Source organism: Halomonas cibimaris, from assembly GCF_039537045.1.
Taxonomy (GTDB): domain Bacteria; phylum Pseudomonadota; class Gammaproteobacteria; order Pseudomonadales; family Halomonadaceae; genus Vreelandella; species Vreelandella cibimaris.
In genome coordinates this window covers 1-41,600 of the sequence record NZ_BAAAZT010000067.1, presented here as the reverse complement: position 1 = coordinate 41,600, position 41,600 = coordinate 1, and the positions used below count along the sequence as shown (strand labels likewise).

The 41,600-nt window shown below is 62.9% G+C and carries 37 protein-coding genes; 31 read left to right on the top strand and 6 right to left on the bottom strand.

The annotated features are described in order from the left end of the window. Positions 1–254: 254 nt before the first annotated feature. Positions 255–623: a flagellar protein FlaG gene (locus ABD654_RS07440; RefSeq protein WP_344703816.1), complete on the bottom strand. Its 369-nt coding sequence runs from the start codon at positions 621–623 to the stop codon at positions 255–257. 187 nt (positions 624–810) lie between these two features. On the opposite strand from ABD654_RS07440, the gene ABD654_RS07435 reads away from it, so the two are divergent. The 24 genes from ABD654_RS07435 to ABD654_RS07320 all read left to right on the top strand — a co-directional run bounded on the left by ABD654_RS07435 (position 811) and on the right by ABD654_RS07320 (position 24,485). Then, entirely contained in the window at positions 811–2,499 is a 1,689-nt protein-coding gene (locus ABD654_RS07435) for an HD domain-containing phosphohydrolase (protein ID WP_344703814.1), read from the top strand. Positions 2,500–2,635: 136 nt separating this feature from the next. After that, complete coding sequence (gene fliS, locus ABD654_RS07430; RefSeq protein ID WP_344703812.1) at positions 2,636–3,052, top strand: flagellar export chaperone FliS; 417 nt, start codon at positions 2,636–2,638, stop codon at positions 3,050–3,052. Positions 3,053–3,059: 7 nt separating this feature from the next. Next, positions 3,060–3,476 (top strand): flagellar protein FliT, encoded by a 417-nt coding sequence (locus ABD654_RS07425; protein ID WP_344703810.1) that lies wholly within the window; start codon positions 3,060–3,062, stop codon positions 3,474–3,476. Continuing rightward, complete coding sequence (fliK, locus tag ABD654_RS07420; RefSeq protein ID WP_344703808.1) at positions 3,473–4,702, top strand: flagellar hook-length control protein FliK; 1,230 nt, start codon at positions 3,473–3,475, stop codon at positions 4,700–4,702. Before ABD654_RS07425 ends, fliK begins: the two co-directional genes overlap by 4 nt. Further along, the gene (locus ABD654_RS07415) at positions 4,695–4,973 is read left to right on the top strand and encodes an EscU/YscU/HrcU family type III secretion system export apparatus switch protein (protein WP_344703806.1); all 279 of its coding nucleotides are present in this window, start codon (positions 4,695–4,697) and stop codon (positions 4,971–4,973) included. The genes fliK and ABD654_RS07415 overlap by 8 nt, the downstream gene beginning before the upstream one ends. A 105-nt stretch (positions 4,974–5,078) precedes the next feature. After that, positions 5,079–5,411, top strand: a complete 333-nt coding sequence (gene flhD / locus ABD654_RS07410) for a flagellar transcriptional regulator FlhD (RefSeq protein ID WP_344703804.1) — start codon at positions 5,079–5,081, stop codon at positions 5,409–5,411. After that, complete coding sequence (gene flhC / locus ABD654_RS07405; protein WP_344703802.1) at positions 5,408–5,992, top strand: flagellar transcriptional regulator FlhC; 585 nt, start codon at positions 5,408–5,410, stop codon at positions 5,990–5,992. Before flhD ends, flhC begins: the two co-directional genes overlap by 4 nt. 79 nt (positions 5,993–6,071) lie before the next feature. Then, positions 6,072–6,941, top strand: coding sequence for a flagellar motor stator protein MotA (motA, locus tag ABD654_RS07400; RefSeq protein ID WP_344703800.1), 870 nt, complete (start codon positions 6,072–6,074; stop codon positions 6,939–6,941). Beyond that, on the top strand, positions 6,938–7,888 hold the full coding sequence (gene motB, locus ABD654_RS07395; RefSeq protein WP_344703798.1) for a flagellar motor protein MotB: 951 nt from the start codon (positions 6,938–6,940) through the stop codon (positions 7,886–7,888). Before motA ends, motB begins: the two co-directional genes overlap by 4 nt. A 72-nt stretch (positions 7,889–7,960) precedes the next feature. Continuing rightward, entirely contained in the window at positions 7,961–10,330 is a 2,370-nt protein-coding gene (locus tag ABD654_RS07390; RefSeq protein WP_344703796.1) for a chemotaxis protein CheW, read from the top strand. Next, positions 10,327–10,827, top strand: coding sequence for a chemotaxis protein CheW (gene cheW, locus ABD654_RS07385; RefSeq protein ID WP_344703794.1), 501 nt, complete (start codon positions 10,327–10,329; stop codon positions 10,825–10,827). The genes ABD654_RS07390 and cheW overlap by 4 nt, the downstream gene beginning before the upstream one ends. Before the next feature lie 61 nt (positions 10,828–10,888). Further along, on the top strand, positions 10,889–11,755 hold the full coding sequence (gene cheR, locus ABD654_RS07380; protein WP_344703792.1) for a protein-glutamate O-methyltransferase CheR: 867 nt from the start codon (positions 10,889–10,891) through the stop codon (positions 11,753–11,755). Between the two features lie 60 nt (positions 11,756–11,815). Next, on the top strand, positions 11,816–12,877 hold the full coding sequence (locus ABD654_RS07375) for a protein-glutamate methylesterase/protein-glutamine glutaminase (RefSeq protein WP_344703790.1): 1,062 nt from the start codon (positions 11,816–11,818) through the stop codon (positions 12,875–12,877). A 21-nt stretch (positions 12,878–12,898) separates the two neighbouring features. Then, positions 12,899–14,374: a methyl-accepting chemotaxis protein gene (locus ABD654_RS07370; RefSeq protein ID WP_344703788.1), complete on the top strand. Its 1,476-nt coding sequence runs from the start codon at positions 12,899–12,901 to the stop codon at positions 14,372–14,374. Between the two features lie 114 nt (positions 14,375–14,488). Further along, positions 14,489–14,878: a chemotaxis response regulator CheY gene (gene cheY / locus ABD654_RS07365; RefSeq protein ID WP_344703786.1), complete on the top strand. Its 390-nt coding sequence runs from the start codon at positions 14,489–14,491 to the stop codon at positions 14,876–14,878. 37 nt (positions 14,879–14,915) lie between these two features. Further along, complete coding sequence (gene cheZ, locus ABD654_RS07360) at positions 14,916–15,611, top strand: protein phosphatase CheZ (RefSeq protein ID WP_344703784.1); 696 nt, start codon at positions 14,916–14,918, stop codon at positions 15,609–15,611. Positions 15,612–15,650: 39 nt separating this feature from the next. Then, positions 15,651–16,808 (top strand): flagellar biosynthesis protein FlhB, encoded by a 1,158-nt coding sequence (gene flhB / locus ABD654_RS07355; protein ID WP_344703782.1) that lies wholly within the window; start codon positions 15,651–15,653, stop codon positions 16,806–16,808. Then, positions 16,805–18,889, top strand: coding sequence for a flagellar biosynthesis protein FlhA (flhA, locus tag ABD654_RS07350; protein WP_344703780.1), 2,085 nt, complete (start codon positions 16,805–16,807; stop codon positions 18,887–18,889). The genes flhB and flhA overlap by 4 nt, the downstream gene beginning before the upstream one ends. Positions 18,890–18,941: 52 nt before the next feature. Next, positions 18,942–21,188: a flagellar biosynthesis GTPase FlhF gene (gene flhF / locus ABD654_RS07345; RefSeq protein ID WP_344703778.1), complete on the top strand. Its 2,247-nt coding sequence runs from the start codon at positions 18,942–18,944 to the stop codon at positions 21,186–21,188. Next, complete coding sequence (locus ABD654_RS07340) at positions 21,185–21,730, top strand: hypothetical protein (protein WP_344703776.1); 546 nt, start codon at positions 21,185–21,187, stop codon at positions 21,728–21,730. The genes flhF and ABD654_RS07340 overlap by 4 nt, the downstream gene beginning before the upstream one ends. 60 nt (positions 21,731–21,790) lie before the next feature. Beyond that, positions 21,791–22,204: a flagellar protein FlhE gene (locus tag ABD654_RS07335; RefSeq protein ID WP_344703774.1), complete on the top strand. Its 414-nt coding sequence runs from the start codon at positions 21,791–21,793 to the stop codon at positions 22,202–22,204. A gap of 57 nt (positions 22,205–22,261) precedes the next feature. Continuing rightward, on the top strand, positions 22,262–22,978 hold the full coding sequence (locus ABD654_RS07330; protein WP_344703772.1) for an RNA polymerase sigma factor FliA: 717 nt from the start codon (positions 22,262–22,264) through the stop codon (positions 22,976–22,978). Between the two features lie 18 nt (positions 22,979–22,996). After that, positions 22,997–23,794: a motility protein A gene (locus tag ABD654_RS07325; protein WP_344703770.1), complete on the top strand. Its 798-nt coding sequence runs from the start codon at positions 22,997–22,999 to the stop codon at positions 23,792–23,794. Between the two features lie 4 nt (positions 23,795–23,798). Next, complete coding sequence (locus tag ABD654_RS07320) at positions 23,799–24,485, top strand: OmpA/MotB family protein (RefSeq protein WP_344703768.1); 687 nt, start codon at positions 23,799–23,801, stop codon at positions 24,483–24,485. Here ABD654_RS07320 and ABD654_RS07315 read toward each other — a convergent pair. After that, positions 24,453–24,995 carry a hypothetical protein gene (locus tag ABD654_RS07315; RefSeq protein ID WP_344703766.1) on the bottom strand — a complete coding sequence of 181 codons (543 nt, stop codon included), beginning with the start codon at positions 24,993–24,995 and terminating at the stop codon, positions 24,453–24,455. The genes ABD654_RS07320 and ABD654_RS07315 overlap by 33 nt on opposite strands. Before the next feature lie 300 nt (positions 24,996–25,295). On the opposite strand from ABD654_RS07315, the gene ABD654_RS07310 reads away from it, so the two are divergent. From ABD654_RS07310 to ABD654_RS07300, 3 genes are all read left to right on the top strand, one after another. Continuing rightward, positions 25,296–28,529, top strand: a complete 3,234-nt coding sequence (locus ABD654_RS07310) for an LAGLIDADG family homing endonuclease (protein ID WP_344703764.1) — start codon at positions 25,296–25,298, stop codon at positions 28,527–28,529. Between the two features lie 74 nt (positions 28,530–28,603). Next, positions 28,604–29,386: a ribonucleoside-diphosphate reductase gene (locus ABD654_RS07305; RefSeq protein ID WP_344703762.1), complete on the top strand. Its 783-nt coding sequence runs from the start codon at positions 28,604–28,606 to the stop codon at positions 29,384–29,386. Between the two features lie 16 nt (positions 29,387–29,402). Further along, complete coding sequence (locus tag ABD654_RS07300) at positions 29,403–30,314, top strand: DUF481 domain-containing protein (RefSeq protein WP_344703760.1); 912 nt, start codon at positions 29,403–29,405, stop codon at positions 30,312–30,314. Here the strand turns inward: ABD654_RS07300 and ABD654_RS07295 are convergent. After that, positions 30,284–31,282, bottom strand: a complete 999-nt coding sequence (locus ABD654_RS07295) for a LysR family transcriptional regulator (protein WP_344703758.1) — start codon at positions 31,280–31,282, stop codon at positions 30,284–30,286. The genes ABD654_RS07300 and ABD654_RS07295 overlap by 31 nt on opposite strands. 173 nt (positions 31,283–31,455) lie before the next feature. On the opposite strand from ABD654_RS07295, the gene ABD654_RS07290 reads away from it, so the two are divergent. Beyond that, on the top strand, positions 31,456–32,454 hold the full coding sequence (locus tag ABD654_RS07290) for an NADP-dependent oxidoreductase (protein ID WP_344703756.1): 999 nt from the start codon (positions 31,456–31,458) through the stop codon (positions 32,452–32,454). Between the two features lie 39 nt (positions 32,455–32,493). After that, positions 32,494–33,600 carry an alkene reductase gene (locus tag ABD654_RS07285; RefSeq protein WP_344703754.1) on the top strand — a complete coding sequence of 369 codons (1,107 nt, stop codon included), beginning with the start codon at positions 32,494–32,496 and terminating at the stop codon, positions 33,598–33,600. Between the two features lie 96 nt (positions 33,601–33,696). On the opposite strand, the gene uvrA is transcribed toward ABD654_RS07285, so the two are convergent. Further along, a complete protein-coding gene (gene uvrA, locus ABD654_RS07280; RefSeq protein ID WP_344703752.1) occupies positions 33,697–36,546 on the bottom strand; it encodes an excinuclease ABC subunit UvrA in 2,850 nt (949 codons plus the stop codon). Positions 36,547–36,736: 190 nt separating this feature from the next. Here uvrA and ABD654_RS07275 point away from each other — a divergent pair, with 190 nt between their 5' ends. Beyond that, complete coding sequence (locus ABD654_RS07275; RefSeq protein ID WP_344703750.1) at positions 36,737–38,143, top strand: MFS transporter; 1,407 nt, start codon at positions 36,737–36,739, stop codon at positions 38,141–38,143. Positions 38,144–38,173: 30 nt separating this feature from the next. Next, entirely contained in the window at positions 38,174–38,758 is a 585-nt protein-coding gene (gene ssb, locus ABD654_RS07270) for a single-stranded DNA-binding protein (RefSeq protein WP_344703748.1), read from the top strand. A gap of 442 nt (positions 38,759–39,200) precedes the next feature. Here ssb and ABD654_RS07265 read toward each other — a convergent pair whose 3' ends face one another. After that, positions 39,201–39,674, bottom strand: a complete 474-nt coding sequence (locus tag ABD654_RS07265; protein ID WP_344703746.1) for an META domain-containing protein — start codon at positions 39,672–39,674, stop codon at positions 39,201–39,203. 148 nt (positions 39,675–39,822) lie between these two features. Further along, a complete protein-coding gene (locus ABD654_RS07260) occupies positions 39,823–41,442 on the bottom strand; it encodes a methyl-accepting chemotaxis protein (protein WP_344703744.1) in 1,620 nt (539 codons plus the stop codon). Between the last annotated feature and the right edge of the window lie 158 nt (positions 41,443–41,600).

Below are 41,600 nucleotides of genomic sequence, written 5' to 3'. Positions count from 1 at the left end.
CGACGAAAGCACCAGTACCGGGCTTGGCAGTGCCACTGTCGGCAGCAGCAAGCCCGGATGGCAATGCATGAACGATCACGGCTGTAGTTACGACTGTAGTACTAGGCCCGGCGCCAAGCAGACTGTATGCCATTACCGGGTGCTGTGCTAGCCGCGCAGCGCCCTCTTTTGTGTACGGCGGTGTACGTAGCGGTGTACGGCTCTGCGCGCATGTACGCACAGCTTTGTACATGGCCTGCGTGCTGTATGACCGGCTATGCCCGGGAAGAGACGAGATTGCCCTGCCGCTCGTTCAGCCGTTCGGCGATACGCAGCACCTCTTCTGCCGGAATCTGGCGGATGAGCTCGCCTGATTCGCGATCGATCACGCGGGTGACAACGCGCTCGTCGCTCAGGTCGAACTCCAGGCCGTGCTGGCGCATAACGCTGTTGATGCGCTGCACGGGGTCGACCAGATCGGCGCTGCTGAGCGGCTGAGGTGCGGGGGGATGCGGGTGTGCGAAAGGTGCGCTATCCGCCGGTGGCAGCGCGCTCAATGCGCCTTTCAGGCGCTGTCGCGGGGCGGTGTCGTGAAGCGTTGGCGGTGAAGGCGTGCTTGACGCATCAATCCAGGGAGAATGCATGAGTCCTTCCTCTTGGCAGTGGCGCTGCAACGCTGCGTGTGTGGCCGTTTGATCGTCGCCGCGCCGTTTTTTCCTGTCTGGCAACCTGTAGCGTATCGGCAATGCCGCTAAAAAGCTTTAGTATAAAACGTTTTGTTTGACAAGATCGGGCGGTTTGCTTTAAGGCGCGCACAGGAGCAGGGCAATAATGGACGTGCAGAACACAGAGTACGAAACGGTAGGCGTGGCGAGAGAAATTGCACAGCTGCTTGAGGCGCTTATTGAAAGCGGCGGCACATCGCTGTGCCTTGCTGACGCCACCGCCGGGCCTGAGCCGATTGTGCTGCGAGAGCAGCATCCCGGGGAGGTGCTGGTCATGGACCTGTCGTCGGTTGAGCACTGGCTGCCCCGGCTGCAGGCAGGAGAGGCGTTTTACCTGCGTGGCCAGGTCCGGGGGCAGGTGGTACGCACGCCGCGGCTGGTACTAACCGAGGTCCGGTACGTGGGCGGGCGCTATCTATGCTGCAGCGACTATCCCACATCGCTTGGCGTGCTGCAGCGCCGTGAAGCGTTTCGCGCCGAGCTGCGCATGGGCATGAAAGTGACCGTGACGCTTCAGGGCGTCAATCACGCCGCCGTACAGGGCGATCTGCGCGATCTGTCCCAGAGCGGCTGCCAGCTGGAGCTGCCGCTAACGGCGAGCGGCATTCTTGCCGAGGCCCAGGACAGCCCGCTTGAGCTGACAATGACATTTCCGGACGGCACGCGTTTCGCCATTCATGGCGAAGTGCGACACCAGAAAACCGATCCCGATCAGCAGCTGCTGCGCGTCGGGCTGTGTTTTACGCAGTGCAGCGCCGAGCAAGAGCGCCAGATATGGTATTTCGTGTGTGAAATCGAGCGGGAATCCGCTCGCTATAGCAAGGAGGGCCAGGACGAGCGTCAGCCGTCGCCGCTGTTTGAAGCGCAAAAGCGCTCGGCGGAGGCGCATATCGGGCGGCGGCAGTTTGTCCACTATGCCACGCCCGTTGCCCGACGCCTGGCCAAGGTGGCCGCGTTTCTGGACGCGCAGATGCTGCTGCTGCAAAGCGGCAGCAACGTGGATTCCCGCCAGCTTTCCTACTACGCCGATCGCTTGCTGCGCCTTCACGAAGAAGACCGCGAGGCGCTGCTGTTCGCCACGCGCTGCATGACCCGTGAACCGCTGCTGGTGCGCCACAGCCTGGCGGTGGCGGTGCAGCTGTTGGATCTGGTCGGGGGCAGCATGCCGCCCGAGGTGCGCAAGGCCGTTGCGGCAAGCGCCATGGTGCACGATCTGGGCAAGGCGCTGGTGCCGCAGGTGCTGTTCCAGGCGGACCGCTTTGACGACTCGCACCGCCGCGCCTTGCAAGAGCACGTGCCGCTGATTATAGAGCGGCTGCGCGGCTGCCAGTGGCTTTCGGCAAGCGTCGCCCGGGCGATGATCGGCGGTATCAACGAGCGCATGGACGGCAGCGGCTATCCTGAAGGCGTGACCGGTGAGCAGCTCGGTGAGCTTGCGCGTGCCGCCGCCGTGGTGGATGTGGTCGAAGCCATGCGCCGTGATCGTGCTGATCGCCCGGCGCGTACCGTCCAGCAGGTCTATCGCCACCTGCTGCGCCAGCCGGCCCAGTTTGATCCGCGCTGGATCAAGCGTTACGTCGCCCACTTCAAGGTTCTGCCGGTGGGCTCGCTGGTGCGTTTTTCCAGCGAGCAGCTGGCCTGGGTGCTGCGCGTTGACGACCAGGGCAACCCGCTGGAAGTGCAGATAACTTCACACCCTGAGCCGCCCACAGCCAAAAATCTGCAAGAGCAGGTGCGCCAAAATCTGACAGAGCGGCTGGGCAAGCCGGTAAGCGAGGTGGCGGTATCAACCTGAAGGGCGAAAAGCGGCCAGGCGACTAAAGTCACGGCGCCGGCCGCCGATATTTTTTTTGCCGGCACGGCAATCTGCCGGCATCCGTATCGCCGCTGCACGCACGGGTGGCGAGTTGAACACAGAAGAGGCTACGTTTATGACTTATTCTCGCGGAGCGGCCGCCTACGGTAAGGGAGCCGATGCCTATGCGCGGGTCGGCGTGGAAAGCGGTGTGATGTCGGCAAGCCCGCACCAGCTGATTGTCATGCTGTTTGACGGTGCCCGCGCCTCGATTCGTGCGGCGCGTATTCACATGCAGTCGGGTAACGTTGTGGAAAAGGGCAAGTCCATTTCCAAGGCGCTGGACATCGTCAATAACGGGTTGATGGCAGCACTCGATCAAGAAAAGGGCGGTGAAATTGCCGAGCGGCTGGGAACGCTCTATGACTACATCGCCCGGCTGCTGCTGCAGGCCAACTTGCGCAATGACCAGGAAAGCCTGGACAGCGCGGAAAGCTTGCTGGATGAAATTGCGTCTGCGTGGCGTGACATCGGCCAGTCGCAGAGTGCATGAGGTTTCCATGAGCGCGCCGACTCATCCCCCGCGTGCCACCGCCCAGCAGGCGCTGCTGGACGCTTATGCAGCGCTTCTGGAAAGCGCCGCGCACATGCACGAGCTGGCCAGCGTCGGGCACTGGGCTGAACTGATCGATCAGCGCACCCATTACCTGATGCTTGTGGACAAGCTGCGTGATCTGGAAGCTACCGTGGCGCTGGACCCAAAGCACCAGGAGCGCAAGGCCGAGCTGCTGGAGCGTATACTGGACTACGACGCGCACACGCGCCGCCAGCTGGTCGCAAGGCGCGATGAACTTGGCCGCTTGATTGCCGTGTCGCAAAAAGAGCGGCGTCTGCATCGCGCGTACGGCCCGCAGCAGGGCAAAACCGATGCGTTTTACACACATCGTGAAGAAGACGACGCACCGAGGCCTCGGTGAGCACCATCACGCCGCTGATCGACACCCTCTTGCACCAGGTGCTGGGCAAAGGAGGCACGCCGGGACCCAAGGAGCTCAACCCGCCTGTACGGCCGGTTGATGCGGGGGAAGGGCCCGGCGCGCTGCGCAGCGACTCGCGCCTGGACGCCCGTGCCGATCCGCGCATCGGTAACGCCGGGCGGCTGCCGGCAGCGCCGGGTAGCGAGCGTGGCGCCGCACTTCCGTCGGGTACGCCCGGTTCCACGCAAACGCACTTCAGCCCCGCGGCGCGCAGCCTTGCCGATGTATTGATGCGCTTTCCCGCGCCGCCTTCTGCGCTGCGCCCCCAGGCGCCGCTTATGTCAGAAACCGAGGCTGCCTCCCCCCAGGTGCTGGCCCAGCGCCTGGAGGCCAGCGTGCGCGATAGCGGACTGTTTTACGAAGCCCATGTCAAACGCTGGTTTCAAGGTGATATGTCGCGCCAGCAGCTGCTGCGCGAGCCGCAGATGCAGCTCGGCGTGCGCGCGTTACCGGAGGCCACCGGCAGCCGGGCGCTGGCCGGCGCGGGTGCTGCCGTGATGCGTAATCCTGTGGCAGCCCAGCCGCCGCTGCTGTCGCTGCCGACCCCGGTGCCTTTTGCGCTGCCGGCCCAGGCCTCGACTACCCCCCAGGGCACGACCGGCAGCGCCGGTTTCATCACGCCGGGAAGTGTGCTGCTGCCAAGCTCGGCAACGGCCCATCAGGTTGCGGGTGCTGCGGCCGGGGCAGAAGGCGCTGACGTAGAAATAAACAGCACGCGCGATACGCAGGCCGCTGCGCATAGATCCCGAGATGTGGTACACGAAAGCCTTCAAGGGCTGGTGCGTCAGCAGTTGGAAATGCTGGTTACGCCGACCATTCGCTGGGAAGGTGACGTATGGGCCGGCATTTTCATGGCGCTGGCGATCACCGTGCCCGAGCGTCAGGCAAAGCAGGAAGAGCAAGGTGAAGAAGACAGCGGGGGCGGGGCTTCGTCACAGGAAAACTGGCAGACCGACCTTCGCCTGGAAGTGCCTGATCTGGGCGCGTTTGACGTGTCTTTGCGGCTGTATCGGCAAACGCTGAACGTGGATTTATCCACCGCTAGCCGGCATGTGCATGAGCGGCTGGAGCAGGGGCTGGGGCAGCTGGAAGCGCGGCTGTCTGCGCTGGCGCTGAAGCAGGTTAACGTGCAGGCGCGCTATTTGAGCGAGGATAGCGATGAGTGAAGAGCAGCGCCGCCGAGCCGTTGCGTTAGCGTATCAGGGCCAGGACAACGCGCCGCGCGTGGTGGCCAAGGGCTATGGCGAGCTTGCCGAGCGCATTATGTCTGAAGCCCAGCGTCAGGGCATTTATGTCCACGATGCCCCGGAGATCGTTGCCCTGTTGATGCAGCTCAATATCGACGAGGAGATACCCGCTAGCCTGTATCAGGTGATCGCAGAGCTTTTGGTCTGGGTTTTTGAGCTTTCCGGGGAGGATATTACGCCGTTACGTTGACACTCGGCGCCTCATACTTGCATTGTAGGCACTGTTTAAAAATGTAATGTGCAAAAAAGCGCAAAAAAACAACGCCAATATTTGCGCTAAACCGAAAGCGATGCCATGAGTCAAACGAGCTTTATTGATGAAATACAGGAAATGAACCTGGCCTATTTGCTGCTGGCACAGCGGCTGCTGGGAGAGGATCGTGAAGCCGGCATGTTCCGCTTGAAGGTAGACGCAGAGACGGCCGACCTGCTGCTTTCCCTCAACGCGCGCCAGCTCACGCAGCTGTCGCGCAGCAACCAGCTGCTGTGTCATTTTGCCAGCATTAGCGCCCAGCGCCTGCAACAGGTAACCCAGGATCCGCGCGATCAGGGATTATCCGGGCTGCATGCGGCGCTGCTGCTCGCCGATACCCCGTTTGAACGCCCGGATGAAAGGGCGCGTCGGTGAGCCAGAAAAGCCTGATGGATGAAATGCACCAGGTACAGCTGGCGATTGAGCTTATCGAGCTGGGCGCGCGGCTTCAGGTGCTTGAAACCGAAACCGAACTTAGCCGCACCCGACTGATCCGGCTGTACAAGGAAGTCCGCGGCACTTCGCCGCCCAAGGGGATGCTGCCTTTTTCCGCCGACTGGTTTATTACCTGGCTGCCCAATATCCACTCGTCGCTTTTTTATACGATGTATGTAAGCTTTATGGAGCAGACGTGCTGCGAGCGAATTGAAGCCTTTGTCAAAGCATATCGGCTCTACGACGAGCAAATGCAGCTGGAAAATGCCGAGCCGGTGCTGGGGCTCACCCGAGCATGGACGCTGGTGCGCTTTTTTGAAAGCGATATCCTGCAGCTGTCGACCTGCACACGCTGCGCCGGGCGCTTTGTCAGCCATGCGCATACCCCCACCCAAGACTACGTGTGCGGCATCTGCCAGCCGCCGTCTCGGGCCGGCAAGACGCGCAGGACCAAGGCAGAAAAAAACGCCGCCCGCCAGGATCAATCACTCAACAACGGTGCGGTACGGCCGACGCGATAAGATAGCCCGGCCCCACGCATAGCGCCGGCCGATGTGCGTCGCAGCGCCCGTTTACGATAAAGGCCAAAGGACTCCGCCCGTGATTCTGTTGCTAGGTTATTTCGTGGTAATGCTGTCGGTGTTTGGTGGCTATGTGCTTGCCGGCGGCAGCCTGGGGCCTATCTACCAGCCTCTGGAGCTTTTGATCATCGGCGGGGCCGGCGTAGGGGCTTTCATTGCGTCCAACAACGGCAAGGCCATCAAGGCCACGCTCAAGATTTTCCCCAAGCTGCGTCGCACCAAAAAGTACAACCGGGCCTTGTACATGGAGCTGATGGCGCTGCAGTTCAAACTGCTGTCGAAAATTCGCCGAGAAGGTATGCTGGGCATCGAGCGGGATATCGACAATCCCGAAGAAAGTGCGCTGTTCCAGGAGCACCCGGCGCTTTTGGCCGACTCGCACATTCTGAATTTTTTAACGGACTACCTGCGCCTGATGGTCAGCGGCGGCATGGAGCCCATGGAAATCGACGAGCTGATGCTCCACGAAATCGAAGGCTTCGAGCAGGAGGCGCACATTCCGATCGATGCCATTCACAAGGTGGGCGATGCCATGCCGGCGTTTGGCATCGTGGCGGCGGTGATGGGGGTGGTCAAGGCCTTGACCTATGCCGATGCCAGCGCCTCGCAAATGGGAGAAATGATTGCCCATGCCCTGGTGGGCACCTTTTTGGGTATTTTATTGGGCTACGGCTTTATCATGCCGGCCGCCAGCCACTTGGATCGTCAGGCCAAGGAAGCGGAAAAAATGCTGCAGTGCATCCGCGTGACGCTGCTGGCCAGCCTGCACGGCTACGCCCCGCAGATCGCCATTGAGTTCGGGCGTAAAGCGCTGCACATTGCAGAGCGGCCGACGTTTTCTGAGCTGGAAGACTATGTGCGCGAAGCCAAGAAAGCAGGCGGTGCATGAGCCAAGGGGAACAGCGGCGCCCGATTGTCATCCGGCGCAAGAAGGTGGTGCAGGGCCACCACGGCGGCGCCTGGAAGATCGCGCTGGCAGATTTCATGACCGCGCTGATGGCCTTGTTTCTGGTGATGTGGATACTGAGCACGGCAAGCAAAGAGCAGCGCCAGGGGGTTGCCGAATATTTCAGCACGCCGCTGGTTACCGCGATTACCGGTGGGGAGGGGTCGGGAAGCACCAGCCCGATTCCCGGCGGTGGGCCGGATCCCACCTACAGCGAAGGCGAGCGCGCGCGCATTGACAGCCTGCAGCGTTCGCGCCCAAGCGTTGAGGAAAGGCGTTTTTTTCGCAACGTGCAAGAGCGTATCGAGCGGGCAATCGCCGAGGACGAAGAGCTGCGTCAGATGCGCGACCAGATGCACTTTGATCTGACCCGTGAAGGCTTGCGTATTCAGCTTTTTGATACCGAGCAGCGGCCCATGTTCAAACTCGGCAGCGATCAGGTCGAGCCGTATATGCGCAATCTGCTGCGTACGATCGCGCCGCTGCTCAACGAGCTGCCCAATGATTTAAGCATCAGCGGCCATACTGACAGCGTCGCCTACGCCGGTAACTTCCGAGGCTACAGCAACTGGGAGCTGTCCAGCGAACGCGCCAACGCCTCACGGCGCGAACTGATTGCCGGCGGGCTGGACCCGGCTCAGCTGTTGCGCGTATCCGGCTTTGCCGATCGGGTCGTTTTACCGGATACCCAGCCCGATGATCCGGCCAATCGCCGGATCGAGCTTTTGGTCTTGCTGCCGGAGATTGCCCGGGCGATTCGTCGGCCGAACGTCATGACCGAGATGCCCTCACCGCTGCCGGGCAAAAAAACCGTAGCGCCAGCGGTAGAAAGCGAAACAGGTGTAGAGATCAACGTCCCGGCGGGCGTGATAGACGCCGTAGCAAAATAGACGCCGCAGCAAAGTAAGGCGGGTGCAGCGCACTTCAAGGTATACAACGACGAGCTGGCAAGGTGGGACGGCATGGATATAACCGATTTTTTCGATACGTTTTTTGAAGAGGCCGAAGAGCTGCTCGCCGACATGGAGCAGCACCTTTTGGCCCTGGATGTGGATAATCCGGACGGTGAGCAGCTCAACGCCATTTTTCGTGCCGCCCACTCGATCAAGGGCGGCGCGGGCACTTTTGGTTTTAGCGTGCTGCAAAAAACCACGCATATCTTCGAAAACCTGCTTGATCACGCGCGCCAAGGTGAGCTTGCGCTGCGTACCGACCTCGTTGATACGTTTTTAGAGGCCAAAGACATCATGCACGACCAGCTAAATGCCTATCGCAACGAGGAAGAGCCCGATCGCGAAACCTTTGAGCGCATCTGCCAGGCCTTGCAGCAAATTGCCCTGGAAGAAATGGGCAAAGAGCTTGAGGCCGCCGGCGCGCCCGCAGCGGCTGCGCCATCCGAGCCCGCGCCAGAGACGGCACCTGAAAAAGATACCGCTAACGCCTCGCCCGCCGACGACGAGAGCGAAGCCACGCTTAGCGTTGTGCTGCTGGGCGTAGACGAGAAAAATCGCGCGCTGCTGGTCGAAGAGCTAGCACAGCTGGGAACGGTGCTTGAACAGGCAGGCGATGATGCTCGCTACGAGGTGACGATCAGCACAACGACTGCGGCCGACGATATCGAAGCGGTCATGTGCTTTATCGTTGAGCCCGAACAGGTAGACATCACGCCCGCGGCGAGCTCTGCCTCAGCAGAGCAGGCGCTGCGCGTGCTGCTGCTGGGCGTTGACGAAAAAGACCGTGCGCTGCTGGTCGAAGAGCTGAATCAGTTGGGCACAATCGTGGAGCAGTCCGGAGACGAGGCGCGCTACGAGATCATTCTCCGCGGTTCGACCAGCGCAGACGATATCGAAGCGGTCATGTGCTTTATTGTTGAGCCGGGCCAAATCGATATAGCGCCCGCAGCGGACGATGAGCCGGAAAAAACCGCTGAGCCGGCCGTCGCCGCAGCGCCTGCCGCCCCGCAGGCGCCCGAGCAGCAGGCGGATACCCCGGCACAGCCGGAAAGCGCCGCGGCAGATACGCCCAAGGCGCCGCCGAAGCCCAAACCCAAACCCAAGCCCAAGTCCAAGCCGAAAAAGAAAAAGGCCGGCGCCGAGTCGTCCTCTATCCGCGTATCGGTGGACAAGGTCGACCAGATTATTAACCTGGTCGGCGAGCTGATTATCACCCAGTCGATGCTGGATCAGACGGTCAGCGATCTGGATGCTCAGGCCAACGATAACGGTGCACTGCAAAACGGCATGAACCTTTTGCAGCGCAATGCCCGCGATCTGCAGGAAGCGGTCATGTCGATCCGCATGATTCCCATGGAATTTGTCTTCAGCCGCTTTCCCCGAGTGGTGCGCGATACCGCCGGTAAGCTGGAAAAAGACATCGAACTGGTGACCGAAGGCAAGTCCACCGAGCTTGATAAAAGCCTGGTAGAGCGTATCACCGACCCGCTTACCCACCTGGTGCGCAACAGCCTCGATCACGGCATCGAAATGCCCGACGAACGCGAAGCGGCCGGCAAGCCGCGTACCGGCAGGCTAACGCTGGCGGCGCGGCATCAAGGGGGCAATATCCTGATTGAGGTCAAGGATGACGGTGCCGGCATGGATCGCGAGCGGCTGTTGGCCAAGGCCCGGGAAAACGGCCTCAACGTGTCCGATACCATGTCCGATGAAGACGTCTGGCAGCTGATCTTCGCCCCGGGTTTTTCCACGGCCAGCGAAGTGACCGACGTTTCCGGCCGCGGCGTGGGCATGGACGTGGTCAAGCGTAATATCCAGGGCATGGGCGGCCGTGTGGAAATTCAGTCGAAAAAGGGCGAAGGTACCAACACGCGTATCGTGCTGCCGCTGACCCTGGCGATTCTCGACGGCATGTCGATCAAGGTGGGCAGCGAAACGTTTATTCTCTCGCTTTCCGCCGTGCTGGAATCGCTGCAGCCGGCCCGGGAGGATATGTACGCCATGGCCGGCGACGACGTCGTGCTCAAGGTCCGCGACGAGTACCTGCCGGTGATCGCCATTCACGAAGTGCTTGACGTCAAGGATGCCATTACCGATCCGACCAAGAGCATTGCGGTGATCGTTCAGGGGGAAGGGCGGCGCTATGCCATGCTGGTCGACGAGCTGGTTGGCCAGCAGCAGGTGGTGGTCAAAAACCTGGAAGACAACTATCGCAAGGTTCAGGGCGTGTCCGCCGCGACGATTCTGGGTGACGGCAGCGTTGCCCTGATTCTTGACATTACCGGCCTGCATCGCCTGAGCCGCAAGCAGAAAGAAGCCGGCCGACATACCGGCGATTCCCCCACGGTCCTGTCCAAAAAGGAGGCTGAGCCGTCATGAGCCAAGCCAACAACGATGCGGTGCTCGCCGCTGCCGAAGCGGAAAACCGCGAGTTTCTGGTGTTTTCTTTGGGCGATGAAGAATATGCCATTGATATTCTCAAGGTGCAGGAAATTCGCGGCTATGAAAACGTCACCCGGATTGCCAACGCCCCGGACTTTATCAAGGGCGTGACCAACCTGCGCGGGGTCATCGTGCCCATTGTCGATCTGCGCATCAAATTCCGTCTGGAAAACGTCGAGTATGGCGGCCAGACCGTGGTGATCGTGGTCAACGTGGCCGATCGTATTGTCGGCATCGTGGTTGACAGCGTGTCTGATGTGATGACGCTGACCCCGGAGCAGATCAAGCCGGCGCCGGAATTCGGCGTGACGCTGTCCTCGGATTTCCTCAACGGCCTTGGCAGCCTTGACGATCGCATGCTGGTACTGGTGGATATCGACAAGCTGCTCACCAGCGAGGAAATGGCCCTGGTCGACAGCACCCAGGAATCGTAGCGTTGCCGATTCGGCACGCAAGCGCCGAAAAACAGGCGCCTGTCAGGCTAAAGGAGTCGTTTTGAGTGAATTTGCTGCCGGCACGGATACCGGTGTTAAGCGCAGCGGCGACTACGCCGCGCGCGATCTTATTCTCACCGATGCCGACTTTCGCTGCATTTGCGAGCTGATCTATCAGCGTGCCGGCATTGTGCTGGCAGAACACAAGCGCGAAATGGTCTACAGCCGTTTGGCCAAACGGCTGCGCCACCACGGCTTGACGCGTTTTAGCGACTATCTGGCGCGGCTCAAGCAGCAGCCGGAGGCGCGCGAGTGGCAGGCTTTTACCAACGCGCTGACCACAAACCTGACGGCCTTTTTTCGCGAGGCGCACCATTTTCCGCTGCTGGCCGAGCACGTACGCCAGGTGCGCGGGCCGGTCAAGATATGGTGCGCTGCCGCCTCCACCGGCGAGGAGCCTTATTCGCTGGCCATGACGCTGCAGGAAACCCTGGGCGCACAGGCCAGCCAGTCCCGCATTGTGGCCACCGACATCGATACCGATGCGCTCAAGCGAGCCCAGGCGGGGGTGTATCCGCTGGAGCAGGTGCGCAAGCTTGACCAGGCGCGCATGAAGCGCTTTTTCCAGCGCGGCACGGGGCGCCATGCCGGTTTTGCCCGGGTGCGCTCGGAGCTTTGCGCGATGGTGGAGTTCATGCCGTTGAATTTGCTGGCGCCGCGCTGGCCGCTGGACGGGCCTTTCGATGCCATTTTCTGTCGCAATATCATGATTTATTTCGACAAACAGACCCAGGCGGATATTCTTCGGCGCTTTGCGCCGCTGCTCAAGCCGGACGGGCTATTGTTTGCCGGCCATTCCGAAAACTTTTCCTACATCAGCCCCGAGTTCAAGCTGCGCGGGCAAACCGTTTATACCCTGGCAAAGTAGCATGAGATCGCCAGCAGGACGCGCTGGTGCGTCCGTCGTCCAGGTCACAGGAGGCGTGCCTTGAGCACAAAGAAAATAAAAGTCATCTGCGTTGACGACTCGGCGTTGATTCGGGATCTGCTCACCGAAATTATCAATGCCCAGCCGGACATGGAGGTGGTTGCCGTGGCGCCGCACCCGCTGGTGGCGCGCGATTTGATCAAGCAGCACAATCCCGACGTCATCACGCTGGACGTGGAAATGCCGCGCATGGACGGGTTGGATTTTCTCGAACGACTGATGCGCCTGCGGCCCATGCCGGTACTGATGGTGTCGTCGTTGACCCAGTCCGGCTCGGAAATCACCCTGAAAGCGCTGGAGCTTGGCGCGCTGGATTTCGTCGCCAAGCCCGGCCTGGGGATTCGCAGCGGCATGATGGAATATGCCGCCGAGATCGCCGAGAAGCTGCGCGCCGCGGCGCGCTCGCGGCCGCGCCAGGCACGCCACAAAAACACGCCGCCGAGAAAAGAGCTGAGTGCGCCGATGGTATCCAGCGAAAAACTGATCATCATCGGTGCTTCCACCGGCGGCACCGAAGCCATTCGGGCGGTGCTTGAACCCTTGCCGGCCAACGCGCCGGCAATTTTGATCACCCAGCACATGCCCGGCGGGTTTACCCGCTCGTTTGCCGAACGGCTCAACCGCCTGTGCCGGGTTACCGTCAAGGAGGCCACGGACGGCGAGCGGGTGCTGCCGGGTCATGCCTATATTGCCCCCGGTGATCAGCACCTGAAACTGGCGCGCAGCGGGGCGAACTATGTTGCCCGGCTTGATAGCGGCCCGCCGGTCAATCGGCATCGTCCATCGGTGGATGTGCTGTTTCGCTCGGCCGCCCAGCAGGCGGGAAAAAATGCGATCGGCGTGATTCTCACCGGCATGGGCAAAGACGGGGCTCAGGGACTGTTGGAAATGCGCCAGGCCGGTGCAGCGACGCTTGCGCAAAACGAAGCCTCCTGCGTGGTCTTTGGCATGCCGCGCGAAGCGATGGCCGCCGGCGCGGCCCAGGAGGTGCTGGCACTCGATGACATTCCCGGGCGCATGCTGTCGCTGGTCGCGGCCTCCGGCCATGCGCAGCGCGTCTAATCTGCCGCCAAGGAGAGCCTCATGGGTACGCTGCTACGCCGATTCCGTATTAGCCAAGTCATTAACGGGGTGATGCTGTGCTCCCTTGCGCTTGTGCTGCTTACAGCGGCTCTTGGCTGGATGGCAAGCCAGTCGGCCAACGATAGCCTGCTGGCGCTGAAAAGCTTTAACGCCGAACACGTAGAAGTTGTAAACCGCACAGGTGAGCAGATCGCCCGGGCCCGCGAGGTGCTGGCAAGCGGTGCCCCCTCGAACGCCGAGAGGGACGGGGCGCTGCGCCGGCTCGACGATGCCTCGCAGCAGCTTGCGGCGATCACCGGCGGCCGCGGAGCCAAAGTGGTGAGCGACTACCGGCAAAGGCGCGCCGACTTTGCCGTGGCAGGCATTGCCGTGCTTGCGCTGTCTTCGCTGCTGACGCTGCTTTTGTACCTGGGCATTCGCAAGGTGCTGGTTGTTCCCCTGCGCGAAGCCGTTGCCCGGCTGGAAGCCATCGCCCGGGCGGATCTGAGCGAAGACATCAAAGTGGACAGCCGCAACGAAATCGGCCAGCTCTTTGCTACCATGCGCCAGATGCAGACAAGTCTGGTCGGCATCGTGGGCAACGTTCGCGAGGGCAGCGGCAACATTCACGCCCGCTCCCAGGACATTGCCGGGGGCAACGCCGATCTGTCCTCGCGTACCGAAGAGCAGGCGGCCTCGCTGCAGCAGACCGCCTCAAGCATGGAAGAGCTGACGGCGACGGTGCGCCAGAACGCAGAAAACGCGCGCCAAGCCAACGGTTTGGCCCAGGAAGCGGCGCAAACCGCTGAACGCGGCGGTGCGGTGGTCGACGAAGTGGTCAAGACCATGCACGGCATCTCCCAAAGTTCTCGGCAGGTGGCCGATATTACCGGGCTGATCGACTCCATTGCCTTTCAAACCAACATTCTTGCGCTTAACGCCTCGGTCGAGGCCGCCCGTGCCGGCGAGCAAGGGCGCGGCTTTGCCGTCGTTGCCGCGGAAGTGCGCAACCTGGCAAGCCGCAGCGCCGATGCCGCAAGCGAAATCAAGACCTTGATTGACGCCTCGGTGACCCAGATAAATGAAGGGTCGACGCAGGTCGAACAGGCCGGCTCGACCATGGCCGATACGCTCACCTCGGTGCGCCGGGTAACCGACATCATGGATGAAATCTCCGCCGCCTCCCAGGAGCAAAGCGACGGTATCGAGCAGGTAAGCCAGGCCGTGGGGCAGATGGATCAGGTGACCCAGCAAAACGCCACGCTCGTCCAGCAGGCCTCCACCGCCGCCGAGGCGCTCAAGGAACAGGCCGGCCAGCTGCAAGACACCGTTGCGGTGTTTCGCCTGGCCGGCCAACAGGCGGGCTCGTCGCCGGGCGTGCGTTCGCCGGCGCTGCCGGCTGCGGCGAGCAGTGCCGTTCGGCCCACCTACGCGGGCGCATCGCGTAGCACACCGGCGCCGGCCAAGGATGAGCTGGACGACTGGGAAGAGTTTTAAAGAATTTTTGGGAAGAGTTTTAAAGAATTTTCATCCCTTTTTTTATGACAGGCAGCCGGCCCTGCCGGCAGCGCTGCACGCCATGAATACCAACTGTACGCAAGAGGAAACGCAATGGCCGACAAGAACATGAGTTTTCTGGTGATCGACGATTTTCCCACCATGCGCCGCATCGTGCGCAGCCTGCTCAAAGAGCTTGGCTTTACCAACGTGGAAGAAGCAGAAGACGGCCAGGATGCGCTGAACAAACTGCGGGCGGGCAATTTCGAGTTTGTCGTATCCGACTGGAACATGCCCAACCTGGACGGGCTGGAAATGCTCAAGGAAATTCGCCAGGACGATGCGCTTAAAGACTTGCCGGTGCTGATGGTAACGGCCGAGGCCAAAAAGGAAAACATTATCGCCGCCGCCCAGGCCGGAGCCAACGGCTACGTGGTCAAACCCTTTACCGCCGCCACGCTGGAAGAAAAGCTCAACAAGATTTTCGACAAGATGGGTAAATAAGCGGTGACACAGTGCGGGAAAGCAGGGAGACATGACCATGAGCCAGCATAAGCCGAGCGGTTTTGCCAAGCCGTCTGAAGAGGCCCCCGAAGAACTGATTCAGCGTATTGGCAAGCTGACGCGTATGCTCCACGAGAACATGCGCGAACTGGGCCTGGACAAAGAGGTGGAAAAGGCCGCCGAGGCCATTCCCGACGCTCGCGATCGCCTTCATTACGTAGCGGCGATGACCGAACAGGCCGCCGAGCGCTCGCTGAACGCCATCGATCGCGCCCAGCCTGTGCAAGACCGGCTCAGTGAAGCTGCCCAAAAGCTGGATGCCCGCTGGGATGCGTGGTTTCAGGCCCCGCAGGAGCTGGGCGATGCCAAGGCGCTGGTCAAAGACACCCGGGCGTACCTCGGTGAGGTGCCGGATATGACCGCCGCCACCCATAAAGAGCTGCTGGAAATCATGATGGCCCAGGACTTTCAGGACCTGACAGGCCAGGTGATCAAAAAGATGATGGACGTGATCCGCGCGATCGAACAGCAGCTCGTCCAGGTGCTCATCGACAGCATGCCCGAAGCCCAGGCACGGAAAACCCTGCAGCGCAAGGCCGAGGATCAGTGGAAAAGCGACAGTGCACGACGCGACGACGAGCTTTTGAACGGCCCGCAAGTCAAGGATGATGTGCCCGACGTCGTATCCGACCAGGATCAGGTCGACGACCTGCTCGACAATCTGGGATTTTAACCCTGCCGGGCGCGGGGCGTTTTACACCAGCAGGCAGCCATGGCAGATAGCGACAGCGACGAGGAAAAAACCGAAGAGGCCACGCCCCGACGAGAAGAAAAGGCGCGCGAAGAAGGTCAGGTACCCCGCTCCCGGGAGCTGACCACGTTTTTGATGCTGCTCGGCGGCGTTATCGGCCTTGCCGGCATGGGGCCTGCGCTCTACGACCAGCTGGGCGCGATCATGGAGCAGGCGTTTGTGTTTGACCGCCGCCAGGCGCTGGAAACCACCCCCATGCTGGTGGTCGCGCTGAATGCCGGCAAGCAGATGCTGTTTTCCATGCTGCCGCTGTTTTTGCTGCTGACCGTCATCGCACTGGTGGCACCGGCGCTTTTGGGCGGCTGGCTGATATCGGCCAAGTCCATGCAGCCGAAAATCTCCAAGCTCAACCCGCTTTCGGGGATCAAGCGCATGTTTGCCCTGCAGGCGCTGATCGAGCTGGCCAAGGCGCTGGCCAAGTCGGTATTGGTGGGCAGCGTAGTGGCGGCGTTTTTGTACTTCAATATCGGCAAGTTTCTTTCCTTGATGGACCTGCCGGTGCGCCAGGGCCTGGCCACCGCGCTCATGATGGCCGCTCAGGCGGCGGGGCTGATGGTGCTGTCGCTGATCGTGGTGATTCTTATCGACGTGCCGTTCCAGCTCTACAGCCACGCCAAAAAGCTGCGTATGAGCAAAGACGAGGTCAAGCGCGAGCACAAGGAATCCGAAGGCGACCCCCAGGTCAAGGGCCGCATTCGCCAGCAGCAGCAGGCCATGGCCCGCGGACGCATGATGAGTCAGGTGCCCGAGGCCGATGTGGTCATCACCAACCCGACCCACTACGCCGTCGCGCTGAAATACCAGGAAGGGCAGATGGGCGCTCCCCGGCTGGTGGCCAAAGGCGCCGATGCCGTGGCCGCCAAGATACGCGAGGTGGGTGAAGACGCCCGTATTCCCCGCCTGGAGGCCGCACCGCTGGCCCGGGCGCTGTACCATCACGTGGATCTGGACGCGGAAATTCCTGCCCAGCTGTACACCGCCGTGGCCGAAGTCATGGCCTGGGCGTATCGCCTGAAGCACGCGTCAGACCAAGGAGGCGAGGTGCCCCCGACCCCGAGCAATCTTCCGGTACCCCCGGAAATGGACAGCCGCCAGGCCGGCGGTGAGGCAGCCTCATGAAAAGCATGACCCAGCTGTTTAACCAGCGTGGCTGGATGGGCGATGTGCGCATGAAGCTGCTCGCCGGGCCGCTTTTGATCCTGATGATTCTGGGCATGATGATTCTGCCCCTGCCGCCTTTCATCCTGGATCTGCTGTTTACCTTCAATATCGCGCTGGCGGTTCTGGTTCTGCTGGTCAGCATGTTTGCGGAAAAGCCGCTGGATTTTGCCGCCTTTCCCGCCGTTTTGCTGTTTACCACGCTGTTGCGGCTGTCGCTTAACGTCGCCTCTACCCGCGTGGTGCTGATGAAAGGCCATGAGGGGGGCGATGCGGCGGGGAAGGTCATCGAAGCCTTCGGTACGTTTCTGGTCGGCGGCAACTTTGCCGTGGGCCTGGTGGTGTTTTTGATTCTGGTGGTGATCAACTTCATGGTCATTACCAAAGGTGCGGGACGTATTGCCGAAGTCGGCGCGCGCTTTATGCTCGACGCCATGCCCGGCAAGCAGATGGCCATCGACGCCGACTTGAACGCCGGGCTGATCGGCGAAGAAGATGCCAAAAAGCGCCGTGAAGAAGTCGCTCAGGAAGCCGACTTCTACGGCTCCATGGACGGCGCCAGCAAGTTCGTCCGCGGCGACGCCATGGCCGGGCTGGTGATCATGGTGGTCAACGTCATCGGCGGGCTTTTGATCGGCATGCTCCAGCACGGCATGAGCTTTGCCGATGCCGGCCAGACCTATACCCTGCTGACCATCGGCGACGGCCTGGTCGCGCAGATTCCGGCGTTGGTGATCTCTACCGCCGCCGGCGTTACGGTTTCTCGGGTCAACACCGATCAGGACGTCGGCCAGCAGATGATGAGCCAGCTGTTCGTCAACCCGCAGGTGATGATTCTGGCCGCCGTTGTCATGGGCCTGCTGGGCGTGATTCCCGGCATGCCCAACCTGGTGTTTATCATCTTCACCCTGCTGCTGGCGGGGCTGGCGTGGTTTTTGATCCGCCGCCGGGACCAGCAGCTGGTCGAACAGGACATGGCAGCCGAGCCGCCGCCGGCGGCGCAGGAAGCCCCGGAAGCCAGCTGGGATGACGTGCAGCTGGTAGACACCCTGGGGCTTGAAGTGGGCCACCGGCTGATTCCGCTGGTGGACGCTCGCCAGCAGGGCGAGCTTTTGGGGCGTATTAAAAGCGTGCGCAAGAAGTTCGCCCAGGACGTTGGGTTTTTGCCGCCGGTGGTCCACATCCGCGATAATCTGGAGCTTGACCCCAACGCCTATGTGCTAACGCTCAAGGGGGCGGAAATCGGCCGCGCCGAGGCCCAGCCGGGCAAATGGCTGGCGATTGATCCGGGCCAGGTGTCCGGCGAGCTGCAGGGCACGGCCACCCAGGACCCGGCGTTCGGCCTGCCGGCGGTATGGATTGACAGCGGCCAGCGCGAACACGCCCAGGTATACGGCTATACCGTGGTGGACGCCAGCACCGTGATTGCCACTCACCTCAACCACCTGCTGCATCGCCATTCGCCGGAAATGCTCGGCCGTCAGGAAGTGCAAAAGCTGCTCGACAAGCTTGGCGAAGAGCAAAAGGCGCTGGTCGAGGAAGTCGTGCCCAAGGCCATTTCGCTCACCGTGCTGCAGCGCATCTTGCAAAACCTGCTGGATGAAGACGTCTCCATCCGCGATATGCGCACCGTGCTGGATACCCTGGCCGAATACGCGCCCCAGCAGCAGGACGTCGGCGAGCTGACCTCGCTTGTGCGCGTGGCGCTGGGCCGGGCGATTACCCAGCAGTGGTTTGCCGGCCAGGAGACGCTCAACGTCATGGGGCTGGACGGCCAGCTGGAGCAGATCCTGCTGCAGGCCATGAGCGGCAACGGCGCCATGGAGCCGGGGCTTGCGGATACCCTGATGAATCAGGCCGAGCAGGCCCTGGGCCGCCACGAAAACGCCGGCGAGCCGCCGGTGCTGGTCGTGCAGCACTCGCTGCGCGCGGTGCTTGCGCGCTTCTTGCGCCGCCGGCTGCGCCAGCTGGTGGTGATGTCCCAGGCGGAAATTCCTGATGACCGCACCCTGCGCGTGGTTACTATAGTGGGCGGGCAGTAGCCGCGGCGGTCGTGCGTATACTGCAACACGTTACCCAGGCAAAGGATGAAACATGAGCGTAAAACGTTTCGTGGGTGCCACAAGCCGCGAGGTCATGCGCCAGGTGCGCGCGGCGCTCGGTGACGATGCGCTGATCGTTGCCAACCGCCGCACCGAGGGCGGTGTGGAAATTCTTGCCATGGCCGACTCGGCGGTGGCCGGCGCGGCACCCGACACGGACACCGCGCCGGCCGCGTCTGAACCGCCCGGCGCTGACTACGCCCGGCTGCACCGCGAGGCTCGGCAGGCCTTGCCCGCAGAGCACAGCGCAGACGCGCCGGGTGCCACGGCCGATGCGATGACTACGATGAGCGCGCGGCTGCTTCAGGAAATGCAGGAGATGCGCACGCTGCTGGCCGGCAGCACGGCCGCCACGGCCTCGCCGGCGGCGCCGAGCTGGCCGGCGCGCCTGCAGCGGCTGCTCAGCGATATCGGCATCAGCGACGAGATGGCCGCCGAGCTTTTGGCCGCACTGCCGCCGGAAACGGCCGCCGAGCCCGACGACAGCGATGCGCCCCTGGCCTGGCTGCGTGAGCAGCTCACGGCGCGGCTGGCCGTGCTGGAAGAAGAGCAGGCTTTTTTTGATCGCCCCGGTATCGTGGCGCTGGTGGGCCCCACCGGGGTGGGCAAGACCACCACCACCGCCAAGCTCGCCGCCCGCTTTGTCATGCGCCACGGCACCGAGCCGGTGGCGCTGGTGACCACCGACAGCTTTCGTATCGGCGCCCACGAGCAGCTGCGCATCTATGCCGGCCTGCTGGATATTCCCATGCACGCGCTGGACGCCGAGCAGTCCATCGATGAGCTGCTTGTGCAGCTGGAAGGCAAGCGCTGGGTCATCATCGACACCGTGGGCATGAGCCAGCGCGACCAGCGCGTGATCGAGCAGATTGCCCAGCTGCAGGGCGGTCACGCAGACGTGCGCATGGCGCTGCTGCTCAACGCCGCCAGCCAGCCTGAAACTCTGGAAGAGGTGGTGTTGCGCTATCGCCAGGCCGCCCGTGCGGCCGGCGCAGCGCTGGACGACTGCGTTATTACCAAACAAGACGAGGCCGGCCGGCTGGGGCCGGTGCTGGATATTACCATGCGCCACGGCCTGCGCGTGCTGTTTGGCTCCCACGGCCAGCGCGTGCCGGAAGACATGGCGCCGGCCAATGCTTCGGCGCTGATATCCCAGGCGCTGGAGAGCGCCGCTGCCCACGGCGCTGACGGCGACAAGGCGCCGCCTGCGCCGCTGCGCCTGCCCCGCTGGTCGCGGGACGTGCTGGGCCAGGGCCGGCGGCTGGCCTCGGTGCTCACGCGGCTGCGTGCCCGGGTGGGCGGTTTTGACGCCCTGGAACAGTGCTGGGATTTGGCGGCGCTGCCGCGCGCGGTGCAGAGCACGCGGCTCGATCGGCTGCTGGCGCACTATCCGCCCGCCGACACGGTGCTGGGCATGCGCTGGTCGCCGCGGCGCAACGAGCGCGGCTGCGACTGGGCGCTGCCGGATATGGGGCTTGACCCCGACGGCGCGGCGCTGGCGCTGCCCTGGCTGCAAAATCGCCGGCCTGCCGGCTGGCAGGCGCGGCTCGCCGAGCTGACCGAGCAGGCAGGCGTTGCGGTGCACCTGCTGCCCGCATTGCCTGACGGGGCCACGCGAGACTGGCTGGAAGACGCCCGCCTGACCTGGGTCAGCCAGGTGAGCGGGGCTCAGCGAGTCTACGACGGCGGGCAACGTTTGACGCTGCGCCAGCTGTTTGCCGACAGCACGCCGACCCATCAGGTCGACGTGCGCTTTCGCGCGCGCCCCATGCAGCTGAAAAACGTCTACGCCGAAGTTACCGACGACAGGGGCACAGCGATGCTCGGGTGGTACGGAGAAGTGTGCGATCCGGAAAGCGCAAAAATCGTGGTGCGTCGCTACTGGCTGACGCCGCGCCGGCTGGGGTCCGAGGCGCTTTCGCTTTTGCTGACCCAGCTGCAGGGGGAAGGGGTTGGGCCGCTGACCCGGCGCGCCTTTCGCCAGCTCAAAGACGACGACGGCGGCGAGGTCACGACCGAGGTGCGCCTGCTCATGGCCAGCGGCGCGGCGGCGGCGGCCCACCATCTGGACGCAGCCGACGACGACGAAGCCGCGGCGCTGCGCCACGACCTGCTGGCGCTTTCGGGGGCTCGCCCGCGCCGGCGCGATACGGCTCTGCTTGATGCCCTGCTTCATGCGCTCATGGCCCGGGATGCCATTCGCCAGCTAAGCAGCGTCAGCCGGGAGGGCGTGGCGTGAGCGCTTCCCCCCGTGATCAGGCCGCCGGGCTGCGCCAATGGGCCAGCCTGCAGCGCCGTCATCAGGCCGACGACAGCGCTCAGGAAGCGCCGCTACCGGCGACCCCGGCCGCGCCGGCCGCCGAAGCGCCGGTGGTTAACGCCCGGCCTGCGCGCCGGCGCACCGTATTGATGGTTGTGGGGCTTCCCGGGCGCGGGCCGCGCTACGTCGAGCGCGTCAAGGCGCGGCTAGGCCAGTGGGCCGCGCTGGGGCGGCGCTGGGCAGGCGCCCCGGACGACTGGGACGTGCGCCTGGTAATGCCCGATGACCCGGCGCTACCCCGCCTGACGCGAGAGCATGCGCGCTGGGCCCTGTGGGTCGAGAGCAACGCGGATGCCTTCACCGACACCTATCGCACCTTGCGCCAGCTGGCCCAAAACGGCGGCCCCCGGCGCCTGCTGGCACTGCACGAGCCGCACTTGCCACGCGCCGGTTTGCTGGATAACTTGCACGATGCAGCGCGTTGCTATGTCGGCGTGAAGCTGCTGATTTTGGCTCAATAAGCGCAAAAAGGCGTTATTTTGTCGCCAGCGCCGCCGGAAAGAAGCCGTCAGGAGAGCGCAATGCAAAGAAGACAAGGCACGGCCATGCTGGTCGCGCTGTTTGTGTTAAGCGTTGGGCTGCCGGCGGCGGCTATAGCCGCTACCGGCAGCTGGGTGGCGGCAGTGCCGGCGACGACGGTGGCCATGAGCGACCGCTCGACGGCCACCCGCCGCGTTGCGCCGCCGGCTGCGGCCCACGCGGACGGCCGCGCCATTGAACGCGTGCAGTGGCGCTTTGCCACGCCGCCCGGTAAAAGCGTTGATGCCTGGCTGTGCCATCCCCGGGGCTGCGTAGCGCTTGCAGGCCGGCGCGGGGCCACCCGGGCGTTTGCCGGCTACCGCGCCGGGGCACCGCTATATTTCCGCTTTCGTTTGCCGCCCGGACAGCCGCCGTTTCAAATCGAGGGCATGCAGCTAATCGTCAGCTTCCGCTGACCCGGCGCGGCAGTAACATGCCGGGATAACGATGACCAGGGGCCGTGAGACGAGACGATGTATACAGCACAAGGCAGATACCAACAGCAGGACCAGCTGGGCGCGTACATGCCGCTGGTCAGGCGCCAGGCGCTCAGCCTTCAGGTCAGGCTGCCGGCCAGCATCGAGCTTGACGATTTGATCCAGGCCGGTACGGTCGGCCTGCTGGAAGCGCTGAGCCGCTTTGATGCCAGCCAGGGTGCCAGCTTCGCCACCTTTGCCAGCCAGCGCATCCGCGGGGCGATGATGGATGAGCTGCGCACCCGGGACTGGCTGCCGCGCAGCGTGCGCCGGGCGTCGCGCTCGGTAGATGAAGCCGTGCGCCGGCTGGAGCAGCGGCTGGGGCGCGCACCCGAGGAAACCGAGATCGCCGGCGAACTCGACATGGCGCTGGCCGACTATCAAAAGCTGCTTCACGACACCAACAACGGCTATCTGCTGCCCTACGAAGAGGTGGTGGCTGACAGCGGCGAGCCCGCCGCCAGCGCGGATGCCGGCCTGCCGTTCAACGCCTTGCTGGACCGGCAGCAGCGTGCCCGGCTCACCGCCGCCATCGACGCACTGCCCGAGCGCGAAAAACTGCTGATGGCGCTTTACTATCAAGAAGAGCTCAACCTCAAGGAGGTGGGGGCGGTGCTCGGCGTTACCGAGTCTCGGGTCTCTCAGCTCCACAGCCAGGCGGTCAGCCGGCTGCGGGCCAAGCTGCACGAATCGGCCCGATCCACAGATATTTAATCCGGCAAGGAGCCGTCGATGAACCCGTCAACGCTGATCGGCATGTTTGCCAGCATCGTACTGCTGGTGAGCGTTTTGTTTTTTACCGCAGAATCCCCCGGGAGCTTTGTCAACCTGCCGGGGCTTGCCATTGTCGTGACCGGCACCCTGGCGGCCACCTTCATCAGCTACCCGCTGCGTGAGGTGGTGCGCGTGGTGCGCCTGGTGGGCGTGGTGTTCCGGCGGGAAAACACCTATGTGCGCGACGACATCAAAGAACTGGTGGACATGTCGCGGCTGTGGTTCAAGGGGGATGTGCGCGCGGTGGAAGAGCAGCTGCAGTATACCCGCAACCCCTTTCTGCGCTCGGGCATTCAGCTGGTGATTGCCAATACCAAGGAAGACGAGATTTTCGACATGCTGCGTTGGCGCATTGCCCGGCTGAAAGCCCGGGAGCACGCCGAGGCGCAGATTTTTCGCACCATGGCCACCTATGCCCCGGCGTTTGGCATGATCGGCACGCTGGTGGGGCTGGTGAACATGCTGGAGGTGATGGACGCCGGGGACCTGGACGTTATCGGCCCGCGTATGGCGGTGGCACTGCTGACCACCTTCTACGGCATTTTGCTGGCCAACCTGATTTTCAAGCCCATTGCCGTCAAGCTTGAGCGGCGCACCGAAGAGCGCTTGATCACCATGAACATGGTGCTGGAGGGCATTTCGCTGATCACCAAGCGCCGCCTGCCGTCGTTTATCGAAGAAACGCTGAACTCCTTTGTGGCCAACTATCACGACGAAATTCGCGATCCCGGAGTGAAAGCACGGAAAAAGGAATAGCGCCATGCTCGACCGGGATACGCGCCGCACGCTTGAGCCGCCGCCCACGGACAGCGGCGACGATGAAAGCTGGCTGACCAGCTATCTGGATGTGCTGACGCTGCTGGTTACGCTGTTTGTGCTGCTGCTGGCGCTGGCGCCGCCCGGCGGCGAGAACAGCCAGCGCCGCGAGCAGGCATCTGCCGGCGTACCGGCGTTTTCGCTGACGGCGCTGGCCACCGGCATCAAGCCCCGACACAGCGGCCTTGAGCCGGCGTTTTCCGGGCTGAGCATCCCCGGCGTTGACGTAAGCCAGGGCCAGGCAAGCGTGACGCTGCGCATCGACGACAGCCTGCTGTTTGCCAGCGGCCGGGCGCGGCTGACCGATCAGGGGCGTGGCGTGGTGGCAAGCCTGGTGGATGTGCTGGCCAGCTTTGACGGCCAGATATCCATTGAAGGTCACACCGATAACGTGCCCATTGCCACGTCGCGCTATCCCTCCAACTGGGAGCTTTCCGCTGCCCGGGCCATTGCGGTGCTGCGCTATCTGCAGGGCCAGGGGCTTGACGCTGAGCACATGCGCGCGGTGGGCTACGCCGCGACCCGGCCGCTGGAAAGCAACGCCACGCCGAAGGGGCGGGCGGCCAACCGCCGCGTAGAGCTGGTGCTGCGCCGGGTCTCAGACGCCGGACGCGCGACGGCAGCGCGCTAGCGCCTGGTTCATGGCGGCGCCGGCGCCGTCGAGCTGGAAAATCATGTACCAGGGCGCCTTTCCCTTTTGCTCAAAGCCTAAAAATAGCTGCTCGCCTTCGCGCATTTCGTCAAACAGCTCACCGGGGTGATGCAGATAGAAGTGCGCGTAGAAACCGTCGTTTTCCGGCTGGGTAAAAAACTCGGCAACCGGGGTGTGCAGGGTTTTATCGTCTACTCGCACCCGCGCCGGCACAAGTGCGGCGGTCTGCTTTTCTCCTTTGAGCGCTACCCGCATCTCCAGCCAGGGCATATCGCAGACGCCGGCTGTGGCGTTCACGCTCAAACTGGCGTCGCTGTAGCTGGCGGTTTCCACGGCGCGAAAGTGCCGCTCCTGAGTATCCGTCGTCTCGCGGGAAAGCGTGGCCGTCTGCCAGTCGCCGTGGGTAGCCACATCGCTTACGTCGAACGCCGCTGCTTGGGCATTGCCGCCAGTGAGCATGCCGGCAATCAGCGCGGCGAAAATCATCATCCGCTTTGTGCGTAGGGCGTACTGCCGGTGCTGTGTCATCGAAGTGTCTGCCTGTGATGGTGGAAACGAAACCTGGGTGCCGGCGGCCAGCTGCCCAAGCCTATAGCGAGGCGTGTCGGAGTAACAGCCAGGCGATTGTTTTGCCGCGTAAAATTGCCTTGATAACTATATGTAGTAACATTTCTGCAATTTTTTGCTCTATATTGATGAAGCTGCGCTTCTGTACTTCCGCACGCCACTACGTATAATGCCGCCGTTTAGTCGTCTTTTTATTCCCCCGAGGGGAAGGAGTTTTGCGTCATGAGTACTGCTGCCAAGGCCGTTAAGTCGTCCAACGATGTGCCGCTGCAGGCCCCCTCGCGGGAAATCTGGGATGCCAAATATCGCCTCAAGGACCGCCACGGCGAGCCGGTGGACGGCGACGTTAACGCCACCTTTGAGCGGGTGGCCCGGGCGCTGGCCGAGGTGGAAGGTGACAAGGCCAAGCAGTGGCTGCCCAAGTTTCGCTGGGCGCTGGAAAACGGTGCGGTGCCCGCCGGGCGGATTTTATCCAATGCCGGCGCAGAAGCCTACAAGCCTGCGGTAAGCCTGATCAACTGCACCGTGTCGCGCACCATCCGCGACTCCATGCGCGATATCCTCGATTCCGTGGTGGACGCGGGCATGACGCTGAAATCCGGCGCCGGCATCGGCTACGACTTCTCTACCCTGCGCCACAAGGGGGCCTTTGTGTTCGGCGCCGGTGCCGGTACCAACGGCCCGCTGGCGTTCATGGATATCTACGACAAGATGTGCTTCACCGTGGCCTCCGCCGGCGGCCGGCGCGGCGCGCAGATGGGCACCTTCGATGTGGGCCATCCGGACGTGCGCGAGTTCATCCAGGCCAAGCGCGAAGCCGGCCGGCTGCGCCAGTTCAACCTCTCGCTTTTGATTACCGATGAGTTCATGGAAGCGGTCAAGCAAAAGGCCGACTGGCCGCTGGCGTTCCCGCTGCACCCGGGTGAGAAAGACGACGTCAGTGAAGATGAGATCATTTACCGTGACTGGCCGGTGATCGAAGACGGCTACACCGTGGATAGTGAGGGCCGCGTGGCCTGCCGCATCGTCGAGGTGATCAAGGCCCGGGAGCTGTGGGACACCATCATGGCCTCCACCTACGACTACGCCGAGCCGGGCTTTATCCTCATCGACCAGGTCAACCGCCTGAACAACAACTGGTTCTGCGAAGATATCCGCGCGACCAATCCGTGCGTTACGGCGGATACGCGGCTGCATACTCAGTTTGGGCAAGTGCCCATTGGCGAGCTGTATCAGCGTGGGGCCGAGCTGCAGGTCAGCGTAGATCGCAGGGCGCTGGAAAACGGCAGCGAAGGCGTGGAGACACGCCCCGCCGTATCGGCTTTTATGACGGCACAACAAGCCGATGTATATCGAGTGACGACTCGTGAAGGCTATGAAATTAAAGCCACGGCTTGGCACGACTTTTATACCCAGCGGGGCAAGATTCCGCTGAAGGACGTCAAGGTCGGCGATCAAATCTGGGTGCAGTCAGGCAAGGGCCAGTTTGGCCCCGAGGGCAACGAGAAGCTGGGCACTTTGCTGGGGCTGATTGCTGGCGACGGCCACTTCACCAACCGCGGCAATGGCAAGGAAGCCGTATGCGTCAACTTTTGGGGCGAAGACCGGCCGCTGGCTGACGTCACGGCGGAATACATTAATGAACTGATCGCCCACTCCGCCCAAAACGGCCGGCAATATCAGGTAGCACCGGTTGCCGTTGCCGAGCGTCAGCACCTGTTTATCCGCTCGGTGATTCTGGCGCGGCTGCTGGAGCACTACGGTTTTACCAGGAGCACCAAGCTCAAGGTGCCGGAAGTGGTTTGGCGGGGCAGCGAAGCGTGCGTTAAAGGATACCTGCGCGGGCTATTTCAGGCCGACGGCACGGTACAGCGCGATGACAAGAACGCCTACTGCACCATTCGTCTGGCCTCCGGTGAGCCCCAGCTGCTTAAAGAGGTACAGATGCTGCTGAGCAACTTCGGTATCTTCTGCCGGATTCTCAAGCGGCGTAACGCCGGCCAGCGGATGCTCCCGGACGGACGCGGCGGTCAGCGTGAATACCAGTGCAAGGCCGACTACGAGCTGCTGATTGGCTCAAGCTCCCGTGATCGCTTTATGCAGGAAATCGGCTTTCTGACCGAGAGTAAAAACGGCAAGTACCAAGAGTGGCAAAGCATGCGCTCAAGCGCTGTCGACACGTCTTATGCGGCAAGCATTGATTCGATTGAATATATCGGTAAAGAAGCGGTCTTTGATACGACCCAAAATGATAAAAACAACCTTATATTCAATGGGTTGGTGACAGGTAATTGCGGTGAACAGCCATTACCGCCAGAAGGCGCATGCCTGCTGGGTTCGGTGAATCTGACGCGCTTTGTGATTGATCCGTTCAGCGACAAGCCGCGCTTTGACTGGAAGCGCTACCGCGAGGTGGTAGCGATCTTTACCCGCATGCTGGATAACGTGGTGGAAATCGCCGGGCTGCCGCTGCCCGAGCAGCAGCGCGAGATCGAAGCCAAGCGCCGCCACGGCATGGGCTTTCTGGGGCTGGGCTCCACCATGACCATGCTCAAGATTCCCTACGGCTCGAAGGAGTCGCTTAAGTTCACCGAAGAGGTGAGCCGGCATCTGGCCATCGAGGGCTGGAAACAGGCGCTTGCGCTTGCAAAAGAAAAGGGCATGGCGCCGGTGCTGGAAGAAGAGCACACGCTGACCCCGCGGATGCTGCGCCAGCGCCCTCAGCTTGCCAAAGACGGCTACGAAGTGGGCGACAAGGTGCCCGGGCGCATTCTGCACGCCCGCTACAGCGCCTATATGGAAAAGATCGCCGAGCGCGACCCTGAGCTGGTGACAGCGCTTGCCGAGCACGGCGCGCGCTTTACCCACCACAGCTCGATTGCACCGACGGGAACGATCTCGCTGTCCATGGGCAACAATGCCTCCAACGGTATTGAGCCGTCGTTCTCGCATCGCTACTACCGCAACGTCATCCAGACCGGCAAGAAAACCAAAGAGCAGGTCGAGGTGGTGTCGTTCGAGCTTGCGGCATACCGCCACTTTATCGCCGCCGACGCCGTGGAAAGTGATCTGCCGGGCTATTTCATCACCGCCGACAGCGTCACTCCCGAGCAGCACGTAGCGGTACAGGCCGCCGCCCAGCAGTGGATCGACTCGGCGATTTCCAAGACGGTGAACGTACCCACGGAGTTCCCCTTCGAGCAGTTTGAAGACCTGTACCTGCAGGCCTACGAAAGCCGGCTGAAGGGCTGCACGACGTTTCGCTTCAACCCCGAGGCGTTTCAGGGCGTGCTGGTGCGCGAGGATGATCTCAAGAGCACCACCTACGAATTCGAGCTGGAAAACGGCGAAACCGTCGAGCTTAACGGCAATGACACGGTGATTTACGATGGCGAGGAACATAACGCCGCCAACCTGTTTGATGCGTTGAAAGAAGGCACGTACGGCAAGTGGTAAGCGCCTCGCGCCCGGGGCCGCCCGGGCGTTATTCCGTGTCCGTCCTTTAGACCTTCTGTTAAGTGGAGACCATCATGGCCGTTGAAATTACCTCAAAAATCGTAGGCTACCGCATCAAGCAGGATGAACCCGCCGCCGCCGAGCCTGAACGCGAAGCGACCCTGCCGGAGGAAAACCCGCTGACCCTGCGCATTGCCTCGCGCCCCGAAGGGACGCTGGAAGCGGTGTCGGAGAAGATCTCCTACGTCGGCGCCGAAGGGCGCAAAAAAGTCTACCTGCTGGTGTCGTTCATGCCGGTGGAAGGCGTGGTCGGCGGTAAGCGCGTGGTCATTGAGCGCCCGGTGGAATTTTTCTTTCCTTCCGGGCAGCTTTCCAGCGAACACCAGTGGATCACCGCCACCATGCGCAGCCTGTCGCTGGCCGCCCGGGGTGGCTATGTGACCCAGGCGGTGGCGGATCTGCGCAAGGTCGCCTGGGACAAGGGGCTGGTGCGCTGCGGCTGGAACCGCTACGGCAAGCCGGTGTTTCACGACTCGGAAGTCTCGGCCATTGCCTGGTCGATCCAGCAAATCCTGTATCGCCGGGGCTTTCTCGACCAGGACGGCAATCAGGTGCCGGTGGAAGCGCTGGTCGAGCGCTACGCTCAGCGCATGGCGCACGGCCCCGCCTTTCAGCCCGAGGAAGAAGACGCCAGCGCGCCCGAAACCGGCACGGTTGAGCCGATTGGCGGCGATGCTGCGGCGCCGGCGGCCGGCCCGGCGGTGGTCGGCCACTGCCCGGAATGTCGCGGTGAGCTGATCATGATGGACGGCTGCCCGACCTGCTATGCCGGCTGCGGCTGGTCCAAGTGTGGCTGATGAGGTTGCCACCCGTGTGATCAAAGCGTGGGGGGTGGCGAGTATGGTCATGGCGGCGCTGCCGCTGCGCGCCGATACCCTGTGGCTGAAAAACGGTGACCGTGTCACCGGAGAAGTGGTGGAAAAAACCGCATCGCACGTGCGTATCAAGACCGACTACGCCGGTGAAATCGCAGTCGCTGCGGGCCGCGTCGAACGCGTGGCGCTGGAGGCGCCGCCCGAGCCCGAGCCCGAGCCCAAGCCGGCGCCTGCCCGCGCTGCAACGTCGTCGATTGATCGTCCGTTCACGGCTACCGGCGGTATTGATGTGGCCTTTGAATATGAGCACAGTGCCGCCGACACTCAAGAGCTTGAGCTGGATGTGCGCCAGCGTATCGAAGCCGGCCGGTGGCGCCATACCTGGCGCGCCGGCTATCACCGTGAATACCGCGACGGCAAGCGGCGCAAGAACGACTGGCGTCTGTCCTACGCTCCGGAACGGTTTTTTACCTCGCAGCGTTTCTGGCAGGGGCGGGTGAGCACCTACCGCGACTGGAACGAGGCCCTTGAGCGGCGCTTCTCGCTTGGCCTGGGGCCGGGCTATCAGCTGTGGGACAACGAGCGCGGCGCGTTTTCGCTCTCGGCCCTTTTAACCCGCAACCGCTATGAATATGCCCGCCGGCACAATGAGACGTTCCACTCCGGGGTGTTGCAGTGGCAGTTCAACCGCTATCTGTGGAATCAGCTTTTTGAGGTGTACGCCAACGGCCGCGCGGGTCAGGCGTTGTCCAGCAGCACCAGCTTTTTGCTGGCGAGTAAAACCGGCCTGCGCTATCCGCTGACCGACTGGGCCTCGCTGCAGCTGTCGGTAGAAACCGACTGGGTGAAAAACAGCGTGGAAGACCTCAACGATACTACCTACAACCTGGGGCTGGGGCTGAACTGGTAGCGCAATGAGCCGTCCGGATCAATGAGCGGGCGCTGGCTGAGTGCGCGATGGCGTGCCGCCAGGCCGTCAAACAGGGTGTGGCGCAGCCAGCGATGGCCGGCATCGGCCTGGTGGCGCTCGTGCCATACCAGCCAGTAGGCAAAGGAAGGCACCGCAAGGGGCAGCCTTCGCACGGCCAGCGGCCAGTGGTCGGCCACGCTTGCCGCCAGGCATCCCGGCACGCACAGCAAAAGATCGCTGCCCACGGTGGTGGAAAACGCCGCCAGAAAGTGTGGCTGACGCAGGCTGACCCGGCGTTTTTGGCCTTGCCGCGCCAGCGCTAAATCGACCGCCCCGCGGTCATCCCCACCCATGCTGATCAGCTGATGGTCGGCGCGCAAAAACGCCTCCAGCGTCAGCTCCTGCCGGCTGTCCTGAGCCAGCGGATGATCCCGGCGCATCACACAGACAAACGCATCGCGGCCCACCTCCCGGCCGTGGACGCTGGCCGGCACCCGTTCGCCGGGTACGCACAGGGCAAGCTCCGGGCCGCTTTCGGCGAGCTGCTGCTCGATGTCTTCGCTGCCGTTTTGTATTTCCAGACGCAGGTGCGGCGCCTGGCGTTTCAGCCGCTGCCACTGGGGGGAAAGAAAGGCGTGCATGCCGTAGTCGGTCGTGGCGATGTGGAAACGCCGGGTAGTGCTTGCCGGATCAAACGCCGGCGGTGCCAGCAAAGCGCCGAGTTCCTCCAGCAGCCTGGCCAGCGGCGGCCCCAGGGCCTGAGCTCTGGCAGTGGGGCGCAGGCCGCGGTGCGTGCGTACAAAAAGCGGGTCGTCGAAGGCCTGACGCAGCCGTGACAGCGTGCGCGATACCGCCGGCTGGCTAAGGTTCAGCCGCTGGGCCGCGCGGGTGACGCTGCGCGAATCGAGCAGGGCGTGCAGCGTCACCAGCGCGTTCAGGTCATGGCGGGCCAGCTCCGAGAGTTGCATGGCAAACCTCCCTTGGGGTCATGGAAAACAGCTTCAAGGCGTATGATATCAGCATTATGCATAATGCTTTTAAGCATCTTGCATTGGCGTGATACGGGACGAAAGGCATACAGTGTGAGCATTCGCGCCGCCTCTCGGCGGCGCTTGGCCACATAACTCGACAGGAGCTCGCTATGCAAAGCCGCTACTACACCATTCACGAGCATCCCCAGGGCCTGCCGTCCAAAGACCTGTTTGCGCTGGAAACCCGCGAGCTTGCCCCGCTTGAAGACGGCGAAATTCGCGTGCGCAACGCCTGGCTGTCGGTGGACCCCTACATGCGCGGCCGCATGGACGGCGTGACCACCTACATCGAGCCGTTCACCCTGGGCGAGCCGCTGGAAGGCGCCGCCGTGGGCGAGGTGATTGAATCCCGCGATGGGCGCTTCAAGCAGGGCGACAAGGTGCGCCACATGGCCGGCTGGCGCGATGTGGCCCAGCTGCCGGCGGATCAGGCCGAGCCGCTGCCCGAGTTTGATGTGCCCGAGCAGGCCTATCTGGGCGTGCTGGGCATGCCCGGCACCACCGCCTGGGTGGGGCTTAACGTGATCGCCAACATGCAAAAGGGCGACAACGTGCTGGTGAGCGCGGCCGGCGGCGCGGTGGGCTCGCTGGCCGTACAGCTGGCCAAGGCCAACGGCGGCACCGTGGTGGGCATTGCCGGCGATCCCAAAAAGCTTGAGTGGCTTGAGTCTCAGGGCGTGACGGCGGTGAGCTACCGGGGTAAAAGTGCCGCCGAGCTGAGTGCGGCGCTAAAAGACGCCTGCCCTGAAGGCTTTGACGTCTACTATGAAAACGTCGGCGGCGACTGCTTGGAAGCCGCGCTCAACAACCTGCGCGTGGGGGCTCGCATCGCCGTGTGCGGCATGATCGCCCGCTACAACGACGACGCGCCCGCCGCCGGGCCCGGCAACCTGGCGATGATCCTGATCCGCCGGGCGCGGATGCAGGGCTTTATCGTCTTCGACCACTGGGAACACCACACCGACTTTATCAACGAGTTCGGCCCCCGAGTGGCCAGCGGCGAGATCGACTATCAGGAAACCGTCCACGAAGGGCTTGAAAGCCTGCCTGACGCCTTTCTCGGCCTGTTTTCCGGCAGCAATCAGGGCAAAATGCTGGTCAAGCTGTAACGTCTCTTTTCCCTTGCTCATTGTGTATAAGGATGCTCCATGGCACACGAAACGCTACTTCAACCGGTTAACCTTGGCAGCTTGACGCTGCCCAACCGTATCCTCATGGCGCCGCTGACCCGGGCGCGCACGCCGGATAGCGTCCCCGGCGCGCTGCAGCAGACCTACTACGGCCAGCGCGCCGGCGCGGGGCTCATTATCAGCGAGGCCACCAATATTTCCCCCACCGCGCGGGGCTATGTGTATACCCCGGGCATCTGGACCGACGAGCAGGAAGCCGGCTGGAAAGGCGTTGTGGATGCGGTGCACGCCAAGGGCGGACGCATGGCGCTGCAGCTGTGGCACGTAGGGCGCGTTTCCCACGAGATGGTGCAGCCCGACGGCCAGCCGCCGGTCGCGCCCAGCGCGCTGAAAGGGGAAGGTGCCCAGTGCTTTGTGGAGTTTGACGACGGCAGCGCCGGGCGCCATCCCACCAGCACGCCTCGGGCCCTTGAAACGGAAGAAATCGCCGAGGTCGTGGACGACTACCGTCAAGCGGCGGTGCGTGCCAAGCGCGCCGGCTTTGACATGATTGAGGTGCACGCCGCCAACGCCTATCTGCTCAACCAGTTTCTCGCCACCGGCAGCAACCAGCGCACCGACCGCTACGGCGGCTCGCTTGAAAACCGCGCGCGTTTTCCGCTGGAAGTCGTGGACGCGGTGATGGAGGTATTCGGCGCTGACCGCGTGGGCGTGCGCCTGTCGCCGTTTATCGAAATCTTCGGCCTGACCGACGACGAGCCCGAGGCCATGGCGTTTTATCTCGCCGGCCAGCTGAGCGAGCGCGGCATTGCCTATCTGCACATCAACGAGCCCAACTGGGCGGGTGGCGACATTACCCTGACCGACGATTTCCGTCGCGGCCTGCGCGAGCGCTTCACCGGCAGCCTGATCTTCTGCGGCTTTTACGATGCCGAGCGCTCTGAGCGCATTATCGACGCGGGCATCGCTGATGCGGTGGCCATTGGCCGGTCGTACATCGCCAACCCCGACCTGGTCGAGCGCTTCCGTCAGGGGGCCGCGCTCAACGAGCCCGATCCCGACACCTTTTACGGCGGCAGCGCCGAAGGCTACACCGACTATCCTTTCATGACCGACCTTTCATGACCGACTAGCGGCCCTTGACCACTGGCCTTATCGGCCAGTGGTTTCGAGCTGGCGCCCGCTATGCCGGCGCCTTTGGCAATAGCGCCCTGCGGGGCGCTATTTTTTTGCCGTCGATTTTTTCGCCCGCTCAAGCATCGGCGCGAGAAAGCGCCCGGTGTGGGAGGCTTCGACGGTGGCAACGTGCTCGGGCGTGCCTTCGGCGATGATGTGCCCGCCGCCGGAGCCGCCTTCGGGGCCCAGATCGACCAGCCAGTCGGCGGTCTTGATCACGTCCAGGTTGTGCTCGATCACCAGCACCGTGTTGCCGTGGTCGCGCAGGCGGTGGAGCACCACCAAAAGCTGGCGGATATCCTCGAAGTGCAGCCCGGTGGTGGGCTCGTCGAGGATGTACAGAGTCTGGCCGGTGTCGCGCTTGGCCAGTTCCCGGGCGAGCTTGACCCGCTGGGCCTCGCCGCCGGACAGCGTGGTCGCGCTTTGCCCCAGCTTGATGTAGGACAGCCCCACGTCCAGAAGCGTCTGCAGCCGCCGGGCGATGGCCGGCACCGGGCTGAAAAACGCCAGCGCCTCCTCCACGGTCATCTGCAGCACTTCGTCGATGGTCTTGCCCTTGTAGTGGATGTCCAGGGTTTCGCGGTTGTAGCGCTTGCCCTTGCACACGTCGCAGGGCACGTAGATGTCGGGCAGAAAGTGCATTTCCACCTTGATCATGCCCTCGCCCTGGCAGGCCTCGCAGCGCCCGCCCTTGACGTTGAACGAGAAGCGCCCGGGCTTGTAGCCGCGCGAGCGCGCTTCCTGTGTGCCGGCAAACAGCTCGCGGATGGGGGTGAAAATGCCGGTGTAGGTGGCCGGGTTGGAGCGCGGCGTGCGCCCGATGGGGCTCTGGTCGATGTCGATGACCTTGTCCAGCTGATCGAGTCCGTCGAGTGACTTGTACGGCGCCGGCGTCAGCGTGGTGGCGCGGTTTAAATCCCGGGCGGCGATGGGCATCAGCGTGCCGTTGATCAGCGTCGACTTGCCCGAGCCCGACACGCCGGTCACACAGACAAAACAGCCCAGCGGAAGCGTCAGCGTCACGTTTTGCAGGTTGTTGCCGGTAGCACCCTCAAGCACCAGCTGCTTTTCCGGATTGCCGGGAATGCGGTGGGGCGGCACGGCAATTTCGCGCTCGCCGCGCAGGTACTCGCCGGTGAGCGAGCCCTGGGTGTGCATGACCTCTTCCGGCGTGCCCTGGGCGACGATCTCACCGCCGTGAACGCCGGCGCCGGGGCCGATATCCAGCACGTGGTCGGCTTGGCGAATGGCGTCTTCGTCGTGCTCCACCACGATCACGGTGTTGCCCAGGTCCCGCAGCCGCTCAAGAGTCTTGAGCAGGCGGTCGTTGTCGCGCTGGTGCAGCCCGATGGAGGGCTCGTCGAGGATATACATCACCCCCACAAGCCCCGCGCCGATCTGGCTGGCCAGCCGGATGCGCTGGGCCTCGCCGCCGGAGAGCGTGTCGGCGCTGCGCTCAAGGTTTAAGTAGTCGAGCCCCACGTTGACCAGAAACTCCAGCCTAGAGTGAATCTCGGTGACGATCTTGGCGGCAATCTCGCCGCGCCGGCCGGAGAGTTCAAGGGTCGAGAAGTATGCCTGGGACTGGCCGATGGGCATGCGCACCACGTCGGCAATGGTGTAGTCGTCGACGAAGACGTGGCGCGCTTCCCGGCGCAGCCGGGTGCCGTGGCAGCGGGTGCAGGCGCTTGAGGTGACGTAGCGCGAAAGCTCCTCGCGCAGCATGGTGGATTCGGTTTCGTGAAAGCGACGCTTGAGGTTGGGCAATACGCCTTCAAACGGATGCTCCCGGGTCACTTTGCGCCCGCGGTCGTTGGCGTAGGCAAAGGGCACCGGCTCGCGCCCGGTGCCGTTGAGCACGATGTTGCGGTGCCTGTCGCTCAGTTCCTGCCAGGGCGTTTCCAGGGCAAAGCCGTAGTGGTCGGCAAGGGATTTCAGCTGGGTAAAATAGTAGACGTTGCGCCGGTCCCAGCCCTTGATCACACCCTCAGCCAGCGACAGCTCCGGGTGGCTGATCAGTTTGGCAGGGTCGAAGTACTGCTGCACCCCGAGCCCGTCGCAGCCGCTGCAGGCGCCGGCGGGGTTGTTGAACGAAAACATCCGCGGCTCAAGCTCGGCCAGCGAGTAGCCGCACTCGGGGCAGGCAAAACGCGAGGAAAACGCCAGGTCTTCGGCGTCGCCGTCCATGTAATGGATCATCGCCGTGCCGTCGGCCAGGGTCAGCGCGGTCTCGAACGATTCCGCCAGCCGCTGGGCGATATCGTCGCGCACCTTGAAGCGGTCGACCACCACGCTGATGTCGTGCTTTTTGCGCTTGTCCAGCGGGGCGATGTCGTCAAGCTCCAGCACCTGGCCGTCGATGAGTACCCGCACAAAGCCTTGGGCGCGCAGCTCGGCCAAAAGCTGCAGGTGCTCGCCCTTGCGGCCCTTGATCACCGGAGCCAGCAGCATCAGCTTGGTGCCGGTTTCCAGGTTCATCACCTGGTCGACCATCTGGGAGACGGTCTGGGCCTCGAGGTCGGCACCGTGCTCGGGGCAGCGCGGCGTGCCGGCGCGGGCGAACAGCAGGCGCAGGTAGTCGTAGATCTCGGTAATGGTGCCCACGGTTGAGCGTGGGTTGTGCGAGGTGGATTTCTGCTCGATGGAAATCGCCGGCGAGAGCCCTTCGATATGGTCGATATCGGGCTTTTCCATCATCGACAGAAACTGGCGCGCGTAGGTGGAAAGCGACTCCACGTAGCGCCGCTGGCCCTCGGCGTAGAGGGTGTCAAAGGCCAGCGACGACTTGCCCGAGCCGGAAAGCCCGGTGACCACGATGAGCTTGTCCCGGGGCAGGGTCACGTCGATTTCCTTGAGGTTATGGGTGCGGGCGCCCCTGACCTGAATGCTTTCCATTACGACCTCATTACGCGCGGCAAAGGCGCCAGTATACGGTTTGCCGCGGCGTCTGGGCAAAGCGCGCAGCGATGTGGCGCCGCCGGCGTTTTCACTGGCCGTCAAGCGCGCTAGAATAAAACGCCTCCCCGCTCTTTTCAGCGCTGCCCGGGCGTGTGCCTCAGGCGCGTTTTCCTAACGTTGAGACTCTATGGCCAAGGTTTCTGCACTGCTGCTGCCTGCTGAGCGCCGCGCTATCAGCGGCCTTGCCGGGCTTTATGCCTCGCGTATGCTGGGGCTTTTCATGGTGCTGCCGGTGCTGGCGCTGTATGCCGACGAGCTGGCCGGTGCTACACCGCTTTTGGTGGGCGTGGCGCTGGGCGTCTACGGGCTGACCCAGGCCTGCCTGCAGATTCCCTTCGGGCTTTTATCCGATCGTTTCGGGCGCAAGCGTATAATCGCTGCGGGGCTTGTGCTGTTTGCGCTGGGTAGCATGGTGGCGGCGCTGGCCGACTCCATCACCGGCATTATTGCCGGGCGCGCGCTGCAGGGCAGCGGCGCGGTGGCAGCGGCGATCATGGCGCTTCTGGCCGATCAGACCCGCGAGCAGGTACGCACCGCCGCGATGGCCACCATCGGGCTGTCCATCGGCGTGGCCTTTGCCGTGGCCATGGCGCTGGGGCCCTGGCTTGCCGCCGTGACCGGGCTTGCCGGCGTGTTCTGGTTTACCACGGCGATGACCGCGGTGGGGCTGGCGGTGCTTTGGCGCTGGGTGCCGGCCGCGCCGCGCCGGGTCAAGCACAGGGACGTGGGGATGGACCGCGGCCAGCTGGGCCGCGTGCTGACCCGGCCCGATCTGTGGCGCATTGATCTGTCGATTTTCGCTTTGCACCTGACGCTGATGGCGAGCTTTGTGGCGGTGCCGCTGCGGCTGGTGGAGGCGGGTATCGACAAATCGTGGCACGGCCTTGCCTACCTTTTGATTATGGGCGGGGCCTTTGTGCTGATGATTCCGCTGGTGATCGTGGCGGAAAAAAAGCAGCTGACAAAGCCGGTTTGCCTGCTGGCCATTGCCACGGTTGCGCTGAGCCTGGCCGGGTTGGGCCTGCCGCTGTCTCACGGCGCGGGGCTTTTTGTGCTGCTGCTTGCGTTTTTCACCGGCTTCAATTTGCTTGAGGCGACGCTGCCGTCCATGCTCAGCAAGCTCGCACCGGCCGGCGCCAAGGGTACGGCCATGGGTGTGTATTCCACCAGCCAGTTTCTGGGCGCGTTTCTGGGCGGAACCCTGGGCGGCTGGCTGTCCAGTGCCTTTGGGCTCAACGCCGTATTTTTAGGCTGCGCGGCGCTGGCGCTGGCCTGGTGGGGTATCATGTGGTCACTGCCCAAGCCCCCGCCGCTGGCAAGCGAGGTGGTGGCACTGGACGGCGCCTCGGCCGCTACCCAAAAGGCGCTGCTGGAGCGCCTGGCCCGGGTTGCCGGCGTGGAAGACGTTATGCTTGTGCCCGAAGAGCAGGTGGCCTACCTCAAGGTGAACCGCCAAACGCTCGACCAGGCGGCGCTTTCCCGGCTGCTGCCGGCGGCGGCTACGCATTCCCCTGATGCCGGCGATGCCGGCTGACACCTTTACGGACGCATCAAGGAGTATTTGATGGCTCGCGGTATCAATAAAGTCATTCTTATCGGCAATCTCGGCCAGGATCCCGAGGTGCGTTTTGCGCCTTCGGGCACGGCGGTGGCCAATCTCAACGTGGCGACCACGGATACGTGGATGGACCGTGCCAGCGGCCAGCGCCAGGAGCGTACCGAGTGGCATCGTATTGTGCTGTTCAATAAAACGGCGGAAATTGCCCAGCAGTACCTGCGCAAGGGCTCCAAGGTCTACATTGAAGGGCGGCTGCAAACCCGCAAGTGGCAGGATCAAAATGGCCAGGACCGCTACTCCACCGAGGTAGTGTGTAACGACATGCAGATGCTGGACTCCCGCGGCGGCGGTGGCGGCGGCGACTACCAGGGCGGCTATGCGCAGCAGGGCGGCTATCCGGGCGGCCAGCCGTCCCAGCAGCCTCGCCAGCAGCCGGCGCAGCAGCCGCAGGGCTATCCCGGCCAGCCGTCTCAGCAGCCTGCCCCTCAGCAGCCGCCACAGCAGGGCCAGCCCGGGCAGCAGGGCGGCGGCAGCTACGGCGCACCCAGCCCGGATAGCTTCGACGATTTCGACGACGAAATTCCGTTCTAGATCATGGCAACTGTAATTTGTAACGATTAAAAATTAAGGTGATCCATAAAGCCCCGCGAAGCGGGGTTTTTTTATTTTCGGGTGAAAAACGTAGAGAAAAGGTTCGCCATCACAAATGTAGTGGCATAGTGAATTTGGCCAGCTGGTTTTGACAGTCTGCCCAAGGCCCCTACGCTGCACAGCGATGTAGCGGCCGGAAAACCCGGCCACTACAGAGTACAAAACCGGAATTTTAACAATGATTTAAGGGCTTGTAACATACATACATGTTCGTATGTATGCAAGCAGAAGGCGCTGGCAGGAGGAACCCAAGAGATTTCATGAAAACCCTGGCCACTACTTTTCGGAACCATACACCTGGCGGCCACAAGCAAGCGTCCGAGCGCAAAAAAGCCCCGTTTTGACGGGGCTTTTGCGTATAAAAACAACTGGCGAGGCGCTTTCAATACAGGTGCACGGCTTTGAAGCGGGCAAGCGTCGCGTCGTTGGCGCCGGTCAGGGTCAGCGTTTTGCCGCTGATGTCCCAGCCGCTGGCCTGGTTGAGCGCATCGAGAAACGCGCGCTCCACTCCCTGGCTATCCGGGCAGGCCATCATGGTGGTGGCCAGCTGGGCAAAGCGGAGCTGGCGTTTCTCGCTTAGGCTGTAGTTACCCATCAGCTGGTTGCAGCCGGTGGCACCGGCGACGCGCTGCCCTTCGCTGTGCAGGACAAAATGCGCTTCGCGCTGGTTATCCTGGGCGGTGACCGGCGGGCCGTTTTCCAGCGCGGCCAGTTTCCAGTAGGTGTCGGTCAGTGCTACGTCCGGCGTTTTATCGGCGGCCGGCTGCTCGCCGGTGTGGCTGCTTGCGCAGCCGGTCAGAGCAAGGGCCAGCCCCAAAAGCATGGAGCCGCCTGCGGTTTTTATCGTGCGCTGCATGTTGTTTCTCGCATTCGTCAGGGTAAGTCGATGTGCCGTAGCAGTGGCACGCGCAATCAGCGTGCCGGGCTTATAGCGTGCCAAGCTGATAGCGTGTCAGGTTTATGTGAATGCAGCAAAAGCGGCCGGCGCTTTGCCCGCTTTTGGATTAAAACGCCGGCAGGGCCGGGTGCTGCGCGGCGTCTGCGGCGGCGTCGTTATCCCGAGGCAGGGTGAAGCGCGCCACGATCTGGTTGAGGCGGTCGGCCTCGCTTTGCAGCTGCTGGGCCGCTGTGCTTGCCTGCTGCACCATGGTGGCGTTTTGCTGGGTCGTCTGCTCCATGTCGCTGATCGCTGTGTTGATCTCCTGGATGCCGCTGCGCTGCTCTCGGGTGGCGACGTCGATTTCTTCCATTAGCGCGGTGACGCGCCTGACCGAGGCAATGATATCGTTCATGGTATCGCCGGCCAAATCGGCCTGCTCGGCGCCGGCTTCTACCTGCTGGGCGGTGGTGTCGATCAGCTTGTGGATATCGGTAGCGGCGCTGGCGCTGCGGGTGGCGAGCTGGCGCACTTCACTGGCGACGACGGCAAAGCCGCGGCCGTGCTCGCCGGCGCGGGCGGCTTCTACCGAGGCGTTGAGCGCAAGAATGTTGGTTTGAAACGCGATGGAGTCGATCAGCGTGATGATGTCGGTAATCTGGCGTGAGCTTTGGCGAATTTCTTGCATACGCTCGACTACGCTTTGCACCACGTGACTGCCGTTTTCTGCCTTGTCGGCGGTTTCCTCCGCTACGCGATTGGCCTGAGAGGCATTGTCGCTGCTGCGCTCCATGGTTGAGGTCATTTCTTCAATGCTGGAGGCCGTCTGGGTCAGCGAGGCCGATTGACGCTCGGTGCGGGCGGACAGGTCCTGGTTGCCTTGGGCAATATGGCTGGCGCTGTCATAGACCTCGCTGCTGCTGTCGCGCACGGTGGTGACGGTATTGAGCAGCGCCTGCTGCATGTGGTCGAGCGCGGCGTACAGCTGGCCGATCTCATTGCTGCCGCGACTTTCCAGGCGGTGGGAAAGATCGCCCTCAGCCATGATGTCGAACTGCTGAATCAAGCGTTTGATAGGACGAATCAGGTTCGCACCGACCCCCCAATAGATCAGCGCGGTCACTGCCAGTGCGAAGACGAACACCGCAATAATGATCGCGGTGGCAAAGTCGACCACGGTATCAAAGCGCTCCAGGCGCGCGCCGCCCTGCTCTTCTACGGTACGAAAAAAGCGCGCGGCATCCTGATAAAAGGCGTCGTAGGCGCGCCGGGAGCCCTCGCGGCCGCTGCGATACGCCGCCAGCTCGCCCTGTGCCAAAGCGTTTAGCTGCGGCTGCAGGTGGGCATCCCGCAGGCGCACGAAACTGTCTTTAAGCGCTGTAATCAGCGCTGAGTGCTGCTCGGCGGCCGGCAGGTCAACAAATTCGGTAAAGAGGGCGCTGGCCTGATCCAGCGTTTCATCAAGCTCGGCGACTTGCTGGCGCCTGGCGGCTGCGCCGGGGCTGTTCTGTTCAACGCGATCGACGTAAAGATCGGCAAGATCCAGACGAATGTTTTGCAGTGCGGAATTGAGGCGATTGAGCGCTGACTGCTGGCTAACGTTGACCTGGGTCAGCTGCCGGATGCTTTGGCGGCTGTGGTCGACGGCGTAGAGGCCGGCACCGCTTAGCACCAGCATCATTGCCAGAAACGTCAGCAGGACCAGCGTCCAGCTCATGCGCATGGTGAGATTGTCCCAGAGTTTCATTCGCTTTGTTCTCCGATAGCAGGACAGATAAACAAGGTGAAGCAAGCAATAATGGGCTCTTCGTCGTTGGGTGTGGAATTCGCCCCCTGAGCTGGGCCAGGATATGACCTCCACATGGACAGGAGGTATGGCATGGACGGCACCCAGATTCTGACCCT

Excerpts from the sequence above, each read along its gene's own strand:
- ABD654_RS07440 (WP_344703816.1), bottom strand. The coding sequence starts at position 623 with ATGCATTCTCCCTGGATTGATGCGTCAAGCACGCCTTCACCGCCAACG.
- ABD654_RS07435 (WP_344703814.1), top strand. The coding sequence starts at position 811 with ATGGACGTGCAGAACACAGAGTACGAAACGGTAGGCGTGGCGAGAGAA.
- fliS (WP_344703812.1), top strand. The coding sequence starts at position 2,636 with ATGACTTATTCTCGCGGAGCGGCCGCCTACGGTAAGGGAGCCGATGCC.
- ABD654_RS07425 (WP_344703810.1), top strand. The coding sequence starts at position 3,060 with ATGAGCGCGCCGACTCATCCCCCGCGTGCCACCGCCCAGCAGGCGCTG.
- ABD654_RS07415 (WP_344703806.1), top strand. The coding sequence starts at position 4,695 with ATGAGTGAAGAGCAGCGCCGCCGAGCCGTTGCGTTAGCGTATCAGGGC.
- flhD (WP_344703804.1), top strand. The coding sequence starts at position 5,079 with ATGAGTCAAACGAGCTTTATTGATGAAATACAGGAAATGAACCTGGCC.
- motB (WP_344703798.1), top strand. The coding sequence starts at position 6,938 with ATGAGCCAAGGGGAACAGCGGCGCCCGATTGTCATCCGGCGCAAGAAG.
- ABD654_RS07390 (WP_344703796.1), top strand. The coding sequence starts at position 7,961 with ATGGATATAACCGATTTTTTCGATACGTTTTTTGAAGAGGCCGAAGAG.
- cheW (WP_344703794.1), top strand. The coding sequence starts at position 10,327 with ATGAGCCAAGCCAACAACGATGCGGTGCTCGCCGCTGCCGAAGCGGAA.
- ABD654_RS07370 (WP_344703788.1), top strand. The coding sequence starts at position 12,899 with ATGGGTACGCTGCTACGCCGATTCCGTATTAGCCAAGTCATTAACGGG.
- cheY (WP_344703786.1), top strand. The coding sequence starts at position 14,489 with ATGGCCGACAAGAACATGAGTTTTCTGGTGATCGACGATTTTCCCACC.
- cheZ (WP_344703784.1), top strand. The coding sequence starts at position 14,916 with ATGAGCCAGCATAAGCCGAGCGGTTTTGCCAAGCCGTCTGAAGAGGCC.
- flhB (WP_344703782.1), top strand. The coding sequence starts at position 15,651 with ATGGCAGATAGCGACAGCGACGAGGAAAAAACCGAAGAGGCCACGCCC.
- flhA (WP_344703780.1), top strand. The coding sequence starts at position 16,805 with ATGAAAAGCATGACCCAGCTGTTTAACCAGCGTGGCTGGATGGGCGAT.
- flhF (WP_344703778.1), top strand. The coding sequence starts at position 18,942 with ATGAGCGTAAAACGTTTCGTGGGTGCCACAAGCCGCGAGGTCATGCGC.
- ABD654_RS07335 (WP_344703774.1), top strand. The coding sequence starts at position 21,791 with ATGCAAAGAAGACAAGGCACGGCCATGCTGGTCGCGCTGTTTGTGTTA.
- ABD654_RS07330 (WP_344703772.1), top strand. The coding sequence starts at position 22,262 with ATGTATACAGCACAAGGCAGATACCAACAGCAGGACCAGCTGGGCGCG.
- ABD654_RS07325 (WP_344703770.1), top strand. The coding sequence starts at position 22,997 with ATGAACCCGTCAACGCTGATCGGCATGTTTGCCAGCATCGTACTGCTG.
- ABD654_RS07320 (WP_344703768.1), top strand. The coding sequence starts at position 23,799 with ATGCTCGACCGGGATACGCGCCGCACGCTTGAGCCGCCGCCCACGGAC.
- ABD654_RS07315 (WP_344703766.1), bottom strand. The coding sequence starts at position 24,995 with ATGATGATTTTCGCCGCGCTGATTGCCGGCATGCTCACTGGCGGCAAT.
- ABD654_RS07310 (WP_344703764.1), top strand. The coding sequence starts at position 25,296 with ATGAGTACTGCTGCCAAGGCCGTTAAGTCGTCCAACGATGTGCCGCTG.
- ABD654_RS07305 (WP_344703762.1), top strand. The coding sequence starts at position 28,604 with ATGGCCGTTGAAATTACCTCAAAAATCGTAGGCTACCGCATCAAGCAG.
- ABD654_RS07295 (WP_344703758.1), bottom strand. The coding sequence starts at position 31,282 with ATGCAACTCTCGGAGCTGGCCCGCCATGACCTGAACGCGCTGGTGACG.
- ABD654_RS07290 (WP_344703756.1), top strand. The coding sequence starts at position 31,456 with ATGCAAAGCCGCTACTACACCATTCACGAGCATCCCCAGGGCCTGCCG.
- ABD654_RS07285 (WP_344703754.1), top strand. The coding sequence starts at position 32,494 with ATGGCACACGAAACGCTACTTCAACCGGTTAACCTTGGCAGCTTGACG.
- uvrA (WP_344703752.1), bottom strand. The coding sequence starts at position 36,546 with ATGGAAAGCATTCAGGTCAGGGGCGCCCGCACCCATAACCTCAAGGAA.
- ABD654_RS07275 (WP_344703750.1), top strand. The coding sequence starts at position 36,737 with ATGGCCAAGGTTTCTGCACTGCTGCTGCCTGCTGAGCGCCGCGCTATC.
- ssb (WP_344703748.1), top strand. The coding sequence starts at position 38,174 with ATGGCTCGCGGTATCAATAAAGTCATTCTTATCGGCAATCTCGGCCAG.
- ABD654_RS07265 (WP_344703746.1), bottom strand. The coding sequence starts at position 39,674 with ATGCAGCGCACGATAAAAACCGCAGGCGGCTCCATGCTTTTGGGGCTG.
- ABD654_RS07260 (WP_344703744.1), bottom strand. The coding sequence starts at position 41,442 with ATGAAACTCTGGGACAATCTCACCATGCGCATGAGCTGGACGCTGGTC.